Raw genomic sequence first — 55029 nt, forward strand, 5'->3', positions numbered from 1 at the left:
GGCGCTCAGGGTGCGCAGCAGCTCCGTACCGCGACGGGCGTCGTAGTCGGCGACGGCACCGAGCGTGCGGTGGACGAAGCCGTCCACATCGCGGGTGTCGGCGAGCAGCAGGCCGAGGAAGCCGAAGTCGGCGGCGGCCGCGCCCTGTCCGGCCCGGCCCAGGAGGCACAGCGCCTCCCGGCAGCGCCGGGCCTCGGCGTAGGCGTCCGCGACGGCCGCGGGGCGGGCGGCGGGCGCCGGCACCGGGCCCGAGGCGCCGACCGTGACGGGGGCGCGCAGCGCGGCCCGGAGCCGGGTGGCGATCCGGCGGGCGGTGTGCGCCGGATCGCCGTCCGGTCCGAGCGGCAGCAGCAGGACGGCGCCGCCGTCCCGTACGGCGGCCAGGCCGTGGCAGGTGGCGGCGAGGTGGGCGGCCGCCGACCACAGGCGCCGGCGGTCGGCGCCGTCGGGAAGCGGCGGGCCCGCGCAGCCGGATGTCCGCGCATCGGCCGGCCGCGCCGCCAGGACCACATGGGGCGCGTCCAGGTCGGCGCCGACCCGGGCCGCGCGTTCGCGCAGCAGGCGGGGGTCGCGGCCGGCGGCGTCCAGGAGGTCGTCCAGCAGCTCGCCGCGCACCCGCGCCTCGGCCTCGCCGGCGGTCCGGCGGGCGAGCAGGAGCAGGGAGGTGACCATGGCGGCCCGTTCCAGGGTCCGCTGGTCGACCGGGTCGAGCGTCGGATGGCCGCGCAGGACCAGGGCGCCCAGGACCTCGCCGCCCGCCCACACCGCGGCGACCCAGTGGGCGCCGTCCCGTACGGCGTGGCCGTCGGCGCGGGAGCGGTCCAGGGCGGCGGCCGGTGCCCGCTCGGGATCGACGAACTCCACCTCGCCGTCCAGCACTTCGGCCACCGCGTCCGCGACGTCCCGCACCCCGCCGCCGCGCAGCACCAGTTCGGTCAGCCGGTCGTGGATGTCCGAGGCCCGCTCGATGACCGCACTGCGGTCGCGGATGATCTCGTTGGCGGCCTCCAGTTCGGTGAGCGCCTTTCGGGTCTCGGCGAGGAGGCGGGCGGTGTCGATGGCGACGGCCGCGTGCGCCGCGTGGGCGGCCAGCAGCGCGATCTGGCCGGGTTCGAAGACCCGCTCGCGGCGGTCGGCGGCGAAGAGGACACCGATGACACCACTGCCGAGCATCAGCGGCACTCCGAGGATCGCCACCAGCCCCTCGTCGCGGACGCCCGAGTCGATGGTCCGGGTGTGCCGGAACCGCTCGTCGTGGAAGTAGCTGTCGGTGACGTACGGGCGGGCGGTCTGTGCGACCAGCCCGCCCAGCCCCTCGCCCATGCCGAGCCGCAGCTGCTGGAACCGCGCGGAGACCGAACCGTCGGTGACCCTCATGTAGGTGTCGCCGGCCGACGGGTCGTTGAGGGTGAGGTAGGCGACCTCGGTGCCCAGGAGGGAGCGGGCCCGGCGGACGATGGCGCGCAGTACGGCGTCCAGGTCGCGCAGCCCGGCCAGGTCGTGCGCGGTGGCGTGGAGTGCGGACAGCTCGGCCTCGCGCCGCCGGCGGTCCTCCAGCTCGGTGCGCACCCGCAGCGCGAGGAGCTTGGCCCGCTCCAGTGCGGCGAGCCGGCCGGCGGACGCGCCCTCGGCGCGGGCGAGCAGCACCGGGCGCTCGTAGTCCTCGGCGGCCGCCCCGGTGGCCAGCAGGTCGAGAAAGCCCAGGTCGCCGGGAGCGGGGCCCTCGGCACGGTCGTGGGCGGGGGCGGCGGGCTCGGTACCGGCCGCGGGCGCGGGCGTCGGCTGATCGTCGGGCATGGTCACAGGGATACCTTCGGGTCGTCGCCGCGCGCCAGGGTCCGCCGCCCTCGCACCGGAGGCGAGGCGCGGGCGGAGCGGAGCGCTCAGTGCGCCGTCCAGCCGCCGTCCAGGACCAGCGAGGCGCCCGTCATGAAGGACGCCTGCGGGGTGCAGAGGTAGGCGACGGCCTCGGCGACCTCCTCCGGTTCGAGCAGTCGCTTGAGGGCGGAGTCGGCGAGCAGGATGTCGGCCAGTACGCGCTCCTCGGGGATGCCGTGTGCCGCGGCCTGGTCGGCGAGCTGGCGCTCGACGAGGGGGGTGCGGACGTATCCGGGGTTGATGCAGTTGCTGGTGACGCCGTGCGGGGCGCCCTCCAGGGCCGCGGTCTTCGACAGGCCTTCCAGGCCGTGCTTGGCGGCGACGTAGGCGGACTTGAAGGGCGACGCCCGCAGCCCGTGCACGGACGAGATGTTGATGACGCGGCCCCAGCCCTGCGCGTACATATGGGGCAGCGCGCCGCGCAGCAGCCGGAAGGGGGCCTCCAGCATGACGGTCAGCACCTCGTGGAAGACCTCGGGCGGGAAGGCCTCGATGGGGCGGACGAGCTGCATACCGGCGTTGTTGACCAGCAGGTCGGTGCCCGCCGCGGCCCGTTCGGCGGCGTCCAGATCGGTGAGGTCCAGGGGGCGGGGTTCGATGCCGCCGCGGGCGCCGTCCGGGAGCGCCGCGGCGAGCCCGGCCAGGCCCGCCGCGTCCCGGTCGACGGCGCGCACCGTGGCGCCGGCCGCCGCCAGCCGCAGCGCGCAGGCGCGTCCGATGCCGCCGGCCGCGCCGGTGACGAGGGCGGTGCGGCCGTCGAGTGCGAGGGACACCCGACCCGGAGTGCCCGGTGTGCCCGGTGTGCCCGGGGCACCCGGGATTCCTGGTTCTCCGGGGGTTCCCGGGGTACCGATCATGGTCATGTCCGCACCCTAGGCAGCAAGGCGGGCGGCACCGATGTGTCACGGCCCCACACTTCGGGGACCGGGTGTGGCGGCCGGGCACGCCCGCCGTGCCACCGTGCCCTGCCCCGGGCACGCTTCACCCGATCGGCCGTCCCGGATCGCCGCGGCCCCGCGGGGCTCCTAGCGTCGTACGACGCAACGTGCCGTCAGTGCACCGCCGCCACGAGGGAGTCCGACATGCGCAGGCTCATCGCCCTGCCGACCGTGCTGTTCGCCCTGGCCGCCGCGGGTTGCGGGGAAGCGGAGAACGGCGGGACGACGACCGCTGTGCCGTCGTCCGCCGGTACGGGAGCGGGGCCGGGCCCCGAGCAACCCGGCGTCCCCTCGCCCGCCGTCCCCGGGCAGCCGGTGAGCTGCGGCACGATCAAGGACGCCCTGGGCACGGCCGGCGATGTCGCGCTGTACGCCGATCCGGGTGCCGGCGGCACGGTGGGCTGCGCGGAGGCCCGCGACGTGATGTCGGAGTTCCTGCTGCGGGCGCCGCGGGAGGGCGACAGCGACCAGGGCACGCTGGCCGTACGCGGCTGGTTCTGCCAGTACGAGAGCGGCCCCACCGGCACCTGGATCACCAGCTGCCGCAAGGACCGGCGCGAGATGCACACCGAGGAGCCGGCCGACTCGCCGGACTCCCCCGGCACGTCCCAGCTGCCCACGCTCCCCATCGAGCCGTCGGGCCCGATGGAGGAGCCGTCGACGGAGGAGCTCTAGGCCGACGGCGCCGGGGAGCCTACGCCGGGAACCGCCGTCCCTCCGGCTCCTCCCCCATCCCGTGGAACCACGTCGGACCGGCCTCCACGGCCCGCTTGATGCGGGTGCGCGAGTACTCGTCGAGCTCCGGCAGGGCGTCCAGCGCGAACCAGCCCACGTCCAGGGACTCGTCGTCGTTGACCCGTGCCCGGCCGCCGATCGCGCGGCAGCGCAGCGTCACGTCCATGAACTGGCAGACGTCCCCGTTGGGGTAGTGCGTGGGCGCCATGGTCTCGACGAGGACGACCTGTTCGGCGACGACCCGCACCGCGGTCTCCTCGTAGACCTCGCGCAGCGCGGTCTCGGCGGGCTGCTCGCCCGGTTCGGGGATGCCGCCGATCACCGACCAGCCGCCGGTGTCGGCCCGCTTGCCCAGCAGGACACGGCCCTCGTCGTCGAAGACGACCGCGCTCACCCCGGGCAGCCACAGCAGCTGCCGGCCGATGGAGTTCCGCAGGTCACGGATGAAGTCGGGCGTTGGCATGCTTCGACCCTACGGGACCGGGCCGGCGGCCGGGGCCGCGGAGAGCCCCCCGGCCCCGGGCGGAGGTCCCCGCCCATTCGCCCGCCCACGCGCCCGGCCCCGCGCTCAGGCGCCCGCCGCGGTCCCGTTGCGCGGGGTGAGCCGTCGGCGGACGGCGCGGACGGCGCCCTCGGCGTCGTCGACGGTGATGGTGAAGGTGCGCCCGTCACCGAGCTTGAGCACCAGGCCCTCACCGCGGCGCACGACCACGGCCGTGCCCTGCTCGGGGCGCCAGCGGTAGCCCCAGCCGCCCCAGTGGCGGGGGGTGACCTGCGGCGCGAAATCGGCGTCGACGACGGTGTCGAGGGGGATCCTGCGGCGCGGCACCCCTATATGGCCGCACCGCACTTCCAGGCAGTCCTTGTCGACGCGTACGGCCACATGGACGAAGGCGAGGGTGCCGAAGAGCACCAGAAGGCCGGCCGCGACACAGCCGACCACCGACATCACCAGGGGCGCCAGGCCCGAGGTCCAGTTGCTGTCGACGGCGAGCTCGATGCCCAGCGCGAGACACGCCGCGCCCACCGCGGCCAGGAGCCACTGGATGCGGTTGGTGGCGCTGCCGTGCCAGACCTCGGGGAGCTCCGCGTGGGAGCCGCCGAGGCGCGGCGCCGGTCCGTCGGCGCCGCCGGCAGCGCCGTGGTCGCCGGGGGCTGCTGCCCCCTCGTGGGGGTGGTCCCTCATGAGACGCAGCGTACGCGTCTTCGCACGCTGTGGCAGTGCGCCGGAGGGGGGCGGTCAGCCGCTCAGCACGCCCGCGGTGTCCGTACGGCTCCCCGCGAGCAGCCGGCCCTCGGCGTAGGCGAGGGCCACGGCCGGCAGTCCGGCCGGGCGGCCGCTGAGGAGCACGCTGAGTCCGCCGGTCGGGGCGGCCGCGGGCGCCGGCTCGGTGCCGGCGCGGCGCAGCGCCTGGGCGGCGACGGCCTCGGCCGAGCCGTGCAGGACGAGTGCGGGGGCGCCGGGCTGCTGAAGAGCGGCGCGGATCCGGTCGCCGACCAGCTCGTAGTGGGTGCAGCCCAGGACGACGGCCCGTACGTCCCGGGGGGTGCGGGCCGCGGCGGCCTCGATGGCCGCGTCGATGGCGGCCTCGTCGGCGGCCTCGACCGCGTCGGCGAGACCCGGGCAGGGCACTTCGGTGACGGTCACACCGCGCGCGAAGCGCTCGATCAGGTCCCGCTGGTAGGGGCTGCCGGTGGTGGCGGGCGTGGCCCAGATGGCGACGGGGCCGCCGCCGGCCGCGGCGGGCTTGATGGCCGGGACCGTCCCGATGACCGGGATGGCGGGCTCCAGCTCGGCCCGCAGGACGGGCAGCGCGTGGACGGACGCGGTGTTGCAGGCGACGATCAGCGCGTCGGGGCGGTGCGCGGCGGCGGCGCGGGCCACCGCCAGGGCGTGTTCGGCGACGTCGTCGGGGGTGCGCGGGCCCCAGGGCATGCCGTCGGGGTCGGAGGAGAGGACCAGATCCGCGTCCGGCCGCAGTCGCCGTACGGCAGCCGCCGCCGCGAGCAGCCCGGTCCCGGAGTCCATCAGCGCGATCTTCACCCGGACACTTTACCGGGCCGGACGTCCGACTTGTCATACCGGCCGGGGCGTCCGGTGGGGACACGTCGGCCGGCAAGCCGGGCCGTCGCCGCGGTGGTGCGGCAGACTGCGCGGGTGGGAGCGATGGGCTGGATCGGTGCCGGGTCCTTGGTGGCCTGGGCGTGGCTGCTGCTGGGGCAGGGCTTCTTCTGGCGTACCGATGTACGGCTGCCGGACCGCCGGGATCCCGGGCGCTGGCCGTCGGTCGCGGTGGTGGTCCCGGCGCGGGACGAGGCCGCGGTGCTGCCGGAGAGCCTGCCCTCGCTGCTGGGGCAGAAGTACCCGGGCCGGGCGGAGGTGTTCCTGGTCGACGACGGCAGTTCGGACGGCACCGGCGCGCTCGCCCGTGAGCTGGCCGACGCGCGGGGCGGGCTGCCGCTGACGGTGGCCTCGCCCGGTGAGCCCGAGCCGGGGTGGACGGGCAAGCTGTGGGCGCTGCGCCATGGGATCGCGCTGGCCCGGGAGCGGATGGCGCCGGAGTATCTGCTGCTGACCGACGCGGATATCGCGCACGGTCCGCAGAGCCTGCGGGAGTTGGTGGCGGCGGCCCGGTCGGCGGGGCTGGATCTGGTGTCGCAGATGGCCCGGCTGCGGGTGGTGACGTTCTGGGAGCGGCTGATCGTGCCGGCGTTCGTGTACTTCTTCGGGCAGCTCTACCCGTTCCGCTGGGTGAACCGGCCGGGGGCGCGGACCGCGGCGGCGGCCGGCGGCTGTGTGCTGCTGCGGCGGGAGGCCGCGGAGCGGGCCGGCGTCCCGGAGGCGATCCGGGGCGCGGTGATCGACGATGTGACGCTGGCGCGGGCGGTGCAGCGATGCGGCGGCACGATCTGGCTGGGGCTGGCCGACCATGTGGACAGCGTGCGGCCGTATCCGCGGCTGGCCGAGCTGTGGCGGATGGTCTCGCGCAGCGCGTACGCCCAGCTGCGGCATCAGCCGCTGCTGCTGCTCGGCACGGCCCTCGGCCTCGCGCTGGTGTATCTGGCGCCGCCGCTCGCGCTGGCGGCCGGGCTGGCCGGCGGCGGCCCGGTGACCGCGGCGCTGGGCGGTGCGGCCTGGGCGGTGATGTGCGGGACGTATCTGCCGATGCTGCGCTACTACGGGCAGCCGGCCTGGACGGCGCCGCTGCTGCCGTTCACCGCGCTGCTCTATCTGCTGATGACGGTGGACTCGGCGGTGCAGCACTACCGGGGGCGCGGCGCGGCCTGGAAGGGGCGGACGTACTAGGGGCTGTCCGATGGGTCAGGGGCGGACCCGGCCATGACCCATCGGACAGACCCTAGGACACGCCCTGACGCCGGTCCGCCCCCTCAAGGCCCGTGTCACTTGCTGGCCGGGGACCAGTCCAGGCCCCAGCCGTAGGCGTGGTCCACGGTGCGCTGCGGGCTGATGCCGGGCTCGGGGACGAGGTAGCGGGCCTCGCGCTGGACGACGAGTTCGCTGCCGGTGTTGGTGATCAGGGCCAGCGCGCAGACGTTGGAGGGCACCGTGCAGGCGTCCAGCGAGAACTCGACGGGGGCTCCGTGCTGGGGCTGGAGGGTGACGGTGGCGCTGAGTCCCTCGAAGGTGCGGGCCCCGGCGTAGACGGTGACGAAGATCAGGATGCGCCTGACGCGCGCCTGGTGGTCGAGGTTGATGGTCAGGTTCTCGCCGGCCGCGACCGCGCCGGTGCGGTCGTCGCCGTCGAGTTGGATGTACGGCGGCGCGTGCAGGGTGCCGAAGTTGTTGCCGAGGGGGTGGACCACTCCGGCGGCGCCGTCGGTGAGTTCGTACAGCGCGCACAGATCGAGGTCCAGTTCGCCCGAGGAGGGCAGCAGCGCGCCGCGGGCGCCCATGGCCTGCATCGCCTTGCGGCCGAGTTTCTTGGTCAGCCGCTTGCCCGCGCCGCCGCTGCTCCAGTTGAGGTTCACCCGCATCGCCCCGGAGGTGCCGCCCTGCTTCGTCAGCGAAACGGCTGGGGCGTCCTTCGTGAGGGTGACTTTTGTCAGACGAATCGGAGGGGGCGCGGAAGCCGGCGCGGGCTGTCCCGGCGGGGGCGGAATTGACGCCGCCGGTTGACCCGTCGGCAACGGGGGCGCGGGAGGTCCCACGGGGGGCGCAGGCGCCGCCATCGGGGGCGCGGGAGCCGGGGCGGCGGGCATCGCGGGAGCCGGGGCGGGCGCCGAGGCGGGGGCCGGGGCGGGCGCGGGGGCCTGCGGCGCCGCGGGCTCCTCGACGCTGATGCCGAAGTCGGTGGCGAGGCCCGCGAGTCCGGTGTCGTAGCCCTGTCCCACCGCGCGGAACTTCCAGCCGCCCTGGCGCCGGTAGAGCTCCCCGAGCACGAAGGCGCTCTCCGTGGTGGCGTCCCGGCTGTCGAAGCGGGCGATCTCGGCGCCACTGGCCGCGTCCAGCACCCGGATGTGCAGCCCGGGGACGCTGCCGAAGGCGCCGCCGTCGGCGGAGGCGGCCAGCACCACCTTGTCGACGGCGGGTTCGACGGCGGCCAGGGCGACGGTGAGGGTGTCGGTCATCGCACCGCCGGCCGGGCGCTTGCCCTCGTGGCGCACGGCGCCGGAGGCGTGCGCGGCCTGGTTGTAGAAGACGAAGTCGCCGTCGTCGCGGACCTTTCCGGACACCAGCAGCAGCGCGGAGGCGTCCACGTCCGGCGTCCCGGGGGCGGTCTGCCAGCCCAGTTCCACCCGGACCGCCTGGGCCGGGACCGGGACGTTGCCGCCCTTGAGCATCGACATCGCTGCGCCTTCCTCTCGTCCGCCGTGCCCCGTCAGTGGTGGCACTCCCAACCTACTTGGCCCGAACCGCGCCGAACGTCCCCTGTTCACCCGCGAGAAGCGAGGTCTTTACACGATCCCTACGGGCGATCGCGACCGATTTTCCCAAGTTCGCTCGCATTGGCGATCCATGACCTCTCCGAACACGTAAAACAACCCTCTTTTCAGGCTCCCCAATCAGCACATCGTGGGCTTAACTTATGACGCATGACCTCCCCCCGCTCTACCTACGGCGGCGGCTACTACGCTTCGCCTTCCTTCCCGGACACCCCGATCTACGACAGCCTCGTCGCAGAGCGAGGAACGCCCCAGATCGCCCCGATCCGGGTGAATCCCTCCCCTTACGACACGGGTTCGTCCTATTTGCCGGCGCTGCCCTCGGCGCTTCCGGCGCTTCCGGCCGCTCCCTCCCACCCCTCGCCGGGGCAGGGGTACCCGGGTGCCGCCGCGCAGCCGGTCGCTCCGCTGCAGCACGCCCCGGCGCCGTACATCCCCCAGCAGGCGGGGGTCCGTGGCGGCTACCAGGCCCCGCAGCAGCCCCAGCCCCAGCGCCCGGCACCGGGCATGGGCACGGGGTATGAGGCGATGCGGCCCGCCGCTCCGGTCGCGCCCCGGCCGGCCGCCCCGTACGACGATCCGTACGGCCGGCAGTATCCACGCGGGTACTGACCTGGGCGATCGGTCAACTGTCCGAGGCGGCTGGCAGGATGGGACCCATGCCCAAGCCCACGCTCCAGTCGATCCATCTCTACCCGGTCAAGTCCCTTGCGGGGTCCGACCCCGGCGAGGCGGTCGTTGAGCCGTGGGGGCTCGCCGGGGACCGACGGTGGCTGCTGGTGGACGCCGAGCGCAGGATGATCACCCAGCGGCAGCAGCCGACGTTGGCGTTGGCGCGCGCCGAGGGGTTGCCGGGTGGTGCCCTCCGGCTCACCGCCCCCGGTATGGCCGCGCTGACGGTCGAGCCGCCCGGGTGCGGGGAGACGATCGCGGTGGAGGTCTGGAAGGACGAGGTGGAGGCGGTACCCGCGGGCGAGGCGGCGGCCGAGTGGTTCCGCGGGTATCTGGGCGTCGAGTGCCGGCTGGTGCATCTCGACGCCCCCGAGAAGCGCCGGCCGATCCACCCCGAGTACTGCGAGCCCGGTGAGACGGTCAGTTTCGCCGACGGCTTCCCGCTGCTGCTGACGACCGCCTCGTCGCTGGACGCCCTCAACTCGCTCATCGCGCAGGGCGACCACGCCGACGAGGGCCCCCTGCCCATGAACCGTTTCCGGCCCAATGTGGTGGTGGACGGCACGGCCCCCTGGGCCGAGGACGACTGGCGGCGGATCCGTATCGGCGAGGTGGTCTTCCAGGTGGTCAAGCCCTGCGCACGCTGTGTGGTCACGACCACCGACCAGCGCACCGCCGAGCGCGGCAAGGAACCGCTGCGGACCCTCGCCCGCCGTCGCCGCTTCGGGGACCGGCTGGTCTTCGGCCAGAATCTGATTCCCCGCGCGGCCGGCACGATCCGTCTCGGCGACCCGTTCGAGATACTCGACTGACGGGCCGGCGCGGCCCTGCGCCGTGGCCGCGCCGTGGCCGCGCCGCGGGCGTGCGCGCCGGCTGCCGGACCATCACGGCCCGGTGACGGTCGGCCGCGGTGGGCGCCCGGCGCCGCCGGAGGGGCCAGGGCGACGGGAGACCAGGACCGCGTGACGATGCCTGCGAGGGACACCGAGAGCGACCATCTGATCCCTGTCCAGCATCTGCGGCCCGGAGACCACGCCTTTGTGAGTTACGGCAACGACGAGGTGCGCTGGGAGGTCGTCACGGCATTCGTCCGGCTCGGGCTGGCGCGCGGCGAGAAGGTACTGGTCCTGCCCTGCCCCGAGGTGCCCGAGGAGGAGGTGCTGGCCAGGATCGACTTCCCCAGCCGCAGCACCGTCCGGGCGCGCGCCCGCGGCCAGTTGGTGGTGGACAGCATGCGGCAGTTGATCGCGCCGGACACCGCGTTCACCGCCGCGCGGCAGATGGACCGGCTGTACGCGGAGACCGACCGGGCCACGGCCGAGGGCTATACGGGCCTTCGGGCGTTCATCGACATGGGCTGGGTGGCCGCCCTCGGCGCGGACGTCGCGACGATGATGCGCCGCGAGACGGGCGCGCAGGCGCTCTTCACCCGCCGCCCGTACACGGAGATCTGCGCCTACGACCGGCGCCGGTTCGACCGCGAGGTCGTCGCCGCCATGGAACGGGCGCACCCGCGCGCGCTGCTGGAGCGTCTGGGCGCGCTGCGGTCGGTGCGCGACCCGGACGGCGCGCTGCGCTTCATCGGGGAGGCGGACGCCGCGCATCAGGACGCGTTCGGCAGGGCGCTGCAGATCGCGCTGGCGCACACGGCGCCGGCCCGGCGGCTGACGGTGGATCTGACCCGGCTGCACTTCCTGTCGGTGGGCTGCGCCGTCACCCTGCTGATGCTGGCCCGCGGCGCCGTGGGCCATGAACTGATCGAGGTGCGCTGCCACCGCGGGCAGCGCCGGATGCTGCGGCGGCTGGGCAGCGGGACGGTGCCGCTGCTGGTGCTGACGGAGGTGGTGCATCCGTGGTGAACCCCGATCCGGCGGGCCCGGTCGAGGACCCGGCCGAGGAGTCCGGCCACCGGTTGCTCCAACGGCGCTTCAGCGCCCGGCTGCTGCCCCAGCTGCGGCTGCTGGTCGAGGAGTGCGCCGCCCGGGAGGGCCTGTGCGAGCCGCGGCGGGGCGAGTTCGTGTTGGCCGTGGCCGAGATCGCGGGGAACGCCGTGGAGCACGCGGGCGGTTCGGGGCGGCTGGTGCTGCGTCGGGTGGGCGACGAGCTGGAGTGCCGGATCAGCGACGCGGGTCCCGGGTTCAGCGAGGCGGTGATCCCCGAGCTGCTGCCGGGCCTGGACGGTGCGACGAAGGGGCGCGGGCTGTGGCTGGCGCGCTTGGTGGCGGACCGCTTCGAGGTCACCGGGGCGGCGCCGGGGCCGGACGGGACGGGCGCGGTGGTGACACTGGCGGTATGGCTGCGCTGAGCGCCCGGGCCCCGGGCTCCCGCTCCGTGGGGACGCAAAGCCGGTTTCCGTACGGCGTGATGTGGCTCTCTCTTGGCAGAACTCTCGCGTGGAGCACCCCTGATGCGGTATTTACCAAGACGGAGAGGGGGCGACGATGCGAGCGATGCGAGGGGTATGGCGCTGGCGGCGCAATCCGCTGCGGCGGCGGACCGATCGGATCGAGGCCTGGCTGGCGCTCGCCGCCGCCCTCCTGATCGCCTTCGGGGCGCCCGCCGCCGGCTGGTTCACCGGCCGGGCGGCGCACGGCGCGCTGCTGGAGGCCGTACGGATGCAGTATCAGCAGCGCCATCTGGTGTGGGCCACGGTCGACCGGCTGGTCTCCCGGGCTCCGCTCGACCCCGATCCGGAGACCTCCTCGCAGCGCGATGCCCACCTGCGGGTGATCGCCCGCTGGACGGCCGTGGACGGCAGCGCCCACACCGGGCAGCTCGCCGCACCGCGTCCGGTGGAGTCCGGCGAGCGGTTCCGCATCTGGACCGACGACCGGGGCCGGGTGATGCCCCGGCCGATGGACGTCGACACGGCCGGTACGCACGCGGTGCTGGCCGGTCTGGGCACCACGGCCGCCGTCGGCGGGCTGATCGAGGCGGGGCGGCGCCTGGTCGTCGGGCAGCTGATGGCGCGTCGCTTCCGCCGCTGGGATGCGGAGTGGGAGCGCGCGGGCCAGGACTGGGGCCGGGCCGACGCCGGGAGTTGAGCCGCCCGGTCCTTCGCCGCTGAGCAGGCGCTGACCGTGTCAACTGCCGCCCCCCGGGCGCGCTACGGTGGGGGCGCCAGCCTCTGGGCTGGGGCCTGGAGTACCCGAATGCGGACATCCGCGTACGGATGGTTGCCGGGCCGACATCAGCCGCACGAGGTGGGGGCACGACAGCGCCATGGCACAGGGCTCGGTCCAGGTGACGCACTCCGGAACGTCGCGGTGGCGGCGCCGCACAGGGGAGTACAGCTCGCTCGCCGCCGCCCTGGAGGCCGCCGGGGACGGTGATGTGCTGACCGTCCCGGCCGGCACGTACCGGGAGAACCTGGTGCTGCTGCGCGCGGTGACGCTGCGGGGCCCGGACGGGGCGCGCGGCTCGGTGCGGATCGCCCCTGCCGACGGGGTGGCGCTGACGATACGAGCCTCGGCGACCGTCCACGATCTGCATCTGGAGGCGACGGACTCGGCCTCGCCCGCACTGCTGGTGGAGGACGGCGCGCCGGAGCTGACCGGCCTGCGGGTGGTGACCCGGTCCGCGTCCGGCATCGAGGTCCGTGGCGGCGCCCGCCCGACGGTGCGCCGCTGCACGGTCGACAACGCGGGCGGGGTGGGCATCAGCGTCCTGGAAGGCGCCGGCGGCCTCTTCGAGGAGTGCGAGGTGGTGGCCGCCGGGCAGGCCGGGGTGGCGGTGCGCGGCGGAGCCCATCCCCGGCTGGAGAACTGCCGGATCCACCACGCCTCGGGCGCCGGGCTGTCGGTCAACGGCGAGGGCAGCGCGGTCGAGGCGGTGGGCTGCGAGCTGTACGAGATCAAGGGCGCGGGGATCCAGGTGGCCGCGCGGGCCACCGGCCATCTCACGGACTGCACGGTGCACCGGACCTCCGCCGACGGCGTCACCCTGGACACCGACGCGGTCCTCACGCTGGCGGACTGCGACATCCACGACATCCCGGAGAACGCGGTCGATCTGCGGTCCCGTTCGGTGCTGACGCTGACCCGCAGCACGGTGCGGCACTTCGGGCGCAACGGTCTGTCCGTATGGGACCCCGGCACCCGGGTGGACGCCAACCAGTGCGAGATCCACGACAGCACCGGCGACTACCCGGCGGTGTGGGTCAGCGACGGCGCCACCGCCGTGCTGGACTCGACGCGGGTGCACGACGTACCCGACGCGCTGTTCGTGCTGGACCGGGGCTCGCGCGCCGACGTCGTCGACTGCGATATCGCGCAGGTCCGCAACACCGCGGTGTCGGTGAGCGACGGGGCGACCGTCCAGCTGGACGACTGCCGGATCCGGGAGGCGGCGACCGGTGCGTGGTTCCGCGACCACGGCAGCGGCGGAACGCTCGCCAACTGCACCATCGACGGTGCGCAGACCGGCGTGATCGTCACCAAGGGCGCCGATCCCACCATCGAGGGCTGCACGGTCAGCGGACCGGCCGAGGCCGGTTTCTATGTCTCGGCCGAGGGCCGCGGCACCTTCCACGGCTGCCGGGTCACCGGGAGTTCGGGCTTCGGCTTCCATGTGATCGACGGCTGCCGTACGACGCTGACACGGTGCCGTACGGAGCGCTGTGCGCGCGGCGGCTACGAGTTCGCCGAGGGCGGCGGCGGGCAGGGGGACGGGCCCACGGTCCAGGACTGCACGAGCGACGAGAGCCGTGCGGTGCCGTCGGCCGCCACGACGGTGCCGCCCGCCGTACAGCCGGCGCCCCAGACGGCCGGGCTGCTGGGCGGCGTCCCGGCGCAGAGCCCGCCGCCGGCCGCGACGGCGGCGGCCGAACCGGTCGTCAGCAGCCGGCCGTCCGGCGAGGTGCTGGGCGAGCTCGACACCCTCGTGGGGCTGGAGAGCGTCAAGCGCGAGGTCCGCAGCCTGATCAACATGATCGAGGTGGGGCGCCGGCGGCAGGAGGCTGGTCTGAAGGCCGCGTCGGTGCGCCGCCATCTGGTGTTCACCGGCTCCCCCGGCACCGGCAAGACCACGGTGGCCCGGCTCTACGGCGAGATCCTGGCGTCGCTGGGGGTGCTGGAGCGCGGGCACCTGGTCGAGGTGTCGCGGGTGGACCTGGTGGGCGAGCACATCGGCTCGACGGCCATCCGTACGCAGGAGGCGTTCGACCGGGCGCGCGGCGGGGTGCTGTTCATCGACGAGGCGTACGCCCTCTCGCCCGAGGAGTCCGGCCGGGACTTCGGCAAGGAGGCCATCGACACCCTCGTGAAGCTGATGGAGGACCACCGGGAAGCGGTGGTGGTGATCGTGGCGGGGTACACCGCCGAGATGGAGCGCTTCCTGGCGGTCAACCCCGGTGTGGCGTCGCGTTTCTCACGGACCATCACCTTCGGCGACTACGCCCCCGAGGAGCTGCTGCGGATCGTCGAGCAGCAGGGCGAGGAGCATGAGTACCGCCTCGCCGAGGGGGCCGGCGAGGCACTGCTGAAGTACTTCACCATGCTCCCCAAGGGCCCCTCCTTCGGCAACGGCCGTACCGCGCGGCAGACGTTCGAGGCGATGGTCGAGCGGCACGCGGGCCGGGTGGCGCAGCTGGCCGACCCGAGCACCGACGACCTGACCCTGCTCTACGCGGACGATCTGCCCGAACTCGCCTGAGGCGGGCGGTCGTCCGCCTCCTCGCCGGCGGGCCGCTGGCCCGGCAGTTCCGGGTCGAGCCGGGCGATCAGCTCGGCGCGGACCGTGTCGAAGACCGGGTCGGTCTGGTAGTCGCCGTGGCCCAGTATCTGGGCGGGCAGCGGGTTGCGCAGGGTGCGGCCGAAGGCGAGCGGGTCGCGCAGCGGCCCCTCGTCGACCCGGCGGCCGTCCTCGCAGGTGAGCCGGATCGGGCCGCCGATGGGGTCGGTGAAGCGCCACAGGTTGCGCCAGTCGTCCATCTCGCGGTGCAGCCCGGTGAGCGCGGGCGGCCCGAAGAAGGTGGGGAACCAGCGCCCGTAGAGGCGCTCCAGGGGGCTGCCGTACGTCAGCAGGGCGACCCGGCTGCGGGTGACCAGGTCCAGCTGCCAGACGGCGGCGGCCGCCAGCACGCTGCCCTGCGAGTGCCCTGATATCACCAGGCGGCCGTTGAACCGCTCGGTCCAGGTGGCCATCCGCCAGGTGAGGTCGGGGACGGCGCGCTCGGCGTAGCAGGGCGGCGCGAAGGGGTGGGCGGCGCGCGGCCAGAACGTGCCGACGTCCCAGAGGATGCCGATGGTGCGGCGGGCGGAGTGGTCGCGGTAGGCGCGCCGGCCCATGGCGATCAGCAGTATCACGCCGGCGCTCATCAGCCAGGAGCCGAGGGACTCCGCGGTCTGGGCGGCGGCGTGCACGACGGGCGGGGCGTCGACGGTGGCGGGGCCGGGCGCCCGGTCGGTGAGCCAGGCGCCGGCCACCGCGCCGGCTCCCAGGACGAGGGTGACCGCGGCGGTGGCGGCGACCAGGACGGGCGCCGCGTCGGTGAGTCCGGCGCGGGCGATGGTGCCGGCGATCCGCTTCGTACGGCGCTCGTCGGGGCGCTCGCGCGGGTCGTAGAGCCCGGGAACGTCCTTGACGACCCGCCCGCGGACGAGGACCACGCGGATGGCCGCCAGGACGGCGACGACCGCGAACACCACCAGCAGCGCGGGGATGGCCGACGCCTGCCAGGACAGCAGGACCGGCGGGCCGGGGATGGGGGCGTGCACCTGGCCGGGCGTGGCGCCGCCGTCCATCCAGTCGGCGAAGCGCTGGGCCACGCCCCCGGACAGCACACCGGCGACCGCGCAGGCCAGCAGGGCGACGGCGGGCCCGCCCATGCCGCGCAGGGCGGTGCGGGCGTCGTCGCGGGCGGCGCGCTGCAGCACCCAGGCGGTCACCGCCAGCGCCAGGACCAGCAGGCCCTGGAAGACCGCGATCCCGCCGAACGCGGCGGCGCCGGGCAGCGGGCCGTGGCTGCGGGCTCCGGGGCGCGCCCAGCCGGTGTGCACGGCGATCAGCGCCAGCACGGCGAGCGCGACGTACGGCAGGGCCCGTACGACCAGGCGGTCGGATTCGTCGTCCGGCGCGGCCTCGCTGCGGGCGGTCCGCCACACGACGACGAGGGTGACCGCGGCGAGCAGGATGACCACGGCGGTCAGCGCCCGGCCGGTGACCGCGAGGGCCGTCCCACCGCCGGCCCGTGCGTCCGCCTTGGCGCCGGCGCCGAGCAGCACCGCGGCGATGGTCAGCACGCCGGCCGTGGTGTGCGCGGCGCGCAGCCGGGCGACCAGCCGGCGGCCGTACCAGAAGCCCTCCAGGCTCAGCGCGGTGCGTTCGGTGTGCGGGGTGTAGCGGGAGCTGCCGGGCCGGCGGGGTGGCGGCGAGGCGGACTCGTAGGCGCTCCAGGTGCGGTGCGAGAGCCACCACAGGAAGCCGATGACGAGCAGCGGCACCGTGGAGGCGAGCGCGAGACGGCGGCCGGGGGCGCTCCACCAGCCGTGGTTGTCGGGGCTGAGGAAGCCCAGCCAGGACTTGCCGGTGACGCAGACGGTGGTGCCGGCGCACTGCCAGGCCGTGAGGTCGAGGGCGACCTCACAGGCCGCGGCGGCGAGCAGGACGGTGAGGGTGAGCGCGAGGAGGCGCACCAGGAGGTCGTAGATCCGCTGTGCCCGGTGGTCGGGTGGGGCGGCCGGGCGCATCCAGTGGGCGAGGTTGGCGACCATGAAGGGCACCAGGATCAGCCACAGGGCGCGGGCGCCGTTGCCGGAGGTGAGATTGGACCAGCAGTAGGCCTCGCGGACCGGCTCGTCGTGGTAGTCCTCGGGTCGCCGCTCGGCGTCGGCGTCCTCCGTACGGCGGTAGCAGGCGGCGGTGTCGTCCCCCGTGATCAGCTGCACCCGTGGGTCGCCGAGCATCTCCTGCGCGGTGGTGCCGCCGACGCCGTGCACCAGCAGCTCCAGTGAGAGCTGCGGTGCGTCGGCCGGTGGGCCGGCTCCGGTCGCGGCCGGATCCGTTGGGCGGGCATGCGGTGTCGGTTCCGCGGTCTCCACTGGCTGTCCCCCGTTGTCCATGTGGCACCGTGCGGTGCGGTGCCCCAAGGATTGTCCCCCGCCGGCAGCAGCGCATCCACCGGTTCTGGATACCGGGGCGCCGCGCGGTGAGTTCGCGGCGGGCGCGGGGGCACTGTCGGTGGCTCGTGCGAGGATGAGGGAACCAGTGATCGCGGGCGGGAGCCAGCGCGTACGACCCGACGTGGCGAGCCGGGCGGAAGGGACGGGCCGGGGTGAGCGACAGCCAGAACCTCCTTGCGGAGCAGCGGCGTGCCCTGATTCTCGACGAGGTCAGGCGGCGCGGCGGGGTGCGGGTCAACGAGCTGACCCGCAAGCTGAGCGTCTCGGACATGACCGTCCGCCGCGATCTGGACGTGCTCGCGCGGCAGGGCATGGTGGAGAAGGTGCACGGCGGTGCGGTGCCGGTCAGCGAGCCGAGCGCCCATGAGCCCGGTTTCGAGGCGAAGTCGGGGCTGGAGCTGAGCGCCAAGGAGGACATCGCCAAGGCCGCGGCCGAGATGGCGGCGCCGGGCAGCTCGATCGCGCTGGCGGGCGGCACGACCGCGTTCGCGCTGGCGCAGCAGCTGCTGGACGTACCGGATCTGACGGTGGTGACGAATTCGGTGCGGGTGGCCGATGTGTTCTACACCGCGCAGCGGGCGGCGGCCAGCGGCGGCACGGGGCCGCGCGCGGGGGCGGCGACGGTGGTGCTGACGGGCGGGGTGCGGACGCCGTCGGACACGCTGGTGGGGCCGGTGGCGGACGCCGCGATCCGGACGCTGCACTTCGATGTGCTGTTCCTCGGGGTGCACGGCATATCGGTGGAGGCGGGGCTGTCGACACCGAATCTGGCGGAGGCGGAGACCAATCGGCATTTCGTCCGCTCGGCGCGGCGGGTGGTGGTGGTCGCCGACCACACCAAGTGGGGCACGGTCGGGCTGAGTTCGTTCGCGACGCTGGACGACGTCGATGTGCTGGTGACGGACTCCGGGCTGTCCGCCGGGGCGCGCGCGGAGTTCGCGGAGCTGCCGCCGGAGCTGGTGGTGGCGGGCGAGCAGCCGGCGGACACGGAGGTCTGACGGGGAAAGCGGAGGTCTGACGGCGGCCGGCGCGGGGCGGCTCTCCCCCCGTGCGGCCCGCCGGCGGACTCGTCGGCGCCCGGCCGCAGACTTCTGACGGGTCGCCAGCTATGGTGTGCGGCGCCGGGGACACGCCGCCCCCGGCCACCGACCGTCCCGTAGGGGGTGCTCGTCCCATGGCACGCCGACTCCGCCCCGTCGAGCTCGACTTCGTCGAGTCCGCCCCGCTCCGGCTGGTCTTCGCCGCGGAGGTCGCCGCGCCACCGAAGGCGGTGTACGCGGCGCTGGCGGACGACGTGGCGGGCTGGTCGCGCTGGTTCACGGGCGTGGCGCGCGCGGTGCCCACGCATGACGGCCGGGGTCGACAGGTGCGGCTGACCGGCGGCACCCGCTTCGTCGAGACGGTCCTGGCGGCCGAGCCGGACGAGCACTACGCCTACCGGGTCGACACCACCAACGCCCCGGGTCTGCGGGCCCTGTTGGAGGACTGGCGACTGACGCCCGCGGGCGCCGGCACCCGCCTGCGGTGGACCTTCGCGGCCGACGGCCCGGCGCCGTTCCGCTGGGCGGTGACACTGGCCAGGCCCGGCCTGGGCCGCGCCCTGCGGGAGTCGGCCCGGGCCCTGGACCGCCGCCTCACCGGAACCTGAGCCGGGCCCGGGCGGCCGGCACCGGGGCGACGGGCCTCAGGAGGGCCAGGACCCCGTGGCCAGGAACTCCTCGATGGTGCGCGCGTACGGCGTGATGTCCAGCCCCTGGGAGGCCAGCCAGTCGTCCGAGTAGTACTTGTCGAGGTAGCGGTCGCCGGGGTCGCACAGCAGCGTGACCACCGATCCCGTACGGCCCTCGGCGACCATCTCCGCGACGATCTTCAACGCGCTCCACAGGCCCGTACCGGTCGAGCCGCCCGCCTTGCGGCCGATCGCCGCCTCCAGGGCGCGTACCGCGGCGACGCTGGCGGCGTCGGGAACCTTCATCATCCGGTCTATGGCGCCGGGGACGAAGCTCGGTTCCATGCGGGGCCGCCCGATGCCCTCGATGCGGGAGGCGGTGGCGCAGTCGGTCTCCGCGTCGCCGGTGAGCCAGCCGTCGAAGAAACAGGAGTTCTCCGGGTCGGGGACGCAGACGCGGGTGTCGTACTGCATGTAGTGGACGTAGCGGGCGATGGTCGCGGAGGTGCCGCCGGTGCCCGCGGTGGCCACGATCCAGGCCGGTTCGGGGTAGCGCTCCAGGCGCAGCTGCTGGTAGATCGACTCGGCGATGTTGTTGTTGCCGCGCCAGTCCGTGGCCCGTTCGGCGTAGGTGAACTGGTCCATGTAGTGGCCACCGGACTCGGCGGCGAGCCGGGCGGAGACCTCGTAGACGGTCCGCGGGTCCTGGACCAGATGGCAGCTGCCGCCGTGGAACTCGATCAGCCGGGTCTTCTCCCGACTGGTGGTGGCCGGCATCACGGCGATGAACGGCACCCCGATCAGCGAGGCGAAGTAGGCCTCGGACACCGCCGTGGAGCCGCTGGAGGACTCGATGACGGGCTTTCCCGGGCGGATCCAGCCGTTGCACAGCCCGTAGAGGAACAGCGAGCGGGCCAGCCGGTGCTTGAGGCTGCCGGTGGGGTGCGTCGACTCGTCCTTGAGGTAGAGGTCGATGCCCCACTTCTCGGGCAGCGGGAAGCGCAGGAGGTGGGTGTCGGCGGTGCGGTTGGCGTCCGCCTGCACCTTGCGGACGGCTTCTTTGAGCCAGCTTCGGTAGTCCGGATCCGAGCGGTCGACATCGACGGTCGGCATCGGGGCCCCGGCCGCGGACTCGTGGTCGGGCCGGCTCTGCGGCTGCTGTGCGGTGCTCACCGGCGCGCTCCTCAAGAGGGGTTCCAAGCCCGCGCACTACGCCGGGCCGATTCCGACTATAGCCACCCTCCGCACGCTTCTCACCTGCATAAACATCACTTTGGGATACCCCAAGGACGCCCTGGGAAAGGGCTGTTGCACCCGCCGGGCACCAGGGGCACTGGTGCACCGGGCGAGGTCGCGGCAAACTTCCCACAAGGGGCGGTGGAGGGCACCTGCCCGTCTCACGAGGAGGTGCCGGCGATGGCGGAGCCGGAGTTCAACGCGACCGGCGTACGGATCGAGCGGTGGCTGCGGTCGCTGACCCGGGCCGGCCAGGTCGTCATCAGAGACGGCCGGCTGGCGCTGCTGACCAGCTACGGCACGGAGATAGACAGCGCCCCGCTGCAGGCCGTACAGGCCCACAAGCCGCTGTTCGCGGCGCGGGACCGGGCGCTCGCCACACTCAACGGGCACCGTTATTCGCTCACGCTCGGCGCCCCGGAGCTCTTCTTCAAGGCCCTGGAGGCGGCGCGTCCGCCACGCCCCTGAGCGCCCGACCGGGCCGAGGCGGTGCGGTTGCGGGAGCGCACCGCCTGGCCGACCCTGGAACTCGTATCACTGAGGGTTCACCAGCGGTGACGTTGTGGTGCAGCGGGCATCGTTGGATCCGGTCTTCGCCCCTGCCAGGCACGAGGGGCGCCCGACCTCATCAGGGAGTCGCGGTCGTGATCAGGCAGCCCAGCAGGCACTGCACGGTGGAGCTCCAAGCCGTTCCGGCTCACATCGGCCAGGTGCGCACCATCGTCTCCGCACAGCTGCGGCACTGGCGTCTCGACGACCTGGTCGACCCCGCCGCGCTCGGCGTGACCGAACTCCTGGCCAATGTCCACCGGCACGCCCGCCCCAGCAAACAGTGCACCGTCGAACTGCGCCTACTCCTGGACCGGTTGACGGTCTCGGTGCACGACGAGGACCCCCGGCTGCCCCACCTCCGCACCGCCGGCAGCTGGGAGACCTGCGGACGCGGTCTGGCGCTGATCGCGGCGCTCAGCGAGAGCTGGGGAATGCGCCCGGACGGCAGCGGCAAGGTCGTGTGGTTCACCCTTCCGGCCCTGCCCGCCACCCCGGAGGAGATGCGCGCGGACCACGCGCACTGGGAGCCGCTGTCGCTGGGGGACGACGTGCGGACGACGGCCGACACCCGTTCCCGGACACGGGGAGCGCGGGTCGGCTGACGCGCTCCCCGGCCGCAGGGGGTGCCCGGCGCGACCGGGGACGGTCAGGCCGCGCCCCCCTTGGGGCGTCGGGAGTGCGAGGAGTACGCGGGGAGCACGCGGGGCGGTAGGCGGCCGTCCGAGGCGTGGCAGTAAGCAGCCGTCCCGGGCCTCTTCGGATCCTTGTTGATCTCTGTAACTACTAGTATGTACAGTGCCCGTATGAGCACTCAGGAACGTCCCGGCTCTCAGGAGCGGCTCAGCACTCAGGAGCGGCTGGTGCGAAGCACTCAGGAACTCCTCTGGGAGCGGGGGTACGTCGGCACCAGCCCCAAAGCGATCCTGGAGCGCGCGGGCGTGGGCCAGGGCAGCATGTACCACCACTTCTCCGGCAAGTCCGACCTCGCGCTGGCGGCGATCCGGCGCACCGCGGAGGGCATGAAGGAGACGGCCCAGGAGTGCCTGTCCGCCCCGGGTACGGCGTACGAGCGGGTCGGGGCGTATCTGCTGCGCGAGCGCCAGGTGCTGCGCGGCTGCCCGATCGGCCGGATGACGCAGGACCGCGATGTGGTGCTGAGCCCCGAGCTGCGGGCGCCGCTGGACGAGATGTTCGACTGGCTCCGGGGCCGGCTCGCCGAGGTCCTCGCCGACGGGCAGCGGCGCGGCGAGCTGGCCGCGGGCCTGGATCCGGTGGCCACCGCCGCCACCGTCGCGGCCGTGGTCCAGGGCGGCTATGTGCTGGCCCGCGCGGCGGATGACACGGCGCCGTTCGACGCGGCCGTGGAGGGCGTGCTGGCGCTGCTCGCCACACAGGTCGTCCGCCCCTCTCCCCCGGCCCACCGGCCCGACAGCCCGTAAACCGATGGCCCGTCACGAACCACAGCAACCAACCAGCAACCGGTAACCCGTCACCCGTCACCCGTCACCCGTGAAGGAGTGCACCCGCCATGGAGATCACCCGAGAGCGGCCCGCCAGCAGGCCGGGGCCCGCCGCGCAGTTCACCGGGACCGTCTGGCTCGATGAGATCGCCGCCCCGCCCGCGCCCTCCCGCCTGCGCATGTTCAGCGTGCACTTCGCGCCCGGCGCGCACACCGCCTGGCACACCCACCCGCACGGCCAGGTCCTGCACGTCACCGAGGGCGCCGGTCTGGTGCAGCGCGCGGGCGGCCCCGTCGAGCCGATCCGCGCCGGGGACACCGTCTGGATCGCGCCGGGCGAACGGCATTGGCACGGCGCGGCGCCGGACACCTTCATGACGCACCTGGCGACCGTCGAGGCCGCCGACGACGGCACCACCACCGAGTGGGCGGAGCGGGTCGGCGAGCGGGAGTACCCGGGCGGGTGACGGCCCGCCGCGCAACCGCGACCGCGACCGCGGCCCCCGGCACACCACCGACGGCGACCGGACCACCGGCCTCGCCCTCTCCTCCCCACCCCGCACCCGTACGGAGCCTCCTCATGCACGCCATGCAGTACGCGATCACCCTGCCCGCCGACTACGACATGCGGATCATCCGGAACCGGGTGAAGTCAAAGGGCCACCTCCTCGACGGCTTCGAGGGGCTCGGCCTCAAGGCGTACGGAGTCCGCGAGCGCGGCGTCGACGGCTCGCCCGTCAACCAGTACGCGCCGTTCTACCTCTGGGCCGATCCGCAGGCCATGAACCGCTTCCTCCTCGGCGACGGATTCCGCGGTGTGGTCCGCGACTTCGGGCGGCCGGCGGTCCAGCACTGGCAGGGGCTGTTCCACCGGCCGGGCCCGGCCGCCGGGACGACCCCGCGCGCCTTCACCCGCCGGACGGAGTCGCTCGACGAGCATGCCGACGTGGCCGCCGTCACCGACCGGGCGGTGGCCGCGCACGAGGAGCTGGCCACGATGGAGGCGGTGCACACCACCGCGCTGGCTCTCGACCCGCGCCGCTGGGAGCTGGTCCACTTCACCCTCTGGGCGGACGCCGCCCCCCGGGCCGCGGGCGACCGCTACGAGGTGCTGCATCTGTCCGCTCCGGGCACCGGCCGGCTGGGGGCGGGGCCGCAGTGGTGACCTCGCACCCCGCGGCCCCCGCCGGCCCCGCCTTCCCCTCCGCTCACCCCGCTCCCGCCGTCCGCACCGTCCTCGGCGACATCGCGCCCGCCGACCTCGGCGTCTGCGACGCACACGACCATCTCTTCCTGCGCAGCCCCCTGCTCCCCGGCCAGGAACTGGCCGACGCGGCGGCCGCGGCGGCCGAGCTGAGCGCCTTCCGCGCGGCCGGCGGGGCGGCGGTGATCCAGTGGACGCCGTACGGCATGGGCCGGGGCGCGGCCGAACTCCCGCGTCTGGCGAGGGAGTCGGGAGTGCGGATCGTCGCCGCCACCGGGCTGCACCAGGCGGCGCACTACACCCCCGAGCTGCTGGACCGGATCCGTCCGGATCTGGCCGGGCTGTTCGTCGCCGAGCTGACCGAAGGGATCGGCGAGGGCGGCCCGCGGGCCGGGATGATCAAGGTGGCCGGCGGCTTCCACGGCCTGGACCGGCACACCCGGTACACCATGGCCGCGGCCGCCGAGGCCCAGCACGCGACCGGCGCGGCCATCGGTGTCCATCTGGAGCTGGGCACCGGCGCACCGGACGTGCTGGAGCTGCTCTGCGGGGAGTTGGCGGTCCCGCCGGACCGGGTGATCCTCGGCCATCTCAACCGCGCACCGGACCCCGTGGTCCACCGGGCCGCCGCCGAGGCAGGGGCGTACCTGGCCTTCGACGGCCCCTCGCGCACGCACCACGCGACCGACTGGCGGCTGCCGGAGGCACTGGCCGCACTCGCCGACGCGGGCTTCGGGGACCGGATCCTGCTCGGCGGCGACACCACGACGGCCGGCGCCAGGTCGGTCGACGGCGGCCCGGGTATGCCACATCTGCTGCGCCGCCACCGGGAGCGGCTCGAACTGACCCTGGGCAAGGACCTGGTGACGCGGTGGCTGACCACCAACCCGGCGCGGGCCTTCGCCGCTACGTGGGCACGGACGGGCGGTGGCGGCTGACGGACCTCCGGGCGACCACGACGGGCGGGCCACCGCCCCGGACGTGCCCGACGGGCTACCGCTCGACCACGGCCAGCGGATCGTCCAGCACCGGCTGCCAGGCCAGCTCCGCCGCGCCCACCAGGCTGTTGTGGTCGAGGCTGCACGGCAGGATCGGAATCCCGCCGCTGCGCCCCCACAGGCTGCGGTCGGCGACCACCGCACGCAGCCGCTCCGGGTCGGCCTCCAGCAGGGCGCGGTGCAGCCCGCCGAGGATGACGCGGTCGGGGTTGAGGATGTTGACGAGCCCGGCGATGCCGAGCCCGAGGCGGTCGATCAGGAGGTCGGCCGCGGCCCGTACGCCCGGGTCGGTGTACGCGTCCCTGAGCAGCTCGGCGGCCTGCTGGAGCAGCGAGACCTCCGGTCCCGGTTCGCGGCCGGCCGCGACGAGGAAGGCGAGCGGATCCGCCTCGACGTCCAGGCAGCCGCGGCTGCCGCAGTGGCAGGGCGCTCCCTCGGGGTGGACGGTCAGATGGCCGACCTCCAGCGCCAGGCCCGAACTCCCGCTGTGCAGCCGGCCGTCGAGCACCAGCGCGCCGCCGACGCCGCGGTGCCCGGAGGCCACGCAGAGCAGGTCGCGGGCGCCCCGGCCGGCACCGTGGCGGTGTTCGGCCAGTGCCATGAGGTTGACGTCGTTGCCGGTGAAACCGATCGTCTCGGTCACGCCCGGGATGCCGGCCTCAGTGAGCGAGCGCAGGAAGAGTTCGCGGACGGGGGCGCCGGAAGGCCAGGCGAGGTGCAGCGGGTTGAGCGCCTCGCCGTCCGGTTCCGCGACCGCGGAGGGCACCGCGAGGCCGGCTCCCAGGCAGCGCCGGCCGGTCTCGCGCAGCAGGTCCGCGCCGGCCGCGACGACGTCGGCGAGGACATGGGCGGGATCGGCGGGGATGGTGCCGCAGCCGGCCGAGGTCGCCACGATGCGGCCCCCCAGGCCGACCAGCGCGACCCGGAACCCGTCGGCGTGGATCTGCGCGGCGAGTACGACGGGGCCGTTCTCGTTCACGAAGAGCCGGTGGGAGGGGCGCCCTTGGGAGCCGGCCGAGGCGGTCGGCCGGGAGTCGACGGTGATCAGGCCGAGGGCTTCGAGCTCGGCGGCCACCGCGCCCGCGGTCGCGCGGGTCACGCCGAGTTCGGTGGTCAGGACGGCGCGCGTGGGCGCGCGTCCGGTGTGTACGAGCTCCAGTGCGGGTCCGAGGGCGCCACGGCCCCGCTCCAACCTGGTTGTCCGAGTCTGGGTCACACCCCTATTCTGACTTTGTGCCGACGCTAAACAAAATACGGAGGGTCCTCACCCGGGACCACAGCTCCCCAGCGACCGATCGACACCCCCGATCACGCCGATCCCACCACCCCCGCCGACACCCCCTCCACCTCCCCCACCTCTCCGACCTCCCCGACCTGACCCGCCTGCGCATCGCCCTCACCGCGTTCTTCGCCATGGACGGCTTCCTCTTCGCCGGATGGGTCGTCCGCATCCCGGCCATCAAGGCCCAGACCGGAGCCGGCGCGGGCGCACTCGGCCTCGCGCTGCTCGGCGTGTCGGCGGGTGCGGTCGCCTTCATGCTGCTCACCGGACGGCTGTGCCGGCGCTTCGGCAGCCACGCCGTGACGACCGCCTCCGCGGCCGCCCTCGCGCTGAGCATCGTGCTGCCGCCGCTCACCCACTCGGCGACCGCCCTGGGGCTGGTCCTGCTGGTCTTCGGCGCCGCGTACGGCTCCCTCAACGTCGCGATGAACAGCGCCGCCGTCGACCTCATCGCCGCCCTACGGCGCCCGGTGATGCCGAGCTTCCACGCCGCCTTCAGCCTCGGCGGCATGCTGGGCGCCGGGCTCGGCGGGCTGCTCGCGGGCCACCTCTCCCCCCTCGTCCATCTGTCGCTGCTCGCCGCGATCGGCCTGCTGGCGACCGCCGTTGCGGGGCGCTCGCTGCACCGGCACCCCGCCCCCGTCGTGCCCGAGCGGATGCCGGCGGCAGCGGAGGACCGCGCCGGGGCCACCCGCGCGGACCGGGGGCGCGGTCCGGGCCGCCTGGTCCTCGTCTTCGGTCTGATCGCCCTGTGCACCGCGTACGGCGAGGGGGCGATGGCCGACTGGGGCGCGCTGCACCTCTCGCAGGATCTGGCCGCCGGTCCAGGTGTGGCCGCCGCCGGATACGCGGTGTTCGCGCTGGCCATGACCGTCGGACGGCTGTCCGGGACCGCGATGGTGCAGCGCTTCGGTGCGGCCCGGTCGCTGATCGCGGGCGGGACGACGGCGACCGCGGGCATGCTGCTCGGCGCGCTCGCCCCCACCGCCTGGTCGGCGTGCCTCGGCTTCGCCGTCGCGGGTCTCGGGCTCGCCAACATCTTCCCGATCGCCATCGCCCGGGCCGGCGAGGCGGGCGGGGCGGACGGCGTCGCCGTGGCGTCCACGGTCGGCTACGGCGGGATGCTGCTCGGCCCGCCCGCCATCGGGTTCCTCGCCGAGGCGTTCACCCTGCCCGTCGCGCTGACCACACTCGCCCTGCTCGCCGCGGTCGCGGCCGCGATCGCGTATGCGACCCGCGGCGCGCACCGCACCGCTCGCCACTGAGACCCGGGCGCCTGGACGGGACGGCCCCGCCCCGCGGAGGTCGGCTGTCAGTGGCGGCTGGCACACTCAGGGGCATGGAGATCACTGAGTTCGTCGAAACGCTCCGACTGGACGGGGGCCTGCTCGCCGACGCCGCCGAGGAGGCGGGGCCGGAGGCCTCGATCCCGGCGTGTCCCGACTGGCGGATGCGGGATCTGGTCCGCCACGTCGGGCGGGTCCACCGCTGGGCGACAGGGATCGTGGCGCAGGGAGCGCAGCAGCCCAGCCGTCCCGCCGAGGCGCCGGACCTGGCCGACGACGAACTGGTGGGCTGGCTGCGCGAGGGCCACCACCACCTCGTCCTCGCGCTGCACAACGCCCCGCAGGACCTGGCGGCCTGGTCGATGTGGCCCGCGTCGTCGCCGCTCGCGTTCTGGGCACGCCGCCAGGCGCACGAAACATCGGTGCACCGCGTCGACGCCCAGCAGGCGATCGGCGCCGCCCTGACCCCCCTCCCCGCCGCCTTCGCCGCCGACGGCGTCGACGAACTCCTGACGGGCATCCACTCCCTCGACCGCAGCCGGCTCCGTACGGACCTGCCGCGGACGCTGCGGGTGCGCGGCAGCGACGCCCCCGGCGCCGACTGGACCGTCCACCTCTCCGAGGCGACCCCGCGCGTGGTGCGTACCCCGGCCGACGCCGGCGCGGACGGCCCCGAGCCCGCGAAGCCCGCCGACTGCACCATCGAGGGCCCGGCCGAGGAGCTGTACCTGACCCTGTGGAACCGCCTCCCCTGGGACGCCCTGACGATCACCGGCGACAAGGCCCTGGTCGAGCTCTGGCGGGAGCGCGGGGGGATCTGAGGCCGGGGCGCTCCTCACCCTCCAGGTGGTGCGGACGCCGCGGCGCCGGTCGGGGCGGTCGGGCGGCCGCCCCGACGTCGGGGACGTCGGGTGGGGTCAGCCAAGCCAGCCCGGTCGGACCAACCCCGACTCGTAGGCCAGGACGACGAGTTGGGCGCGGTCGCGGGCGCCCAGTTTGATCATGGCGCGGCTGACGTGCGTCTTCGCGGTGAGCGGGCTGACGACCAGACGGCGGGCGATCTCCTCGTTGGTCAGACCGATGCCGACCAGGGCCATCACCTCCCGCTCCCGGTCGGTGAGTCCGGACAGCGCGCCGGCCGCGGCGGGTTCCTTGGAGCGGGCCGCGAACTCGGCGATCAGACGGCGGGTGACGCCGGGCGAGAGCAGCGCGTCGCCGGCGACGACCGCCCGCACGGCCCGTACGAGCTCTTCCGGCTCGGTGTCCTTGACCAGGAAGCCGGAGGCCCCGGAGCGGATCGCCTCGAAGACGTACTCGTCCAGCTCGAAGGTGGTCAGCATGACGACCTTCACGTCGGCCAGTTGCGGGTCCTCGGTGATCCGGCGGGTGGCGACCAGGCCGTCCAGCACCGGCATCCGGATGTCCATCAACGCGACGTCCGGGCGGTGCGCGCGCGCCGCTTCGACCGCCTGCCGCCCGTCCCCGGCCTCGGCGACCACCTCGATGTCCGGCTGCGCGTCCAGCAGCACCTTGAAACCGGCCCGTACCAGCAGTTGGTCGTCGGCGAGCAGTACCCGGATCACGACTCCTCCTCGGTGGCGGCGGTCCGGTTCACCGTATCCGTGGCCGGGGCTCGGCCCTTGCCCGTCGCCTGCCCCTTCTCCAGCGGGATGCGGGCGAGGACGCGGAAGCCGCCGTCCGGGCGCGGGCCCGCCTCGACGGTGCCGCCCAGCGCCGCGGCCCGCTCCCGCATCCCGACCAGGCCGTTGCCGCCGCCGGCCGGGTGCGGGCCGGCGGTGGCCGGGCCGTCGTCGTCGACCTGGATCTCCAGTGCTCCGGGAGCGTGGTGGAGCAGCACCCGCGCGGTGCGGGAACCGGAGTGGCGCACGGTGTTGGTGAGGGCTTCCTGGACGATGCGGAAGGCGGCGAGGTCGGTGCCCGGCGTGAGGACGGCGGGGGTGCCCTCGGTGGTGAGGTGCACGGTCAGGCCGGCGCTCTCGGCCTGTGCGGTGAGTTCGGGCAGCCGGTCCAGGCCCGGGGCGGGGGCACGCGGGGCGTCGCCCGGGGTGCGCAGGGCGTCGAGGACCTGGCGGACCTCGCCGAGCGCCTCCTTGCTCGCGGCCTTGATGGTGGTCAGCGCCGTGCGCGCCTGCTCCGGGTCGCTGTCCAGCAGCGCCAGCCCCACGCCCGCCTGGACGTTGATGACGGAGATGCTGTGCGCGAGGACGTCGTGCAGCTCGCGGGCGATCCGCAGCCGCTCCTCGTCGGCCCGGCGGCGTTCCGCCGCGGCCCGCTCGGCGCGCGCCTCGGCGATCTGCTCGCGGCGCACCCGCACGAGCTCGGAGAGCGCCACCACCGCCACCGCCCAGGCGGTCACGAACAGCTCCTGGCCCCAGGGGGCGGGCCCGTCGTGCGGGGGCGGCAGCACGCGGTAGAGCCAGTGCGCGACCAGGAGATGGGTGGCCCACACCCCGCCCAGTGCGCACCAGGCGACCTTGCGGTGTCCGGCGACGATCGCCGCGAAGGCGCCGAGGGCGAGGGGGAGGAAGACCGGTCCGTAGGGATAGCCGGCCGCGAGGTAGGCGGCGCTGGTCGCGGCAGTGCCGAGCGCGACGGTGCGCGGGTAGCGGTGCCGGAAGAGCAGCTGGGCCGCGCCGACGGCCAGGAGGGCGCGACCGAAGGGGTCCAGCGCGACGCGGTCCGGCTGGCCGCGCCCGGCGAAGCCCGAGCCCACCATGACGACGACCGTCACCGCGAGCGTCGAGAGCCAGGGCAGCCGGGCGGCCCACCGGCCGCGCGGGGTGTCGGACGGGACCGACAGCCACCGCTCCCACACCGGGCCGAGGCAGCGCCGCGCCCACGGCGGCCGTGTGTTCTCCATGCCGTCACGCTAGGGCCTGACGGGACGCGGCGGCGTCAGCCGGGCGCGGTGCTCCGGCGTACTCCCGCGGGAGTACGGGGGTACGGGAGCCGAGGCCGACCGCCTGGCCACCGGTCACCGCACCGCCCGGACCTCACCGCCGGTCCAGGGACTCCAGCGCCCGTCGCGCCACCGAGTGGGTGCGCACGATCTCGGCGAGCGTGGTCGTGCCACGGGTGATCTTCGCGAAGGCGTGCCAGGCCGGCCGGAAGCTCGTGACCGCGGCGTGCACCAGACCGGGGCGGCGGGAGAAGACCGTGAGCAGCCGCCGGCCCACGCCCATCTCCACACCGAGTCCCGCCTTGATCGCGAAGGCGTAGTTGAGGGCCTGGCGGCGGGCGTCGACCGCGTCATGCGCCTCGGAGACGCGCACCGCCCACTCCCCCGCGAGCCGGCCGGACCGCAGCGCGAAGGAGATGCCCTCCCGCGTCCACGGCTCCAGCAGCCCGGCCGCGTCGCCGCACACCAGCACCCGGCCGCGGGACAGCGGCGAGTCATCGGCGCGGCAGCGCGTCAGATGCCCGGACGAGATGCTCGGTTCGAAGCCTGCCAGGCCCAGCCGGCCGATGAAGTCGTCCAGATAGCGCTTGGTCGCCGCGCCCTCGCCGCGGGCGGAGATGACGCCGACGGTGAGGGTGTCGCCCTTGGGGAAGACCCAGCCGTAGCTGCCGGGGATCGGGCCCCAGTCGATGAGCACCCGGCCCGCCCAGTCCTCGGCGACCGGCTCGGGCACCGGGATCTCCGCCTCCAGCCCCAGGTCGACCTGGTCGAGCTTGACCCCGACGTGGGCCCCTATCCGGCCCGCGCTGCCGTCCGCGCCGACCACCGCCCGCGCCAGCACCACCTCGCCGTCGCCCAGCACCACCGCGACGGTGCGCCGGTCCGGCACCTCGGCTCCGTGCTGCTCGACCCGCGAGACCGTGACGCCGGTACGGACCGTCGCGCCCGCGTCCTTGGCCGACTCCACCAGCCGGGCGTCGAACTCGGGGCGGTTGATCAGGCCGAACAGCATGTTCTTGGAGCGGCGGGTGCGGGTGAGCTTCCCGTTCAGCGAGAACGTCACCGCATGCACCCGGTCGCGCAGCGGCAGTTCGAAGCCGGGCGGGAGGGAGTCCCGCGAGGGGCCGATGATGCCGCCGCCGCAGGTCTTGTAGCGGGGCAGTGGTGCCTTCTCCAGGAGCAGCACCCGGCGTCCCGTACAGGCCGCGGCATGCGCGGCCGAGGCGCCCGCCGGCCCCGCGCCCACCACCACGACGTCCCACACCTGCTGGTTGTCCTCCGCTGCCCGCTCGCTGCTCACCTGTGCTTCTGCTCCCGTTCGATGCCTGGCTGCGCGTACCGCCCGCATCCTACGGGCCGCTCTCGCGCGAAGGCCCTGTGGGAAGATCGGTGGCACCCATGCCCGTACCTCCGGCCCGTCCGGCTCACGAGGCCCGGACGGCCCGTACCGACAACGCCGCGCCCACAAGGAGCGTTCCATGTCTGACAGCCCGCTCGCGCAGACCGTCGCCGCACTGCAGCCCCGCGCCAGGACCGAGCTGGCCGAGCTGGTGGCCTTCAAGTCGGTCGCCGATCCGGACCAGTTCCCCCCGAGCGAGTGCGAGGCGGCCGCCGACTGGGTCGCCGGCGCGCTGCGGGCGGACGGGTTCCGGGACGTGGCGCTGCTGGACACCCCGGACGGCACCCGTTCCGTGTACGGCTTCCTGCCCGGCCCGGCCGGCGCCCCGACGGTGCTGCTGTACGCGCACTACGACGTGCAGCCGCCGCTGGACGAGGCCGCCTGGCTCTCCCCGCCGTTCGAGCTGACCGAGCGCGACGGCCGCTGGTACGGGCGCGGCGCGGCGGACTGCAAGGGCGGCCTGGTCATGCATCTGACGGCGCTGCGCGCGCTGAAGGAGCACGGCGGCGTCCCGGTCAACGTCAAGGTGATCGTGGAGGGTTCGGAGGAGCAGGGCACCGGCGGCCTGGAGCGGTACGCCGAGGCGCACCCGGAGCTGCTGGCCGCCGACGCCATCGTCATCGGTGACGCCGGCAACTTCCGGGTCGGACTGCCGACGGTGACCGCGACGCTGCGCGGGATGACGCTCGTACGCGTCCAGGTCGACACCCTGGAGGGCAATCTGCACTCCGGCCAGTTCGGCGGCGCGGCCCCCGACGCCCTGGCGGCGCTGATCCGGATCCTGGACTCGCTGCGCGCGGAGGACGGCTCGACGACGGTGCGGGGGCTGGCCTCGGACGCCGCCTGGGAGGGGCTGCAGTATCCGGAGGAGGACTTCCGCAAGGACGCCAGGGTGCTGGACGGCGTCGAGCTGATCGGGAGCGGCACGGTCGCGGACCGGATCTGGGCCCGGCCAGCCGTCACGGTGCTGGGCATCGACTGCCCGCCGGTCGTCGGCGCCACCCCGTCCGTCCATGCGGGCGCCCGGGCGCTGGTGAGTCTGCGGGTGCCGCCGGGCACGGACGCCGCGGCGGCGACGAAGCTGCTGGCCGCGCATCTGGAGGGCGCCGCGCCGTGGGGCGCGCGGGTCGCGGTCGAGCAGATCGGGCAGGGGCAGCCGTTCCGCGCGGACACTGCCAGCCCGGCGTATGCGTCGATGGCGGCGGCGCTGCGGGAGGCCTACGACGGCCAGGAGATGCAGACGTCCGGTATGGGCGGCTCGATCCCGCTGTGCAACACCCTGGCCGGGCTCTACCCGGACGCGGAGATCCTGCTGATCGGCCTGAGCGAGCCCGAGGCGCAGATCCACGCGGTCAACGAGAGCGTCTCGCCCGAGGAGCTGGAGCGGCTCTCGCTGGCGGAGGCGCTGTTCCTGCAGCGGTACGCGGACAGCCGGGCCTGACGTCCCGTTCAGCAGACGCCTGCGGGCGGCTCCTGAGGGGTGCGAGAAGCCGATCGGGCGCCGCGGCCGGACTCCCTCCGGGCGCGGCGCCCCTCCCCGGCCGGCGCGTCAGCCGACGGGGACGCCGGCCTCCAGGTGGAGCGGGCAGCCCCGTTCCCGGGCGCGCAGTGCCCAGTGCAGGCGGTTCCAGCGCACCGGGGGCAGCAGCTGCTCGGCCTCGGCCTCGGTGACGAAGCGCCAGTCGCGCAGTTCGGCGCCGGGCAGCAGCAGCTTGCCGATCCGCTCCTCGGTCAGGGTGCCGCCGTCGTAGAGCAGGCGCAGGCCGCCGAAGCCGGGCGGTTTGGGGGCCTCCCAGTCCAGCACCAGCAGCCGGGGCGGGTGCGGCAGTTCGATGCCCAGTTCCTCGGCGACCTCGCGCACACCGGCGTGGGCCGGCGCCTCGCCGCGCTCCACGACGCCGCCGGGGAACTCCCAGCCGGCCTTGTAGGTCGGGTCGACCAGCAGCACCCGGTCCTGGTCGTCGAAGAGCAGGACGCCGGCCGCGAGCGTCTCGGCGGTCGGTTCGGGTGTCTGCACGATGTCGCAGGCGCCGGCCCCGGCGCGGACGGCCTCGGCGACCCGCTCGGCGGTCTGCCGGGGCGTCAGCCGGGTGGTGTCGACGACATGCGCGTCATCCGTGAGCCACGGCAGCGCCTCGGCGTACGGCCCCAGGTGCGCCAGGCTCCAGCGGCGGATCGAGGCGTTGGCCCCGTCGTCGCCCGGCGTCTCCTCGCGGTGCGCTATCCGCGCCCGCAGGATCGTTTCCTCCGCATGCAGCAGAACATGCCGCACGGGTATCCGGCGGGCGGCGAGGGAGCCGAAGATCTCGTCGCGGTACTCCTGGCGCAGCAGCGTCATCGGCGTCACCAGCGGACCCGGCACCTCGGTGAGCAGCGCGGCCGCGGTGTCGGCGACCATCCGCCGCCAGGCCGGCAGGTCCTGGTAGTCGTCGACCTCCTCGAACCGCTTGGCCGGCAGCATCAACCGCAGCCCGCTGCCGAGGAGTTCGGGGTCGTAGAGCGTGCTTCCGGGAAGCAGGTCGAGCAGTTCATGAGCCGCAGTGGTCTTGCCCGCACCGAACGTGCCGTTCAGCCAGACGATCACGGTTTCCCCTCTTCCCTAGACCCAGGTGAGTTGCCCGCAACACCCTGCCACGGAAACGCTCGGGACCACGGGCCGCACAGGCGGCCGGGAACGTTGTGCATGCGACCACCTGCCCGGCCAGGGAGACTTCGCGTACCCATGGACGCGCCAGTGGAGACATACGTCGTGAGGAGGATGCCGGTCTCGTATCCCCCGCCGCGACGCCCCGGCAAACAAGCGCTCCCCAGCCCCTCCTGTACCGAAACCCTCACCCGCACAGCGGGTGCCCGCACCCCGTCGGCATACGGGAGGCCGCATATGACGGCGGCGCACCACACGGCCGCAGCGTCCGCCGGGACATCCGACGTCCCGCCCCTTCCCTCGTGGGCAGTTGAGCCTCTGAACGCTGACCGGGGCATGCTCCCGTCTTCGCCGATGGAACCAAACAGAACCGAACGCGCACGTGAGGCCTTCACTCCGAACAGCTGGGCCCGTCAAAGGTTTTGGCAGGCAGAGGAGGAAGCGCCGCACCCCTCTTCCAACAGACTCCAACAAGCCCTACCGTAATCACTCGCCAGTGACAGATACACGCTTCCACCACATCTCTCGGGAAGACGGAGGACGCGACCCATGCGCGTTCATATCCGCACCATCCACCGGCGAGGACAGCGAAGAATCGTCGGAGCACTGTCCGCCGCACTGCTCTGCGCGGCAGGGGTGAGCGCCCTGCCCGCCGCGGCTCGTACACCCGCCGGCCCGGGGCCCGCCGACGCCTCCCGCGCCGCCCCCGCACCCCGGCTTCCCGACGGGCTGGCCACGACGCCCCCGATGGGCTTCAACAACTGGAACTCCACGCACTGCCGCGCGGAGTTCAACGAGGACATGGTCCAGGGCATCGCCGACCTCTTCCTCGCCAAGGGCCTCAAGGACGCCGGCTACCAGTACGTCAATCTCGACGACTGCTGGGCGCTGCCCGAGCGCGACGCGGACGGCAGGCTCGTACCGGATCCGCAGCGCTTTCCGCACGGCATCAAGGCGGTTGCCGACTACGTCCACGCCAAGGGCCTGAAGTTCGGCATCTACACCAGCGCCGGTACCAAGACCTGCAACGAGGCCGGATTCCCCGGCGGCCTGGGGCATGAGGCGTCCGACGCGCGGCAGTTCGCCGACTGGGGCGTGGACTACCTCAAGTACGACAACTGCAATAACCAGGGCGTGGACGCCAGGCAGCGGTACCGCACCATGCGGGACGCGCTGAAGGCCACCGGCCGGCCCATCGTCTACAGCATCTGCGAATGGGGCGAGAACAAGCCCTGGGAGTGGGCGTCGGACGTAGGACACCTGTGGCGCACCACCGGCGACATCAGTGACTCCTGGTCGACCATGCTGGACATCGCCAAGCGGAATCTGCCGTTGGCGCCGTCCGCCGGGCCCGGGCACTGGAACGACCCGGACATGCTGGAGGTCGGCAACGGCGGGATGACGGACACCGAGTACCGCAGCCACTTCTCCCTGTGGTCGATGATGTCCGCGCCGCTGCTGATCGGCTCCGATCTGCGCAAGGCGTCCCCGGAGACCTTCGAGATCCTGGCGAACAAGGACCTCATCGCGCTCGACCAGGACGCGCTGGGCAAGCAGGCCACCGTGCTGAAGTCCGAATCCGGCCGCTGGACACTGGTCAAGGAACTGGCGGGCGGCGAGCGGGCGGTGGCGCTGTTCAACGAGACCGACCAGCCGCAGCGGATCACCACCACCGCCCGGGACGCGGGCCTCCCCCAGGCCGCCGGCTACCGCCTGCGCGACCTGTGGCAGCACCGCGACACCCACACCACGGGCACCGTCACCGCGACCGTGCCGGCCCACGGCACCACCGTCTACCGGATCGCGGCCGACGAGCACTGGGCCGACCACCCGCCGGCCGTCGAGACCGGCACCGACCGCACACCGCTGGTCGAGGCCGGCGCCACGGCCGGCCTGAGCTCCACCGTCCGCAACCTCGGCGGCACCCCCGCCAGGAACCTCACCGTGACCCTCAAGGCCCCGCGCGGGTGGCGGGCCGAGGCCACCTCGCCCGCGACCGCCCGCGCGCTGCCCGGCGGCAGGACGCTCACCACCACCTGGCGGATCACCGCACCGGCCGGCGCCGCACCGGGCGCCTACCCGCTGCCGCTCACCGCCGACTACCGCTCACCGGGCGGCAAGCGGATCACCGCCACCCTGCCCGGCACCGCCCATGTCGTGGTGCCGCCGCCGTCCGGCACCGCGTACGCCGCCGAACTCCCCTGGCTGAGTGCCGCCAACGGCTGGGGCCCGGTCGAGCGGAACACCAGCGTCGGGGAGCGCGACGCCGGGGACGGCCGGCCGATCGGCATCGGCGGCACCCGCTTCGCCTAGGGGGTGTCCGCAAAGTCCCGTCGTCCGCCCGTAGGGCGGGGCCCGCGGCGTCCGGTGCGGTGCATCGCAAGGCGGAGGGTCGTCCTCGTAGTGGGCTACGTGGACGATCCGACAACGCCGCGAGGTGCCGTGCCGGGCGTCGCGGGCCAGGCGGGACTTTGCGGACACCCCCAAGGGCCTCGGTGTCCACGCGGCCTCCGAGGTCGGCTTCTACACCGGCGGGCGGTGCTCCGCCTTCAGCGCCCGGGTCGGCATCGACGACGAGTCCGGCGACCGCGGCTCGGCCGGCTTCGAGGTGTGGGCCGACGGCCGGCGGGTCGCCGCGAGCGGCACCGCCACCGGCGCGGACGGCGCGCACGCCCTCGGCGCCCAGATCGCCGGAGCCGAGTCGGTCCGGCTCGTGGTGACCGACGGCGGGGACGGGATCGACTACGACCACGCCGACTGGGGCGACGCCAAGTTCAGCTGCTGACGGGCGAGCCGGGCGGGCGGCCGCCGGGCGGACGGGTGCCACGGGCCCGCCCGGCACCCGGTCCGCGGGCCCGGGGTCAGCAGGTGGGCAGTCCGGGGATGGGCTGGTCGTTCGCGCCGCCCTTGAGGTAGACGACGCTCACATAGACCCCGGAATTGCCGCTGTCGTCATCGGTCTTGGCCCACCAGACGTTCGTCCACTCCCCGTACGTCTCACGGCGGCCCAGCTTCGCCTGGCAGTAGAAGTAGTTGGTGCCCATGTTCAGGGTGCCGACCTGCTGGAAGGAGGCGGTGTAGGAGTTCGCGGTCCGCCAGACGTCACAGTTGGTCTTGCCGCCGCCGATCGACACACACGACGTCGACGGCGTCGGGTCACCGCCGCCGCTGCCGCCGGTCGTGGTGGCGCCGCCCCCGGACCCCCCGGACGCGCCGCCGTCCGAACCGCCCGAGCCGCCGCCGTCGGTCCCGCCCTGGCCGCCGCCCGCACCGCCCGTCTGCTCGCCCGAACCCCCGCCCGCACCACCGGGCGCGGGCTTGTGGGAGGCGTCGCCGCCCACAGGACCGTCCGAGGCGGACGGCGACGCGCTCCGCCCGCCGTCCTTCCCCTTCCCCGTGCTCTTGTCCTTGCCCTTGTCCTCGCCCTTGGCGTCGTCCTTGCCGGTGGCCGGGCTCGGCGTGTCCGGACCGCCGGGCATCCCGGGCGGCTGCGCCGACGACCGTCCACCCTCCGCGACCGTCTCGCCCTTCCCCCCGCCCACCAGCGCGTAGGTCGCTCCGCCACCGGCCGCGAGAACGGCGAGCACCGCCGCCACGGCCAGCACCACCCGCCGGCGGCCGCGCGCCGGCAGCCGCTCGGTGTCCCGCTCGGACGAGCTCCCCGGAAAGGGGTGGGCGCCCGTACTGCCGACGGGCGGGCCGGCCACCACACCGGGCGGGTCGGCGGCGGGGCCGGGGGTGGGGTACGAAAAGCCCGGCGTCTGGGGGCCGGGCACGGCGGGCGGGCCCTGCGGGCCGGGCTGCTGCGGTACGGGCCGCGTCACCGGCGCGGGAGCGGGCGCGGGCTGTGTCACCGGGGCGGCCTGCGCCCCCGGTCCCGACAGCCAACTGGCCGGCGGCCCCTCGGCGCGGTCCGGTCCGGCGGACTCGGCCTGCGGGCCGGGCTCCTGCGGCGCCGGCGGCGGCGGGGCCACCGCCCGCAGATCCGTCGCCGTGGGCAGATGCGGCGCACCGGGCACCGGTCCGACCGCGGGCTCGCGGCCCTCCGCCACCTCCTGCAGCAGGCTCCGGGCCTGGGCGGCGGACGGCCGGTCGGCCGGGTTCTTGGCCATCAGGGCATGGAGTACGGGGGTGAGCGGGCCGGCCCGTCGGGGCTCGGGCAGCGCCTCGGTGACGATCGCGGTGAGCGTCGACCACACCGACGTACGGCGGAAGGGTGCGCCGCCGCCCTCGACGGCCGCGTACAGCGTCATGCCCAGCGACCAGATGTCCGAGGCCGGGGTGGGGTCCTGGCCCTGCGCCCGCTCGGGCGGCAGGTAGTCGAGCGAGCCGACCAGTTCACCGCTGCGGGTGAGGTGGGTGGTCGCGCCGTCGCCCGGGGCCTCGATACTGGCGATGCCGAAGTCGGTGAGCACCACCCGCCCTCCCCCCGTGCCTGAACGGCCTGGGCGGGGCTCCCAGCCGTCCAGCAGCACGTTCCCCGGCTTCACATCGCGGTGCAGCACGCCCGCCTGATGGGCAGCGTCCAGCGCGTCCATCACCTGGGCGCCGATCCGGGCGATCTCCCGGGGGTCGAAGGTGCCGTCCTGCTCCAGGGCGTCGTCCAGCGAAGGCCCGTCCACCAGCTCCATGACGATGACCGGCCGGCCGTCCTCGTCGATGACGTCGTGGACGGTGACCACGCCGGAGTGCCGGATACGGGCCGCGGCCCGCGCCTCGCGCTGCATACGGGTACGCAGATCGGCCAGCTCGGGCGCGGAGGCGTCGGTATAGGCGCGCAGGACCTTGACCGCGACCTCGCGGCCCAGCACCTCGTCGACCGCGCGGCAGACCACGCCCATGCCGCCGCGCCCGATCCGTCCGGTCACGCGGTACCGGCCGCCGAGCACCCGCCCGGTCAGATCGGCGTCCTGGCCGCGCCGGGGCCCGCTCGCGGCGGCCGCGACGGGCGCGCCGTCACTCGCCTCGCCCGCCTCCCCGGATCCGCTCGCGCCGTCCGCCGCACGCGTCTCGTCCACCCCGCGCTGCTCGCGCTCCCCCGGTGTCACCGTCGCCGATCCCCTCGATACCCGTGTCGTTGCCCGTACGCCGTGCACCTCGCCCGTACGGCGTCGTACCTCGCGGTCGGCAACAGACTAAGGGGCGCGCGGGGGCCTGTGGTGTCGTCAGGGGGTGGGGGCGAACGCATCGAGACGGGACTGTTGCGCGGCGGCCGCGGCGGCCCCCACCAGCCCGGCATCCGTTCCCATTTGGGCGGGTACGACCGTCAGGTCCCGCACGAACGACAGCGTCGCGTAGTCGCGCAGGGCCGAGCGCAGCGGGGCGAACAGGACATCTCCCGCACCTGCCACGCCCCCGCCGATCACCGCGATATCGATCTCGACGAGGGTGGCGGTGGCGGCTATCCCGGCCGCCAGCGCCCGGGCGGCCCGCTCGAAGGAGCGCACCGCGATCCGGTCGCCGGCGCGCGCGGCGGCGGCGACGGCGGCGGCGCTGGTGTCGCCGTCAGGGCCCGGCCGCCAGCCGTCGGCCAGCGCCCGGCGGGCGATGTGCGGGCCACTGGCGATCCGCTCGACGCAGCCGCGGGCCCCGCACGGGCAGGGGTCGCCGTCGAGGTCGACACTGATGTGGCCGATGTGCCCGGCGTTGCCCGTGGGTCCCGGATGCAGCCTGCCGTTGAGGACGAGCCCGCCGCCGACTCCGGTGGAGACCACCATGCACAGCGCGTTGGCGTGCCCGCGTGCGGCACCCAGCCAGTGCTCGGCCGCGGTCATCGCGACGCCGTCGCCGACCAGCGAGACGGGACGCTCCCCGACGAGCGCCCGCACCCCGGCGACGAGCGGAAAGCCGCGCCAGCCGGGGATGTTGACCGGACTGACCGTGCCGGCGTGGGCGTCGACCGGTCCCGCGCTGCCGATGCCGACCGCCGCCACCCGCGCCCAGTCCGGCGCCGCGGCCAGCTCCCGGACCACCTCGGCCACCGCGCGCATCACCGTCGCCCCGTCACCGCCGGCGGGCGTGGGCCGGTTGGCCCGTACGAGCAGTCTGCCGTGTGCGTCCACCAGAGCGCCGGCGATCTTGGTGCCGCCAATGTCCAACGCTGCGCTGAGGTCCGTCTGCATCGGTGTGGAATCTCCTGGTGGGCCCGGGGGCCGGGCGTACCGGCCCGGCGTGCGAACGATAGTCTCCCCTCGATTGACAACGTTGTCTAGAGGCTATGCTCGACGCCACACCAGGCCGCCGACAGAATCAGGACCGCACACCGTGACCGACACCGCGCGGGGCACGTCCCGCCGCTATGGCACCCGGCCCACGATGAAGGATGTCGCGGCGCGCGCCGGGGTCGGCCTCAAGACGGTATCCCGCGTGGTCAACGGCGAACCGGGCGTCACGCCGGACACCGAACGCCGGGTCCAGGAAGCCATCACCGCCCTCGGCTTCCGCCGCAACGACTCCGCCCGGATTCTGCGCAAGGGCCGTACGGCCAGCATCGGTCTCGTACTGGAGGATCTCGCCGACCCCTTCTACGGCCCGCTCAGCCGCGCCGTCGAGGAGGTCGCCCGCAGCCACGGCGCCCTGCTGATCAACGGCTCCAGCGCCGAGGACCCGGCCCGGGAACAGGAGTTGGTACTGGCCCTGTGCGCACGGCGGGTCGACGGTCTCGTCGTGATCCCGGCCGGTGACGACCACCGCTATCTGGAGCCGGAGATCACGGCCGGCATAGCCACCGTGTTCGTGGACCGCCCGGCCGGCCGGATCGACGCCGACGCCGTGCTCTGTGACAACTTCGGCGGCGCCCGGGACGCGGTGGCCCATCTGATCGCGCACGGCCACCGCCGGATCGGCTTCATCGGCGACCAGCCGCGGATCCACACCGCGAAGGAGCGGCTGCGCGGCTACCGCGCGGCAATGGCCGCCGCCGGCCTGCCCGTCGACGAGGCGTGGGTGTCGCTGGGCTCCACCGCCCCCGACCGCGTACGCGCCGCCGCGGCCGCCATGCTGGACGCGGCGCAGCCGGTCACGGCGCTCTTCGCGGGCAACAACCGCGTCACGGTCACCGCCGTGCGCGTCCTGGGCGAACGCCCGCGCCCGGTCGCGCTGGTCGGCTTCGACGACTTCGAGCTGGCCGATCTCGTCCGGCCCGCGATCACGGTCGTCGCCCAGGATCCGGCCCTGATGGGCCGTACGGCGGCCGGCCTGCTCTTCCGCCGCCTTGAGGGCATCGCGAACCCCCCGGGACGCCAGGTGATACCCACCCGACTCATTGCCCGCGGCTCGGGCGAGATTCCCCCCTCACGCTAGACCTCGGCGGTCGGCCGTCTTCCCACGTTGTCGGCTTTCCCGCCGTGGGGGTTTCTCGCCGTGGCGCCTGCGGCGGGCTGGTTGCCGCTGCGCGGGGCGCTTACGGCAGCGGGTGCGGCCCTCCGGACTCCGTCCTGCGGTCCGCCCCCTCCCGTAGTGGGGGGAGAGAAGACCGGTGGGGGTGGGCGTCAGTGTTCGTGTGCCGGTAGTCGACGGATCAGGTGTGCCCCCACCGGGCCCGTCTTCCCACCCACCCACGGGAGGGGACAGACCGTAGGACGAAGTCCGTAGGGCTGTCACCGCACCCGACAACACCACGCCCGCCGCAGGCGCAACGGCGAGACGGCACCACGGGGCCGCACCCGAAAAACAACCGCCCGCCGCCAGGCGCAACGGCGACAAACCCCCACGGCGGGAAAGCCGAAAACGTGGGAAGCAGCAAGGCGCAGCCGACAACGTGGGAAGCCAGCCCAAGCGCAGCGGATCAGCGCCCGGCCAGCCCCTCGAGGTCGGCGCGCGTCAGACCCGTGAGGCGGGCGACCTCGGAGATGTCGACCGCGCCGCAGTCCAGGCCGCGCAGGAGGTAGCCGCTGAGGGCCTTGGCGGTGGCGGGCTCGTCCATGACGTCGCCGCCGGCCTTGGCCACGTAGGCCGCGAGGCGGGCCGCGGCCTGTTCGAGGCCCTCACGGTAGAAGGCGTAGACCGCCGCGTAACGGGTGGGCAGATGCGCCGGGTGCATGTCCCAGCCCTGGTAGTAGGCGCGGGCCAGCGAGCGGCGGACGAGGCCGTGGTGCAGCCGCCAGGCGTCGTGGACCTGGGCGGTGGGGCCGACGGGCAGGACGTTCGTCGAGCCGTCGGACAGCCGCACCCCCGTGCCCGCGGCGGCCACCTGCATGACGGCCTTGGCGTGGTCGGCCACCGGGTGGTCGAGGGACTGGTGGGCGGCGCTGACGCCGCAGGAGGCGCTGTAGTCGAAGGTTCCGTAGTGCAGCGAGGTGGCGCGCCCCTCGGCGGCCTCGATCATGCGGGCGACGGTGGCGCGGCCGTCGGCGCCCAGGATGGACTGGGTGGTCTCGATCTGGATCTCGAAGCCGATCCGGCCGCTCTCCAGGCCGCGCGCCTTCTCGAAGGCCTCCAGCAGCCGGACCATGGCGGTGACCTGCTCGGCGTAGGTCACCTTGGGGAGCGTGAGGACCAGGCCGTCCGGGAGGCCGCCGGCCTCCATCAGGCCGGTGAGGAAGATGTCGAGGGTGCGGATGCCACGGTCGCGGACGGCGGCCTCCATGCACTTCATCCGGATGCCCATGTAGGGGGCCGCGGTGCCGTCGCGGTAGGCGGCGGCGACCAGGGCCGCGGCGCGGGCCGCGGCCTCGTCCTCCTCGGCGTCGGGGCGGGGGCCGTAGCCGTCCTCGAAGTCGATCCGCAGGTCCTCGACGGGCTCACGGGTCAGCTTGGCGCGGACGCGGTCGTGGACGTCGGCGGCGAGCTCTGCGGGGATGCCCAGGACGGCGGCGAGCGCATCGGCGTCGGGGGCGTGCTCGTCGAGGGCGGCGAGCGCCTGGTCGCCCCAGGAGCGCAGGGTGCCGGCGGTGAAGACGTCGCCGGGGACGTAGACCGTGTGCACCGGCTGGCGGGTGCCGGGATCACCGGGGTAGCGCCGGGCCAGATCCGCGTCCACCTCGGCGAGGGCGGCTCCGATTCCCTCGCGTACGGTGTCCGCGAGGCTCGTCGCCACGGTCTCCTGCTGCCCCATTCGATACCCTCCCGGTGCTTCGCCCGGCGCCACCGCACGAGCGTTTTTCCGCTTAACGGAATCAACAATCCGTAGAGCGAAGTTAACTGTGTCGGTTGACGAGGTCAACACCCTCCCCTCCGAGGCGGCGCAGGTCACGGCCGCGCGACCGCCTTCCACAAATCCGTGGCGCTCCCCGGCGGACCCGGCCACACTCGGCGTCATGACATGGATCGCACCCTCCGTCCAGCGCAGAGAACTCCCGACCGTGGCCGGCGAGCGGGAGATGCTGCAGGGCTGGCTCGACTTCCACCGCGACACCCTGCTCGCCAAGTGCGCCGGGCTCACGGCGGACCAGCTCACCGAGCAGAGCAGCCCGCCGTCCAGCCTCACGCTGCTCGGCCTGGTGCGCCACATGGCGGACGTCGAACGCACGTGGTTTCGCATACGCTTCGCCGGCGAACGGATCGGCAACCACCACTTCACCGACGACAACCCCGACGCCGACTTCGACGACCTGGACCCGGCCGCCGCCGAGGCGAACTTCGCCGCCCTCCGCGCCGAGTTCGAGGCCTGCGACAAGGCGGTGGCCGACCGCGGGCTGGACGAGACCTTCACGGCGCGCCGCGGCCGCACGCTGAGCCTGCGCTGGATCTACGTCCACATGATCGAGGAGTACGCGCGCCACAACGGCCACGCGGACCTGCTGCGCGAGCGGATCGACGGCGCGACCGGCGACTGAGAGCCCGCCCGGACCACGGCAGCACGAGGCCCCGTACGCACCGCGCGTACGGGGCCTCGTGCGGTTGCCGAAGCGGGACCGACGGCCCGACGGGCTCAGCCCTTGCGGGACTTGACCTCTTCGGTGAGCGCCGGGACGACGTCGAACAGGTCGCCGACCACGCCGTAGTCGACCAGCTCGAAGATCGGCGCCTCGGCGTCCTTGTTGATGGCGACGATGGTCTTCGAGGTCTGCATACCGGCGCGGTGCTGGATCGCGCCGGAGATGCCCGCCGCGATGTACAGCTGCGGCGAGACCGACTTGCCGGTCTGGCCGACCTGGTTGGTGTGCGGGTACCAGCCGGCGTCCACGGCGGCGCGCGAGGCGCCGACGGCCGCGCCGAGCGAGTCGGCGAGCGCCTCGATGACCGGGAAGTTCTCGGCGCCGTTGACGCCGCGGCCACCGGAGACCACGATCGCGGCCTCGGTCAGCTCCGGGCGGCCGGTCGACTCGCGCGGGGTGCGCGAGACGACCTTGGTGCCCTTGGAGGAGTCGGCGACGGTCACCGCGAGCTGCTCGACCGTGCCGGCGGCCGGGGCGGCCTCCGGGGCGGCGGAGTTGGGCTTGACGGTGATGACCGGGGTGCCCTTGGAGACGCGGGACTTGGTGGTGTACGAGGCCGCGAAGACGGACTGCGTGGCCACCGGGCCCTCGTCGCCGGCCTCCAGGTCGACCGCGTCGGTGATGATGCCGGAGCCGATGCGGACCGCGAGGCGGGCGCCGATCTCCTTGCCCTCCGCGGAGGACGGCAGCAGCACGGCGGCCGGGGAGACCGCGTCGTAGGCGGCCTGCAGCGCGTCGACCTTGGGGGCGACGAGGTACTCGGTGAACTCGGGGGCGTCGGCGGCCAGCACCTTCACGGCGCCGTGCTCGCCGAGGACCTTGGCGGCCTCCTCGGCGTTCGGGCCGAGGTGAACGGCCACCGGCTCGCCGATGCGGCGGGCGAGGGTGAGCAGCTCGAGGGTGGGCTTGCGGACGGCACCGTCGACGTGGTCGACGTAGACAAGGACTTCAGCCATGGGATTGCTCTCCTGCGGGAAGAATGAGGGCGGTTGAGGTGCGGACGGGCTCAGATGAACTTCTGGCCCGCGAGGAACTCGGCGAGCTGCTTGCCGCCCTCGCCCTCGTCCTTGACGATCGTGCCCGCCGTGCGCGCGGGGCGCTCGGTCGCGTCCTCGACCTTGGTCCAGGCGCCCTCCAGGCCGACCTCGTCCGCGTCGATCCCCAGGTCGTCCAGGTCCAGGGACTCCACCGGCTTCTTCTTGGCGGCCATGATGCCCTTGAAGGAGGGGTAGCGCGCCTCACCCGACTGGTCGGTGACGGACACGACGGCCGGCAGCGCGGCCTCCAGCTGCTCGCTGGCGGAGTCGCCGTCCCGGCGGCCGGTGACCTTGCCGTCGGCTACGGAGACCTCGGAGAGCTGGGTGACCTGAGGGACGTTCAGCCGCTCGGCGAGCAGCGCCGGCAGCACACCCATCGTGCCGTCGGTGGAGGCCATACCGCAGACGACCAGGTCGTAGCCGGTCTTCTCGATGGCCTTGGCGAGCACGAGCGAGGTGCCGAGCGCGTCGGTGCCGTGCAGGTCGTCGTCCTCGACGTGGACGGCCTTGTCGGCGCCCATCGACAGGGCCTTGCGCAGCGCGTCGTTGGCGTCCTCGGGACCGACGGTCAGGACCGTGATCTCCGCGTCGTCGGCGGCTTCCTTGATCTGCAGGGCCTGCTCGACGGCGTACTCGTCGAGCTCCGAGAGCAGACCGTCCACGTCGTCACGGTCGACGGTCAGGTCCTCGGCGAAGTGCCGGTCGCCGGTGGCGTCGGGCACGTACTTCACACAGACAACGATCCTCAAGCTCACGCCGGCTCTCCTACCTGCTTCGTCTCTTCAGAACTGCCTTGTGCTGGCAGCATAGGCGGCTGTTGGGGCGGCTCCCGGTTGGTTGCGGATCCCCGCGCCGACCGTCATGTTACCCACCAGTACATCCAGTCTCGTGCCCCGAATCAAGGCTGTCGAAATGTGACCTTGCCAACGGCCCTGATCGGGGGACGACGAAGCGGAACGGGAACCCGTCAGTCCCGCAGCGCGTTGAAGCGACCCTGGTGGTACAGCAGCGGACGGCCGGGCCCCGCGGGGTCGCCGACGACCGGCCGGGCGAGCACGATGCGGTGGTCGCCGGCCGGGACACGGGCCACGACCTCGCACACCAGCCAGGCCAGTACGCCGTCGAGCAGGGGCACGCCTTCGGGGCCGGTGCGCCAGGAGGTGGCGGGGCCGAAGCGGTCGGCGCCGCTGCGCGCGAAGGTGGCGGCCAGCTCCCGCTGGTGCTCGCCGAGTATGTGGACGCCTATGTGCTCGGCCTCGGAGACGGCCGGCCAGCTGGAGGCGCCGGTGCCGATGCCGAACGACAGCAGCGGCGGATCGGCGGCGACGGAGGTGAGGGAGGTGGCGGTGAAGCCGACCGGGCCGGAGCCCTGTGCGGTGATCACCGCGACACCGGCGGCGTGCTGACGGAAGACGGAGCGCAGGAGTTCGGGGGAGGCGGCGCGAGGCGTGCCGAGATCGGGCGAGGCCGTCATGGAGTTGTCCTTCTGCTGTGGTGTACGGGCCCGGGCGGAGCCGCCGGCAACCGCGCGGCCGCCGACGGCGGAGGTGTCGTCGTCGCTCACACGCCCGGACAGCGGGCGCTGGCAGTCCGCAGAAGGTCGACGTGGGCGCGTCCGTAGAGAAGGGTTCCTGGCCGCATCACGTCAGAGTGACGACGGGTGACCCGGAGCGTCAAGGGCCGCCCGGCATCTGGGAGATCAATCACGGACGGCCTCTCCCAGCGCCGCTATGACGTCGGCCCTGCGGGGCTGCCCCGAGGCGCGGCGCACGATCGCGCCGTCCGCGTCGAGGACCAGAACGGTGGGGGTCCGCAGCACGTTCAGCTCCCGTACGAGGTCGAGACGGGCCTCGGCGTCGATCTCCACATGGGCCACCCCCTCGACCATGCCGGCGACCTCGGCGAGCGTGCGGCGGGTGGCGCGGCAGGGCTGGCAGAAGGCGCTGGAGAACTGCAGCAGGGTGGCCCGCTCCCCCAGCTGCTGGCCGATCACCGCGGCGCCGAGCCGCGGCACCCCGTCCCGTTCGTCCCGCTTTCGCACCGTCAGCCTCCCATTGCGGCGCCGGTGCCACACGCCGAAGGCGCTCGCCGCCGCGAGCACCGCGATGCACACCATGAGTCCAGTCATCGTGGGATGCAGCGTTCACCAGACCGAAAGAATTCCCGGTGCCACGAGCGGCCCGGTCTGCGGGATGGTGGGGGCATGAGTGTCGAGAGGCTTGACGTACGCGGTCCGAGGTTCGGGGCGGCGCTGACGACGGTGGTGCTGGCGGCCGTGCTGATCAGCGGGAGCGGCTGGCTGCTGGCCCTGCAGGCGCTGGTCTTCGCCGTCGGGGCGGCGGCCGGTGTCCAGCGCTCCCCCTACGCCTGGGTGTTCAGGGTGGCGGTGCGTCCGCGGCTGTCCGCGCCGACCGATTTCGAGGACCCCGCCCCGCCGCGCTTCGCGCAGAGCGTGGGGCTGTTCTTCGCGCTGGTGGGGCTGGTCGGCTACGTCGCGGGCCCGCAGTGGCTGGGGCTCGCGGCCACCGGGTGCGCGCTGGCGGCGGCCTTCCTCAATGCCGCTTTCGGGTACTGCCTGGGGTGCGAGATGTACCTTGTGCTGCGGCGAGCGGTGGGCTGATCCGGTCCGCACGTGACGAGAATCTCCCGTCCGCGGCGCCCGGCACGCTGGCCGCCGCGGCCTCGATCGGGCACGATCTCCCGAAAGCCGCAGTTACGCCTGCGTAGGTTTCCGCCGGGAGAACCCTCCCCAGGCATGGAAAAGGGAAAAAGGGGTCCTCCGGACAATGGCAGAGCTCGTCTATCCGCCGGTGATCGGCGCCGCACGCACGCTCTTCAAGGCGCTCGATCTCAAATTCGACATCGCCGGGACGGAGAACATTCCGCGCCGCGGCGGGGCGGTACTGGTGAGCAATCACATCGGATATCTCGACTTCGTCTTCGCGGGGCTGACGGCCCGGCCGGCGAAGCGGCTGGTGCGCTTCATGGCGAAGGAGTCGGTGTTCCGGCACAAGGTGTCGGGGCCGCTGATGCGCGCGATGAAGCACATCCCGGTGGACCGCGCGCAGGGCATGCACGCCTACAAGCACGCGCTGTCCGCACTGCGTTCGGGCGAGATCATCGGGGTCTTCCCCGAGGCGACGATCTCCGAGTCCTTCACCCTGAAGAACTTCAAGTCGGGTGCGGCCCGGCTGGCCCAGGAGGCCGGGGTGCCGCTGCTCCCGGTGGCGCTGTGGGGCACCCAGCGCCTGTGGACCAAGGGCCACAAGCGCAATCTGGGCCGCAACCACTTCCCGATAACCATCCGGGTCGGCGAGCCGCTGGAGGCCGATCCCGCCGAGCAGGCGGAGAAGATCACCGACCGGGTGCGGTCCCGGGTGCAGGACCTGCTGGAGGCGGCCCAGCGCGCCTACCCCGTGCGCCCCAAGGGCCCCGAGGACACCTGGTGGATTCCGGCGCACCTGGGCGGCACCGCACCGGCGCCCGGCGCGTAGCCGCCACAGGCACCCCACTACGACATCAGCCGCCGAAGGAGTTTCGGCGGCTGATCGACGTCCGGCCCCGGTCACCCGGACCAGACGTCACCGATCTCGATCCGGGCGGTGGGGCAGGCCTTCTGCAGCGCCTCGGCCAGTTCGGCGCCCGCGGACGTCAGCTCGTCGAGCGTCATCGGGGCCATCCGCTCCAGCAGGAAGAGGGCGCTGACGGAGTCCTCGGTGAGGCGGGTGCGGACGCCCTGGCGCCAGTTCCAGCGGCGGCAGGTGACGCCCTCGTCGTCGCACCAGACGACCTCGCCCGCATCGGGGTGCTCGACGGTCTCGGCGCCGCCGGCCGCCGTCGCGAACGGCTCGTCGCCGACGGCCCGGACCAGCCGCATCCCGCCCTGGATCCGGTCCAGGTCCTCGCCGCCCACCGGGATGAGGTGGGCGACGCTGAGGGCGTTGTAGAGGTCGACGAGCCGGTTGATGCGCGGCAGCCCGTCCGCGAGCGCGCGCTTGGCCAGCGCCTCGGCGGAGTTGCGGGTGCGCGACGGCTTGCTGCCGAAGGCGCTGTAGGCGGCGCGCCAGGCGGCGATGTGCGGGTCGTCCTGCGGGGCCCGGCCGTCGAGACGTCCGGCCAGCCGGCGGGTGGCCTCGTCCAGGAGCCCGGAGCTCAGCTCGTCACTGGGCCCGTTGGTCAGACCGTGCGCTTCGACGGCGAGGTAGCCGAAGCCGGGCGCCAGGGCGCGCACCTCGTCGGAGACGTGCAGGGGGCAGGTCGGGCTGGGCATGGGGCCGTTCCTCGGAGATCGGTGGGAGTGGCTGCAGGCCGGGACCGGTCGACGGCCGGCCACCGGACGCATTGGAGCACGACCGGGCTCCGTTCAGCAAACTGCACCACGAAGTCCAGCGCAGTGAACTTTCCTTCTTTCCACTGCGCTGGACTCGCTTGCCACCTTCGCGGTCGACCCGCCGTCGCCTCGCGCCCGGCCACGACCACCGGACGGGCCCCGCGGACAGGCCCTACCGAGCGATCTCCTCCCGCAGCGCCTCGACGAAACCGTCGACGTCCTCCACCCTGGTGTCGAAGGCGCACATCCAGCGCACATCGCCGGCCTGCTCGTCCCAGAAGTAGAAGCGGTAGCGCTTCTGCAGCCGCTCGCTGACGTCGTGCGGCAGCCGCGCGAAGACCGCGTTGGACTGGACCGGATAGAGGATCTCCACCCCGTCGACCGCCCGCACCCCGGCCGCCAGCCGCTGCGCCATGGTGTTGGCGTGCCGGGCGTTGCGCAGCCACAGGTCCTTGGCGAGCAGCGCCTCCAGCTGGACCGAGACGAAGCGCATCTTGGAGGCGAGCTGCATGGACATCTTGCGCAGATGCTTCATCGCGCGCACCCGGTCGGGGTTGAGCACGACCACGGCCTCACCGAAGACCGCGCCGTTCTTCGTGCCGCCGTAGGAGAGGATGTCGACGCCCACCGCGTTGGTGAAGGCCCGCATCGGGACGTCGAGGGTCGCCGCGGCGTTGGCTATCCGCGACCCGTCCAGATGCACCACCATGCCGCGCTCATGGGCGTGTTCGCAGATCGCCCGGATCTCGTCGGGCGTGTAGACCGTGCCCAGCTCCGTGCTCTGGGTGATCGAGACGACCTGCGGCATGGCGCGGTGCTCGTCCTCCCAGCCCCATGCCTGGCGGTCGATCAGCTCGGGGGTGAGCTTGCCGTCCTCGGTGGGTACGGTCAGCAGTTTGAGCCCGCCGACCCGCTCCGGCGCACCGCACTCGTCGACGTTGATGTGTGCGGTCTCGGCGGCGACCACCGCGCCCCAGCGGTCGGTCACGGCCTGGAGGGCGACGACGTTGGCGCCGGTGCCGTTGAACACCGGGAACGCCTCGGCGCGCTGCCCGAAGTGGCTGCGGAAGACCCGCTGGAGGTGCGCGGTGTAGTCGTCCTCGCCGTAGGCGACCTGGTGGCCGCCGTTGGCGAGGGCGAGCGCAGCCAGGACCTCGGGGTGGGCGCCCGCGTAGTTGTCGCTGGCGAAGCCGCGTACCTGGGGGTCGTGGTGCTGCCGGGCGTCGGTCTTCGCTCCGGTCACGGCTCGGGGGTCAGCCACAGACGCTGTCCATTCACTTCCTGGGCGGGCCGGCTCCAGACGCCGGCGATGGCCTCGGCCAGCTCCGTGACGTCCGTGAAGCCCGCAAACTTCGCATTCGGTCGCTCGGCGCGCATCTGGTCGTTGACGAGCGCCTTCACGACCAGGATGGCAGCCGCGGCACGCAGGCCCTCCTCGCCCCCCGACTTGCGGAAACCGTCCGCCATGGCCAGCGTCCAGGCCTCGGCGGCGGCCTTGGAGGCCGCGTAGGCGGCGTTGCCGCCGGTGGGCTTCGAGGCGCCGGCCGCGCTGATCAGCAGGAATCGGCCGTTGCCGCTCCGCTCCAGGGGCTCCTGGAAGGCGAGGGAGGTGTGCTGGACGGTGCGGATCAGCAGCTTGTGCAGGAGGTCCCAGTCCGCCAGGTCGGTCTCCGCGAACGTCGACGAGCCGCGCCAGCCGCCGACGAGGTGCACCAGGCCGTCGACCCGGCCGAATTCCTTCTCCGTACGGGCCGCCCACTCGCGGGTCTGGTCCGGGTCGAGGAGATCGACGGTGTCTCCTATGACCGTGGCGCCGCCGTGCGCGTAGCGGGCCGCGTCCACGGCCTCCGCCAGCCGCTCGGGGTTGGAGTCCGAGCCGACGACCACGGCCCCCGCTTCGGCCAGCCGCAGCAGGGTGGCGCGGCCGGCCGGTCCGGCCGCTCCCGCCACCGCGATGACCGCACCCTCCAGCGGCCCCTGGCCGCCCGTCGAAGTAACCATCTCCGTCGCCTCCTCGTCCTGCTCCTGGACGGCCTGTGGCCGGGTGTTCCGGTCGTTGTTCATGCCGCCGCCAGCACGTCGCTGTGGGCCGTGATGCCCTTGGTAGAGGTGATCACAGCGCGCAGCTTCTTGGCGAGCGCCTCGTAGAACATGCTCAGCGGGAACTCGTCGGGCAGCACGTCGTCCACGAGTTTGCGCGGCGGCTGGTCCAGGTCGAGGGCGTCGGGCCCCTTGGCCCAGACCGAACCCGGGTGCGGTGCGAGGTAGGTCGAGACGAGGTCGTACGCGGCGAACCAGTGGACCAGCTTGGGCCGGTCGATGCCGTCGCGGTAGAGCTTTTCGATCTCGCCGCACAGCTGGTTGGTGACCTTGGGCGCCCGCTCCCAGTCGATGTGCAGTGTGTTGTCCGTCCAGCGTACGACGTCGTGCTTGTGCAGGTACGCGAAGAGCAGCTGGCCGCCGAGGCCGTCGTAGTTGCGGACCCGGTCGCCGCTCACGGGGAACCGGAACATCCGGTCGAAGATCACTGCGAACTGCACATCGCGGCCCTGGGAGTACCCCTCGGCCTCCAGCTTCACGGCCTCCTTGAAGGCGGTGAGGTCGCAGCGCAGCTCCTCCAGGCCGTACATCCAGAACGGCTGGCGCTGCTTGATCATGAACGGGTCGAACGGCAGGTCACCGTGGCTGTGGGTGCGGTCGTGCACCATGTCCCACAGCACGAACGCCTCCTGGCAGCGCTCCTGGTCGTCGAGCATCTCGCGGATGTCCTGCGGGAGTTCCAGGCCGAGCGTCTCGACGGCGGCCTGGCTGACCCGCCGGAAGCGGGCGGCCTCGCGGTCGCAGAAGATGCCGCCCCAGCTGAACCGCTCGGGGGCCTCGCGCACCGCGATGGTCTCCGGGAAGAGCACGGCGGAGTGGGTGTCGTAGCCGGCCGTGAAGTCCTCGAAGGTGATGCCGAGGAACAGGGGGTTGTCGTAGCGGGTGCGCTCCAGCTCCGAGAGCCACTCGGGCCAGACCATGCGCAGGACGACGGCCTCGAAGTTGCGGTTCGGGTTGCCGTTCTGGGTGTACATGGGGAACAGCACGAGGTGCTGGAGGCCGTCGGCGCGCGCTTGCGCCGGCTGGAAGGCGAGCAGTGAGTCCAGGAAGTCCGGCACGCCGAAGCCGTCGTCGGCCCAGCGGCGCAGGTCGGTGACGAGCGCCTGGTGGTAGGCGGCGTTGTGCGGCAGCAGCGCGCCCAGCTCCTTGACGGCCGCGGCGACCCGCTCGACCTCGGCGCGGACGGCCTCGGTCTTCGGCGCGCCCTCCGCCGTCAGGTCGATCGAACCGTCCTTGGACTGCCAGGGCCGGAGGGTCTCGACCGCGTCCTTCAGGACGGGCCACGCCGGGTGCTCCACGACACGCTCTGCGGTCGGAGTGCCTCCCCGGACACCCACAGGCGAAAGAATTTCCGTCATGACTGCCCTCCGGCGGTAGATCGTCTTGTCAGCACACCGTAACCAGGCGAGGTTCGCTCACTCAAGTGGGCCAGCTGAAAATTTTTCTGCCGACACCCCGCAGTCACGCACCTTTTTCCTGTGGGTCGTGCTATCGGCGGGACTTCCTGCCTGTAGCGCCAAGGGATTCCGGGCTTCCTCCCGGCCTGCGCACGCCGTGCGGGGACGACCGGACGGCCCTATGGCATATGCCACACTGCCGCCGTCAGGCCCGGGCGGGACGCGCCCACGCCGGCGGGAGGCGGTCTGCGGGCCGGATATGGCGGGTACCCGTACTGGACACACCGTGGTGGCGTCCGCAACCGGTTCATCTGCACTTGTCCCCGTTAGGCTGAACGCCATTTCGGAACGCCGTTGCCGACGGTCGACGGTCGACACTGACAAAGAGCCGACAGCAGTACCGAGCCCACAGAAGCGAGGCAGCCTTGTCCTTTCTCACCATCGGACACCGCGGGATCATGGGCGTGGAGCCGGAGAACACCCTGCGCTCCTTCGTACGCGCCGAGCACGAAGGCCTCGACGTCATCGAACTGGATCTGCATCTGAGCAAGGACGGCGCGCTCGTGGTGATGCACGACGCGGACGTGGACCGCACCACCGACGGCGCCGGGCCGATCGCCGAGCGCACCCTCGCCGAGCTGCGCGAGCTGGACGCCGGGCAGGGCGAGCGGATTCCCGTCTTCGAGGAGGTCCTGGAGGCGGTCAAGGCGCCGCTGCAGGCCGAGATCAAGGACGTCGCGGCCGCGCAGGCGCTGGCCGAGGTGATGCGGTCGCACGACCTGACCGGCCGGGTGGAGGTCATCTCCTTCCACGACGAGGCGCTGGCCGCGATCCGCACGCTGCTGCCGGGGGTGCGCACCGCACTGGTCGGCAGCCGCTACGGCGCGGATGTCGTCGACCGCGCACAGGCCGTCGGCGCGTCGACGCTCTCGCTGAACATCCGCCGGCTCACCCTCGAACTCGTCGAGCGGGCGCACGCCGCGCATCTGAAGGTGCTGGCCTGGACGGTCAACACCCACGATCAGCTCCGGCTGGCGCGCGGCCTGGGCCTGGACGGCGTGGTGACGGACATGCCGGAGATCCGGCGGGCGGTGCGTTTCACCGCGTAACGGCCGCCCACCGGGGAAATCCGCAGTTCACAGGCGCGCAACGGGCTTCCAGCATGCGGACGTTTTCCCTCATGATCTCGACAGACGGCGTCGTGCGCTGCCACTCTCCGGGCATGCGTCTCGTCAACCGCCCTCTTCGCCTTGCCGCTTGTGCCACCGCCGTGCTGCTCGCCGCGGCCGTCGGCTGTGCCCCGCAGGACGAGTCCCCCGGTGGCCCGCGCGCCACCGGGCAGGGCACACAGAGCTGTGACCGCGGCAAGCTGGCCACCGTGGCGGCCGGCAGACTCACCGTCGGCACCGACAAGCCCGCGTACGCCCCCTGGTTCGTCGACGACGACCCGGCCGGCGGCAAGGGCTTCGAGTCGGCGGTCGCCTACGCCGTCGCCCAGCGGCTGGGCTACGGCAAGGGTGCCGTGGACTGGCAGACCGTGCCGTTCAACAACGCCTTCGCGCCCGGTGCGAAGAAGTTCGACTTCGACATCAACCAGATCTCCATCAGCGCCGAGCGCAAGCGCGCCGTGGCCTTCTCCTCCGGCTACTACGACGTGCGCCAGGCGGTCGTCGCGCTCAAGGGCTCCAAGGCCGCGCGCGCCAAGAGCATCGCCGACCTCAAGGACGTCAAGCTCGGCGCGCAGGTCGGCACCACCAGCCTGGACGTCGTCAACGACACCATCCGCCCGACCCGCCCCGCCGCGGTCTTCCAGAAGAACGACCTCGCCAAGTCCGCCCTGAAGAACGGGCAGGTGGAGGCGATCGTCACCGACCTGCCGACGGCCTTCTACATCACCTCGGCGGAGGTCACGGACGCCGAGGTGGTCGGCCAGTTCCCGGCCTCCGGTGCCGCGAAGGAGCAGTTCGGGCTGGTCCTGGACAAGGAGAGCCGGATCACCGGATGTGTGACGGCGGCGGTCGACGCGCTGCGCAAGGACGGCACGCTCGCCGCGCTGGAGAAGAAGTGGCTGAGCGACGCCGTCGACGCTCCGGTGCTCAAGTGAACGGCGCGGAAGGGGTGTTGAAGAAGAGCGACGAGGTCCGGGAGCCGGGCGGCGACGGGTATGTGCCCTCGCCGCGGCGGATCGAGCGGGAGCGGGTCAAGCGGGCCAGGGCCCGGCGGGCGACCGCCGTCGCCGCGCTGAGCACACTGGTCACGGCCGTCGTGCTCTTCCTCGTGATCACCAACTCCCCGGGCTGGCCGCGCACCCGCGAGACCTTCTTCAGCGCCGAGTACGCGCGCAAGGCGCTGCCGGAGGTGCTGGAGGGGCTGCTGCTGAATCTGCGGC

General features: G+C 73.6%; 51 protein-coding genes and 1 pseudogene (2 of these 52 only partly in view). 28 read left to right on the forward strand and 24 right to left on the reverse strand.

The annotated features are described in order from the left end of the window. A protein-coding gene (locus ACZ5XZ_RS16780; protein ID WP_468978483.1) for a helix-turn-helix domain-containing protein crosses the window boundary here: on the reverse strand, positions 1-1797 show its 5' portion. 198 nt of this gene lie to the left of the window's left edge; the window shows 1797 of its 1995 coding nt (coding positions 1-1797); it begins with the start codon at positions 1795-1797; the stop codon falls past the left edge of the window. A gap of 86 nt (positions 1798-1883) precedes the next feature. Next, on the reverse strand, positions 1884-2651 hold the full coding sequence (locus ACZ5XZ_RS16785; protein ID WP_468978486.1) for a 3-hydroxybutyrate dehydrogenase: 768 nt from the start codon (positions 2649-2651) through the stop codon (positions 1884-1886). A gap of 309 nt (positions 2652-2960) precedes the next feature. Here ACZ5XZ_RS16785 and ACZ5XZ_RS16790 point away from each other — a divergent pair, with 309 nt between their 5' ends. Then, positions 2961-3491, forward strand: coding sequence for a hypothetical protein (locus tag ACZ5XZ_RS16790; RefSeq protein ID WP_468978488.1), 531 nt, complete (start codon positions 2961-2963; stop codon positions 3489-3491). A gap of 19 nt (positions 3492-3510) precedes the next feature. Here the strand turns inward: ACZ5XZ_RS16790 and ACZ5XZ_RS16795 are convergent, their stop codons facing one another. From ACZ5XZ_RS16795 to ACZ5XZ_RS16805, 3 genes are all read right to left on the reverse strand, one after another. Continuing rightward, positions 3511-4014: an NUDIX hydrolase gene (locus tag ACZ5XZ_RS16795; RefSeq protein ID WP_468978490.1), complete on the reverse strand. Its 504-nt coding sequence runs from the start codon at positions 4012-4014 to the stop codon at positions 3511-3513. A gap of 105 nt (positions 4015-4119) precedes the next feature. Next, positions 4120-4737 (reverse strand): hypothetical protein, encoded by a 618-nt coding sequence (locus ACZ5XZ_RS16800; RefSeq protein WP_468978492.1) that lies wholly within the window; start codon positions 4735-4737, stop codon positions 4120-4122. A 54-nt stretch (positions 4738-4791) separates the two neighbouring features. Then, positions 4792-5595: a glutamate racemase gene (locus tag ACZ5XZ_RS16805; protein ID WP_468978495.1), complete on the reverse strand. Its 804-nt coding sequence runs from the start codon at positions 5593-5595 to the stop codon at positions 4792-4794. 123 nt (positions 5596-5718) lie between these two features. Here ACZ5XZ_RS16805 and ACZ5XZ_RS16810 point away from each other — a divergent pair, with 123 nt between their 5' ends. Next, positions 5719-6858 (forward strand): glycosyltransferase, encoded by a 1140-nt coding sequence (locus ACZ5XZ_RS16810; protein WP_468978621.1) that lies wholly within the window; start codon positions 5719-5721, stop codon positions 6856-6858. 95 nt (positions 6859-6953) lie between these two features. On the opposite strand, the gene ACZ5XZ_RS16815 is transcribed toward ACZ5XZ_RS16810, so the two are convergent. After that, entirely contained in the window at positions 6954-8360 is a 1407-nt protein-coding gene (locus ACZ5XZ_RS16815; protein WP_468978497.1) for a TerD family protein, read from the reverse strand. 246 nt (positions 8361-8606) lie between these two features. Between ACZ5XZ_RS16815 and ACZ5XZ_RS16820 the strand changes: the two genes are divergently transcribed. The 6 genes from ACZ5XZ_RS16820 (at position 8607) to ACZ5XZ_RS16845 (ending at position 14780) form a co-directional block, all read left to right on the forward strand. Then, entirely contained in the window at positions 8607-9068 is a 462-nt protein-coding gene (locus tag ACZ5XZ_RS16820; RefSeq protein ID WP_451446306.1) for a DUF6643 family protein, read from the forward strand. A gap of 47 nt (positions 9069-9115) precedes the next feature. Further along, positions 9116-9940: an MOSC domain-containing protein gene (locus ACZ5XZ_RS16825; protein WP_468978500.1), complete on the forward strand. Its 825-nt coding sequence runs from the start codon at positions 9116-9118 to the stop codon at positions 9938-9940. A 156-nt stretch (positions 9941-10096) separates the two neighbouring features. Beyond that, positions 10097-10987, forward strand: coding sequence for an MEDS domain-containing protein (locus tag ACZ5XZ_RS16830; protein ID WP_468978501.1), 891 nt, complete (start codon positions 10097-10099; stop codon positions 10985-10987). Continuing rightward, entirely contained in the window at positions 10981-11433 is a 453-nt protein-coding gene (locus tag ACZ5XZ_RS16835; protein ID WP_468978503.1) for an ATP-binding protein, read from the forward strand. Before ACZ5XZ_RS16830 ends, ACZ5XZ_RS16835 begins: the two co-directional genes overlap by 7 nt. A 136-nt stretch (positions 11434-11569) precedes the next feature. Further along, positions 11570-12172 carry an Rv1733c family protein gene (locus ACZ5XZ_RS16840; protein WP_468978505.1) on the forward strand — a complete coding sequence of 201 codons (603 nt, stop codon included), beginning with the start codon at positions 11570-11572 and terminating at the stop codon, positions 12170-12172. A 178-nt stretch (positions 12173-12350) separates the two neighbouring features. Beyond that, a complete protein-coding gene (locus ACZ5XZ_RS16845; RefSeq protein WP_468978507.1) occupies positions 12351-14780 on the forward strand; it encodes a right-handed parallel beta-helix repeat-containing protein in 2430 nt (809 codons plus the stop codon). Here the strand turns inward: ACZ5XZ_RS16845 and ACZ5XZ_RS16850 are convergent. Beyond that, positions 14750-17167 (reverse strand): hypothetical protein, encoded by a 2418-nt coding sequence (locus ACZ5XZ_RS16850; RefSeq protein WP_468978508.1) that lies wholly within the window; start codon positions 17165-17167, stop codon positions 14750-14752. The two genes, ACZ5XZ_RS16845 and ACZ5XZ_RS16850, sit on opposite strands and share 31 nt — an antisense overlap. A gap of 233 nt (positions 17168-17400) precedes the next feature. On the opposite strand from ACZ5XZ_RS16850, the gene ACZ5XZ_RS16855 reads away from it, so the two are divergent. Next, positions 17401-18246, forward strand: coding sequence for a DeoR/GlpR family DNA-binding transcription regulator (locus ACZ5XZ_RS16855; protein WP_468978510.1), 846 nt, complete (start codon positions 17401-17403; stop codon positions 18244-18246). Positions 18247-18422: 176 nt separating this feature from the next. Continuing rightward, positions 18423-18896 (forward strand): SRPBCC family protein, encoded by a 474-nt coding sequence (locus ACZ5XZ_RS16860; RefSeq protein ID WP_468978513.1) that lies wholly within the window; start codon positions 18423-18425, stop codon positions 18894-18896. 36 nt (positions 18897-18932) lie between these two features. On the opposite strand, the gene ACZ5XZ_RS16865 is transcribed toward ACZ5XZ_RS16860, so the two are convergent. After that, the gene (locus ACZ5XZ_RS16865; protein ID WP_468978624.1) at positions 18933-20030 is read right to left on the reverse strand and encodes a PLP-dependent cysteine synthase family protein; all 1098 of its coding nucleotides are present in this window, start codon (positions 20028-20030) and stop codon (positions 18933-18935) included. A 303-nt stretch (positions 20031-20333) separates the two neighbouring features. Here ACZ5XZ_RS16865 and ACZ5XZ_RS16870 point away from each other — a divergent pair, with 303 nt between their 5' ends. The 6 genes from ACZ5XZ_RS16870 to ACZ5XZ_RS16895 all read left to right on the forward strand — a co-directional run bounded on the left by ACZ5XZ_RS16870 (position 20334) and on the right by ACZ5XZ_RS16895 (position 24307). Next, positions 20334-20621: a hypothetical protein gene (locus tag ACZ5XZ_RS16870; RefSeq protein ID WP_468978515.1), complete on the forward strand. Its 288-nt coding sequence runs from the start codon at positions 20334-20336 to the stop codon at positions 20619-20621. A 176-nt stretch (positions 20622-20797) separates the two neighbouring features. After that, positions 20798-21307 carry an ATP-binding protein gene (locus ACZ5XZ_RS16875; RefSeq protein WP_468978518.1) on the forward strand — a complete coding sequence of 170 codons (510 nt, stop codon included), beginning with the start codon at positions 20798-20800 and terminating at the stop codon, positions 21305-21307. Between the two features lie 201 nt (positions 21308-21508). After that, a complete protein-coding gene (locus ACZ5XZ_RS16880; RefSeq protein ID WP_468978520.1) occupies positions 21509-22144 on the forward strand; it encodes a TetR/AcrR family transcriptional regulator in 636 nt (211 codons plus the stop codon). An 89-nt stretch (positions 22145-22233) separates the two neighbouring features. After that, positions 22234-22632 carry a (R)-mandelonitrile lyase gene (locus tag ACZ5XZ_RS16885; protein ID WP_468978523.1) on the forward strand — a complete coding sequence of 133 codons (399 nt, stop codon included), beginning with the start codon at positions 22234-22236 and terminating at the stop codon, positions 22630-22632. 113 nt (positions 22633-22745) lie between these two features. Then, positions 22746-23330, forward strand: coding sequence for a DUF4865 family protein (locus ACZ5XZ_RS16890; RefSeq protein WP_468978525.1), 585 nt, complete (start codon positions 22746-22748; stop codon positions 23328-23330). Further along, the gene (locus ACZ5XZ_RS16895) at positions 23327-24307 is read left to right on the forward strand and encodes a phosphotriesterase family protein (protein ID WP_468978527.1); all 981 of its coding nucleotides are present in this window, start codon (positions 23327-23329) and stop codon (positions 24305-24307) included. Before ACZ5XZ_RS16890 ends, ACZ5XZ_RS16895 begins: the two co-directional genes overlap by 4 nt. A gap of 55 nt (positions 24308-24362) precedes the next feature. Here the strand turns inward: ACZ5XZ_RS16895 and ACZ5XZ_RS16900 are convergent, their stop codons facing one another. Continuing rightward, positions 24363-25583, reverse strand: a complete 1221-nt coding sequence (locus ACZ5XZ_RS16900) for an ROK family protein (protein WP_468978530.1) — start codon at positions 25581-25583, stop codon at positions 24363-24365. A gap of 17 nt (positions 25584-25600) precedes the next feature. Here ACZ5XZ_RS16900 and ACZ5XZ_RS16905 point away from each other — a divergent pair, with 17 nt between their 5' ends. Further along, complete coding sequence (locus ACZ5XZ_RS16905) at positions 25601-26914, forward strand: MFS transporter (protein WP_468978532.1); 1314 nt, start codon at positions 25601-25603, stop codon at positions 26912-26914. 74 nt (positions 26915-26988) lie between these two features. After that, positions 26989-27756, forward strand: a complete 768-nt coding sequence (locus tag ACZ5XZ_RS16910) for a maleylpyruvate isomerase family mycothiol-dependent enzyme (RefSeq protein ID WP_468978534.1) — start codon at positions 26989-26991, stop codon at positions 27754-27756. Between the two features lie 96 nt (positions 27757-27852). Here ACZ5XZ_RS16910 and ACZ5XZ_RS16915 read toward each other — a convergent pair whose 3' ends face one another. The 3 genes from ACZ5XZ_RS16915 to ACZ5XZ_RS16925 all read right to left on the reverse strand — a co-directional run bounded on the left by ACZ5XZ_RS16915 (position 27853) and on the right by ACZ5XZ_RS16925 (position 31155). Continuing rightward, positions 27853-28518 carry a response regulator gene (locus ACZ5XZ_RS16915; RefSeq protein WP_468978536.1) on the reverse strand — a complete coding sequence of 222 codons (666 nt, stop codon included), beginning with the start codon at positions 28516-28518 and terminating at the stop codon, positions 27853-27855. Next, positions 28515-29816, reverse strand: a complete 1302-nt coding sequence (locus ACZ5XZ_RS16920) for a sensor histidine kinase (protein ID WP_468978537.1) — start codon at positions 29814-29816, stop codon at positions 28515-28517. The genes ACZ5XZ_RS16915 and ACZ5XZ_RS16920 overlap by 4 nt, the downstream gene beginning before the upstream one ends. A 133-nt stretch (positions 29817-29949) precedes the next feature. Beyond that, positions 29950-31155, reverse strand: a complete 1206-nt coding sequence (locus ACZ5XZ_RS16925) for a geranylgeranyl reductase family protein (protein ID WP_468978539.1) — start codon at positions 31153-31155, stop codon at positions 29950-29952. 178 nt (positions 31156-31333) lie between these two features. Between ACZ5XZ_RS16925 and ACZ5XZ_RS16930 the strand changes: the two genes are divergently transcribed. Beyond that, a complete protein-coding gene (locus ACZ5XZ_RS16930; protein WP_468978541.1) occupies positions 31334-32695 on the forward strand; it encodes a M20/M25/M40 family metallo-hydrolase in 1362 nt (453 codons plus the stop codon). A gap of 108 nt (positions 32696-32803) precedes the next feature. Here the strand turns inward: ACZ5XZ_RS16930 and ACZ5XZ_RS16935 are convergent, their stop codons facing one another. Further along, positions 32804-33838 carry an NUDIX hydrolase gene (locus tag ACZ5XZ_RS16935; protein WP_468978543.1) on the reverse strand — a complete coding sequence of 345 codons (1035 nt, stop codon included), beginning with the start codon at positions 33836-33838 and terminating at the stop codon, positions 32804-32806. A 609-nt stretch (positions 33839-34447) separates the two neighbouring features. Here ACZ5XZ_RS16935 and ACZ5XZ_RS16940 point away from each other — a divergent pair. After that, entirely contained in the window at positions 34448-36211 is a 1764-nt protein-coding gene (locus ACZ5XZ_RS16940) for an NEW3 domain-containing protein (RefSeq protein ID WP_468978545.1), read from the forward strand. Between the two features lie 172 nt (positions 36212-36383). Further along, positions 36384-36683, forward strand: a pseudogene (locus ACZ5XZ_RS16945) (NPCBM/NEW2 domain-containing protein); the annotation flags it as partial. Between the two features lie 76 nt (positions 36684-36759). Here the strand turns inward: ACZ5XZ_RS16945 and ACZ5XZ_RS16950 are convergent. Continuing rightward, positions 36760-38946 carry a serine/threonine-protein kinase gene (locus ACZ5XZ_RS16950; protein WP_468978547.1) on the reverse strand — a complete coding sequence of 729 codons (2187 nt, stop codon included), beginning with the start codon at positions 38944-38946 and terminating at the stop codon, positions 36760-36762. Positions 38947-39063: 117 nt separating this feature from the next. Further along, positions 39064-40020, reverse strand: a complete 957-nt coding sequence (locus ACZ5XZ_RS16955) for an ROK family protein (RefSeq protein ID WP_468978549.1) — start codon at positions 40018-40020, stop codon at positions 39064-39066. Positions 40021-40162: 142 nt separating this feature from the next. Here ACZ5XZ_RS16955 and ACZ5XZ_RS16960 point away from each other — a divergent pair, with 142 nt between their 5' ends. Next, positions 40163-41200, forward strand: coding sequence for a LacI family DNA-binding transcriptional regulator (locus tag ACZ5XZ_RS16960; RefSeq protein ID WP_468978551.1), 1038 nt, complete (start codon positions 40163-40165; stop codon positions 41198-41200). 484 nt (positions 41201-41684) lie between these two features. Here the strand turns inward: ACZ5XZ_RS16960 and ACZ5XZ_RS16965 are convergent, their stop codons facing one another. Beyond that, positions 41685-42953 carry a DUF6986 family protein gene (locus ACZ5XZ_RS16965; protein ID WP_468978553.1) on the reverse strand — a complete coding sequence of 423 codons (1269 nt, stop codon included), beginning with the start codon at positions 42951-42953 and terminating at the stop codon, positions 41685-41687. A 202-nt stretch (positions 42954-43155) separates the two neighbouring features. Here ACZ5XZ_RS16965 and ACZ5XZ_RS16970 point away from each other — a divergent pair, with 202 nt between their 5' ends. Next, positions 43156-43674, forward strand: coding sequence for a DinB family protein (locus tag ACZ5XZ_RS16970; RefSeq protein WP_468978556.1), 519 nt, complete (start codon positions 43156-43158; stop codon positions 43672-43674). A gap of 95 nt (positions 43675-43769) precedes the next feature. Here ACZ5XZ_RS16970 and ACZ5XZ_RS16975 read toward each other — a convergent pair whose 3' ends face one another. The 4 genes from ACZ5XZ_RS16975 to ACZ5XZ_RS16990 all read right to left on the reverse strand — a co-directional run bounded on the left by ACZ5XZ_RS16975 (position 43770) and on the right by ACZ5XZ_RS16990 (position 46941). Then, positions 43770-44732, reverse strand: coding sequence for an electron transfer flavoprotein subunit alpha/FixB family protein (locus tag ACZ5XZ_RS16975; protein WP_384492287.1), 963 nt, complete (start codon positions 44730-44732; stop codon positions 43770-43772). A gap of 50 nt (positions 44733-44782) precedes the next feature. Then, entirely contained in the window at positions 44783-45568 is a 786-nt protein-coding gene (locus tag ACZ5XZ_RS16980; protein ID WP_468978559.1) for an electron transfer flavoprotein subunit beta/FixA family protein, read from the reverse strand. A gap of 212 nt (positions 45569-45780) precedes the next feature. Continuing rightward, positions 45781-46287 (reverse strand): flavin reductase family protein, encoded by a 507-nt coding sequence (locus ACZ5XZ_RS16985; protein ID WP_468978625.1) that lies wholly within the window; start codon positions 46285-46287, stop codon positions 45781-45783. Positions 46288-46512: 225 nt separating this feature from the next. Continuing rightward, positions 46513-46941 (reverse strand): TlpA family protein disulfide reductase, encoded by a 429-nt coding sequence (locus ACZ5XZ_RS16990; RefSeq protein WP_468978562.1) that lies wholly within the window; start codon positions 46939-46941, stop codon positions 46513-46515. Between the two features lie 75 nt (positions 46942-47016). Here ACZ5XZ_RS16990 and ACZ5XZ_RS16995 point away from each other — a divergent pair, with 75 nt between their 5' ends. Together ACZ5XZ_RS16995 and ACZ5XZ_RS17000 are read left to right on the forward strand one after the other, a co-directional pair. Beyond that, positions 47017-47433, forward strand: a complete 417-nt coding sequence (locus tag ACZ5XZ_RS16995) for a DUF4395 domain-containing protein (protein WP_468978564.1) — start codon at positions 47017-47019, stop codon at positions 47431-47433. A gap of 166 nt (positions 47434-47599) precedes the next feature. Then, positions 47600-48307: a lysophospholipid acyltransferase family protein gene (locus tag ACZ5XZ_RS17000; protein ID WP_384428406.1), complete on the forward strand. Its 708-nt coding sequence runs from the start codon at positions 47600-47602 to the stop codon at positions 48305-48307. A 71-nt stretch (positions 48308-48378) separates the two neighbouring features. Here ACZ5XZ_RS17000 and ACZ5XZ_RS17005 read toward each other — a convergent pair whose 3' ends face one another. The 4 genes from ACZ5XZ_RS17005 to ACZ5XZ_RS17020 form a co-directional block, all read right to left on the reverse strand. Continuing rightward, positions 48379-49083 carry a B3/B4 domain-containing protein gene (locus tag ACZ5XZ_RS17005; protein ID WP_468978566.1) on the reverse strand — a complete coding sequence of 235 codons (705 nt, stop codon included), beginning with the start codon at positions 49081-49083 and terminating at the stop codon, positions 48379-48381. 232 nt (positions 49084-49315) lie between these two features. Beyond that, positions 49316-50386, reverse strand: coding sequence for a threonine aldolase family protein (locus ACZ5XZ_RS17010; protein ID WP_468978568.1), 1071 nt, complete (start codon positions 50384-50386; stop codon positions 49316-49318). Beyond that, the gene (locus ACZ5XZ_RS17015; RefSeq protein ID WP_468978628.1) at positions 50383-51144 is read right to left on the reverse strand and encodes an SDR family NAD(P)-dependent oxidoreductase; all 762 of its coding nucleotides are present in this window, start codon (positions 51142-51144) and stop codon (positions 50383-50385) included. Before ACZ5XZ_RS17015 ends, ACZ5XZ_RS17010 begins: the two co-directional genes overlap by 4 nt. Before the next feature lie 59 nt (positions 51145-51203). Next, positions 51204-52601, reverse strand: a complete 1398-nt coding sequence (locus ACZ5XZ_RS17020; RefSeq protein WP_468978570.1) for a DUF6421 family protein — start codon at positions 52599-52601, stop codon at positions 51204-51206. A 464-nt stretch (positions 52602-53065) separates the two neighbouring features. Here ACZ5XZ_RS17020 and ACZ5XZ_RS17025 point away from each other — a divergent pair, with 464 nt between their 5' ends. The 3 genes from ACZ5XZ_RS17025 to ACZ5XZ_RS17035 form a co-directional block, all read left to right on the forward strand. Continuing rightward, positions 53066-53749: a glycerophosphodiester phosphodiesterase gene (locus tag ACZ5XZ_RS17025; RefSeq protein ID WP_468978573.1), complete on the forward strand. Its 684-nt coding sequence runs from the start codon at positions 53066-53068 to the stop codon at positions 53747-53749. 113 nt (positions 53750-53862) lie between these two features. Next, positions 53863-54744, forward strand: coding sequence for an ABC transporter substrate-binding protein (locus ACZ5XZ_RS17030; RefSeq protein WP_468978630.1), 882 nt, complete (start codon positions 53863-53865; stop codon positions 54742-54744). Further along, a protein-coding gene (locus tag ACZ5XZ_RS17035; RefSeq protein WP_468978574.1) for an amino acid ABC transporter permease crosses the window boundary here: on the forward strand, positions 54741-55029 show its 5' end (the start). Its footprint extends 617 nt past the window's final position; the window shows 289 of its 906 coding nt (coding positions 1-289); the start codon lies at positions 54741-54743; its stop codon lies off the right edge, out of view. The genes ACZ5XZ_RS17030 and ACZ5XZ_RS17035 overlap by 4 nt, the downstream gene beginning before the upstream one ends.

The organism is Streptomyces sp. NPDC033270 (genome assembly GCF_055576575.1).

What these genes read in the sequence shown, in the direction of transcription:
- ACZ5XZ_RS16790 (WP_468978488.1), top strand. Translation starts at nt 2,961, where the DNA reads ATGCGCAGGCTCATCGCCCTGCCGACCGTGCTGTTCGCCCTGGCCGCC.
- ACZ5XZ_RS16795 (WP_468978490.1), bottom strand. Translation starts at nt 4,014, where the DNA reads ATGCCAACGCCCGACTTCATCCGTGACCTGCGGAACTCCATCGGCCGG.
- ACZ5XZ_RS16800 (WP_468978492.1), bottom strand. Translation starts at nt 4,737, where the DNA reads ATGAGGGACCACCCCCACGAGGGGGCAGCAGCCCCCGGCGACCACGGC.
- ACZ5XZ_RS16810 (WP_468978621.1), top strand. Translation starts at nt 5,719, where the DNA reads ATGGGCTGGATCGGTGCCGGGTCCTTGGTGGCCTGGGCGTGGCTGCTG.
- ACZ5XZ_RS16815 (WP_468978497.1), bottom strand. Translation starts at nt 8,360, where the DNA reads ATGTCGATGCTCAAGGGCGGCAACGTCCCGGTCCCGGCCCAGGCGGTC.
- ACZ5XZ_RS16820 (WP_451446306.1), top strand. Translation starts at nt 8,607, where the DNA reads ATGACCTCCCCCCGCTCTACCTACGGCGGCGGCTACTACGCTTCGCCT.
- ACZ5XZ_RS16825 (WP_468978500.1), top strand. Translation starts at nt 9,116, where the DNA reads ATGCCCAAGCCCACGCTCCAGTCGATCCATCTCTACCCGGTCAAGTCC.
- ACZ5XZ_RS16830 (WP_468978501.1), top strand. Translation starts at nt 10,097, where the DNA reads ATGCCTGCGAGGGACACCGAGAGCGACCATCTGATCCCTGTCCAGCAT.
- ACZ5XZ_RS16840 (WP_468978505.1), top strand. Translation starts at nt 11,570, where the DNA reads ATGCGAGCGATGCGAGGGGTATGGCGCTGGCGGCGCAATCCGCTGCGG.
- ACZ5XZ_RS16845 (WP_468978507.1), top strand. Translation starts at nt 12,351, where the DNA reads ATGGCACAGGGCTCGGTCCAGGTGACGCACTCCGGAACGTCGCGGTGG.
- ACZ5XZ_RS16860 (WP_468978513.1), top strand. Translation starts at nt 18,423, where the DNA reads ATGGCACGCCGACTCCGCCCCGTCGAGCTCGACTTCGTCGAGTCCGCC.
- ACZ5XZ_RS16865 (WP_468978624.1), bottom strand. Translation starts at nt 20,030, where the DNA reads ATGCCGACCGTCGATGTCGACCGCTCGGATCCGGACTACCGAAGCTGG.
- ACZ5XZ_RS16870 (WP_468978515.1), top strand. Translation starts at nt 20,334, where the DNA reads ATGGCGGAGCCGGAGTTCAACGCGACCGGCGTACGGATCGAGCGGTGG.
- ACZ5XZ_RS16880 (WP_468978520.1), top strand. Translation starts at nt 21,509, where the DNA reads ATGAGCACTCAGGAACGTCCCGGCTCTCAGGAGCGGCTCAGCACTCAG.
- ACZ5XZ_RS16885 (WP_468978523.1), top strand. Translation starts at nt 22,234, where the DNA reads ATGGAGATCACCCGAGAGCGGCCCGCCAGCAGGCCGGGGCCCGCCGCG.
- ACZ5XZ_RS16890 (WP_468978525.1), top strand. Translation starts at nt 22,746, where the DNA reads ATGCACGCCATGCAGTACGCGATCACCCTGCCCGCCGACTACGACATG.
- ACZ5XZ_RS16910 (WP_468978534.1), top strand. Translation starts at nt 26,989, where the DNA reads ATGGAGATCACTGAGTTCGTCGAAACGCTCCGACTGGACGGGGGCCTG.
- ACZ5XZ_RS16920 (WP_468978537.1), bottom strand. Translation starts at nt 29,816, where the DNA reads ATGGAGAACACACGGCCGCCGTGGGCGCGGCGCTGCCTCGGCCCGGTG.
- ACZ5XZ_RS16930 (WP_468978541.1), top strand. Translation starts at nt 31,334, where the DNA reads ATGTCTGACAGCCCGCTCGCGCAGACCGTCGCCGCACTGCAGCCCCGC.
- ACZ5XZ_RS16940 (WP_468978545.1), top strand. Translation starts at nt 34,448, where the DNA reads ATGCGCGTTCATATCCGCACCATCCACCGGCGAGGACAGCGAAGAATC.
- ACZ5XZ_RS16955 (WP_468978549.1), bottom strand. Translation starts at nt 40,020, where the DNA reads ATGCAGACGGACCTCAGCGCAGCGTTGGACATTGGCGGCACCAAGATC.
- ACZ5XZ_RS16965 (WP_468978553.1), bottom strand. Translation starts at nt 42,953, where the DNA reads ATGGGGCAGCAGGAGACCGTGGCGACGAGCCTCGCGGACACCGTACGC.
- ACZ5XZ_RS16970 (WP_468978556.1), top strand. Translation starts at nt 43,156, where the DNA reads ATGACATGGATCGCACCCTCCGTCCAGCGCAGAGAACTCCCGACCGTG.
- ACZ5XZ_RS16975 (WP_384492287.1), bottom strand. Translation starts at nt 44,732, where the DNA reads ATGGCTGAAGTCCTTGTCTACGTCGACCACGTCGACGGTGCCGTCCGC.
- ACZ5XZ_RS16985 (WP_468978625.1), bottom strand. Translation starts at nt 46,287, where the DNA reads ATGACGGCCTCGCCCGATCTCGGCACGCCTCGCGCCGCCTCCCCCGAA.
- ACZ5XZ_RS16990 (WP_468978562.1), bottom strand. Translation starts at nt 46,941, where the DNA reads ATGACTGGACTCATGGTGTGCATCGCGGTGCTCGCGGCGGCGAGCGCC.
- ACZ5XZ_RS16995 (WP_468978564.1), top strand. Translation starts at nt 47,017, where the DNA reads ATGAGTGTCGAGAGGCTTGACGTACGCGGTCCGAGGTTCGGGGCGGCG.
- ACZ5XZ_RS17000 (WP_384428406.1), top strand. Translation starts at nt 47,600, where the DNA reads ATGGCAGAGCTCGTCTATCCGCCGGTGATCGGCGCCGCACGCACGCTC.
- ACZ5XZ_RS17005 (WP_468978566.1), bottom strand. Translation starts at nt 49,083, where the DNA reads ATGCCCAGCCCGACCTGCCCCCTGCACGTCTCCGACGAGGTGCGCGCC.
- ACZ5XZ_RS17015 (WP_468978628.1), bottom strand. Translation starts at nt 51,144, where the DNA reads ATGGTTACTTCGACGGGCGGCCAGGGGCCGCTGGAGGGTGCGGTCATC.
- ACZ5XZ_RS17020 (WP_468978570.1), bottom strand. Translation starts at nt 52,601, where the DNA reads ATGACGGAAATTCTTTCGCCTGTGGGTGTCCGGGGAGGCACTCCGACC.
- ACZ5XZ_RS17030 (WP_468978630.1), top strand. Translation starts at nt 53,863, where the DNA reads ATGCGTCTCGTCAACCGCCCTCTTCGCCTTGCCGCTTGTGCCACCGCC.